At 38.8% G+C, this 57,671-nt stretch carries 52 protein-coding genes and 1 tRNA gene (2 of these 53 cut by a window edge); 35 read left to right on the top strand and 18 right to left on the bottom strand.

Annotated elements, in window-relative coordinates; genetic code table 11:
• Window positions 1–1,250 carry the 3' portion of an OmpA family protein gene (locus JWR23_RS16515; protein ID WP_299517433.1) on the top strand. Its footprint begins 532 nt before the window's first position, so 1,250 of the gene's 1,782 nt are visible here — the last part of the coding sequence; its start codon lies beyond the left edge, outside the window; it ends in the stop codon at window positions 1,248–1,250.
• Between the two features lie 30 nt (window positions 1,251–1,280).
• Here JWR23_RS16515 and JWR23_RS16510 read toward each other — a convergent pair whose 3' ends face one another.
• Together JWR23_RS16510 and JWR23_RS16505 are read right to left on the bottom strand one after the other, a co-directional pair.
• Complete coding sequence (locus JWR23_RS16510; protein ID WP_299517432.1) at window positions 1,281–1,604, bottom strand: fibronectin type III-like domain-contianing protein; 324 nt, start codon at window positions 1,602–1,604, stop codon at window positions 1,281–1,283.
• A 109-nt stretch (window positions 1,605–1,713) separates the two neighbouring features.
• Window positions 1,714–1,995 (bottom strand): hypothetical protein, encoded by a 282-nt coding sequence (locus tag JWR23_RS16505; protein ID WP_299517431.1) that lies wholly within the window; start codon window positions 1,993–1,995, stop codon window positions 1,714–1,716.
• 210 nt (window positions 1,996–2,205) lie between these two features.
• On the opposite strand from JWR23_RS16505, the gene JWR23_RS16500 reads away from it, so the two are divergent.
• Window positions 2,206–3,657, top strand: coding sequence for an arginine deiminase family protein (locus JWR23_RS16500; protein ID WP_299517430.1), 1,452 nt, complete (start codon window positions 2,206–2,208; stop codon window positions 3,655–3,657).
• Between the two features lie 109 nt (window positions 3,658–3,766).
• The gene (gene ctlX / locus JWR23_RS16495) at window positions 3,767–4,702 is read left to right on the top strand and encodes a citrulline utilization hydrolase CtlX (RefSeq protein WP_299517428.1); all 936 of its coding nucleotides are present in this window, start codon (window positions 3,767–3,769) and stop codon (window positions 4,700–4,702) included.
• A 166-nt stretch (window positions 4,703–4,868) separates the two neighbouring features.
• On the opposite strand, the gene JWR23_RS16490 is transcribed toward ctlX, so the two are convergent.
• The gene (locus JWR23_RS16490) at window positions 4,869–5,138 is read right to left on the bottom strand and encodes a GIY-YIG nuclease family protein (RefSeq protein WP_299517427.1); all 270 of its coding nucleotides are present in this window, start codon (window positions 5,136–5,138) and stop codon (window positions 4,869–4,871) included.
• 420 nt (window positions 5,139–5,558) lie between these two features.
• On the opposite strand from JWR23_RS16490, the gene JWR23_RS16485 reads away from it, so the two are divergent.
• Window positions 5,559–6,953 (top strand): arginine decarboxylase, encoded by a 1,395-nt coding sequence (locus JWR23_RS16485; protein ID WP_299517426.1) that lies wholly within the window; start codon window positions 5,559–5,561, stop codon window positions 6,951–6,953.
• Between the two features lie 130 nt (window positions 6,954–7,083).
• On the opposite strand, the gene JWR23_RS16480 is transcribed toward JWR23_RS16485, so the two are convergent.
• Window positions 7,084–7,596, bottom strand: a complete 513-nt coding sequence (locus JWR23_RS16480; RefSeq protein WP_299517425.1) for a ferritin-like domain-containing protein — start codon at window positions 7,594–7,596, stop codon at window positions 7,084–7,086.
• A 497-nt stretch (window positions 7,597–8,093) separates the two neighbouring features.
• Here JWR23_RS16480 and JWR23_RS16475 point away from each other — a divergent pair, with 497 nt between their 5' ends.
• The 8 genes from JWR23_RS16475 (at window position 8,094) to JWR23_RS16440 (ending at window position 19,338) form a co-directional block, all read left to right on the top strand.
• A complete protein-coding gene (locus tag JWR23_RS16475) occupies window positions 8,094–8,318 on the top strand; it encodes a hypothetical protein (RefSeq protein ID WP_299517423.1) in 225 nt (74 codons plus the stop codon).
• A gap of 879 nt (window positions 8,319–9,197) precedes the next feature.
• Window positions 9,198–9,908 carry a 3'-5' exonuclease gene (locus tag JWR23_RS16470; protein ID WP_299517421.1) on the top strand — a complete coding sequence of 237 codons (711 nt, stop codon included), beginning with the start codon at window positions 9,198–9,200 and terminating at the stop codon, window positions 9,906–9,908.
• Between the two features lies 1 nt (window position 9,909).
• The gene (locus JWR23_RS16465; RefSeq protein WP_299517419.1) at window positions 9,910–11,601 is read left to right on the top strand and encodes an ABC transporter ATP-binding protein; all 1,692 of its coding nucleotides are present in this window, start codon (window positions 9,910–9,912) and stop codon (window positions 11,599–11,601) included.
• A 91-nt stretch (window positions 11,602–11,692) separates the two neighbouring features.
• A complete protein-coding gene (gene rnr / locus JWR23_RS16460; protein ID WP_299517418.1) occupies window positions 11,693–13,831 on the top strand; it encodes a ribonuclease R in 2,139 nt (712 codons plus the stop codon).
• A gap of 106 nt (window positions 13,832–13,937) precedes the next feature.
• Window positions 13,938–14,912: a polyprenyl synthetase family protein gene (locus tag JWR23_RS16455; protein ID WP_299517417.1), complete on the top strand. Its 975-nt coding sequence runs from the start codon at window positions 13,938–13,940 to the stop codon at window positions 14,910–14,912.
• A gap of 50 nt (window positions 14,913–14,962) precedes the next feature.
• Window positions 14,963–15,373, top strand: a complete 411-nt coding sequence (locus JWR23_RS16450) for an energy transducer TonB (protein ID WP_299517415.1) — start codon at window positions 14,963–14,965, stop codon at window positions 15,371–15,373.
• 111 nt (window positions 15,374–15,484) lie between these two features.
• Complete coding sequence (locus tag JWR23_RS16445) at window positions 15,485–17,029, top strand: hypothetical protein (RefSeq protein WP_299517414.1); 1,545 nt, start codon at window positions 15,485–15,487, stop codon at window positions 17,027–17,029.
• 2 nt (window positions 17,030–17,031) lie between these two features.
• Window positions 17,032–19,338, top strand: a complete 2,307-nt coding sequence (locus JWR23_RS16440) for a GH92 family glycosyl hydrolase (RefSeq protein WP_299517412.1) — start codon at window positions 17,032–17,034, stop codon at window positions 19,336–19,338.
• 86 nt (window positions 19,339–19,424) lie between these two features.
• Here JWR23_RS16440 and rpmA read toward each other — a convergent pair whose 3' ends face one another.
• The 4 genes from rpmA to JWR23_RS16420 form a co-directional block, all read right to left on the bottom strand.
• Window positions 19,425–19,874, bottom strand: coding sequence for a 50S ribosomal protein L27 (rpmA, locus tag JWR23_RS16435; protein WP_299517411.1), 450 nt, complete (start codon window positions 19,872–19,874; stop codon window positions 19,425–19,427).
• Between the two features lie 46 nt (window positions 19,875–19,920).
• A complete protein-coding gene (gene rplU, locus JWR23_RS16430) occupies window positions 19,921–20,229 on the bottom strand; it encodes a 50S ribosomal protein L21 (protein ID WP_299517410.1) in 309 nt (102 codons plus the stop codon).
• Between the two features lie 72 nt (window positions 20,230–20,301).
• A complete protein-coding gene (locus tag JWR23_RS16425; RefSeq protein WP_299517409.1) occupies window positions 20,302–20,724 on the bottom strand; it encodes a hypothetical protein in 423 nt (140 codons plus the stop codon).
• A gap of 100 nt (window positions 20,725–20,824) precedes the next feature.
• Window positions 20,825–22,231, bottom strand: coding sequence for a dicarboxylate/amino acid:cation symporter (locus JWR23_RS16420; RefSeq protein ID WP_299517407.1), 1,407 nt, complete (start codon window positions 22,229–22,231; stop codon window positions 20,825–20,827).
• Window positions 22,232–22,297: 66 nt separating this feature from the next.
• Between JWR23_RS16420 and JWR23_RS16415 the strand changes: the two genes are divergently transcribed.
• The 3 genes from JWR23_RS16415 to JWR23_RS16405 are packed head-to-tail and all read left to right on the top strand — an operon-like array spanning window position 22,298 to window position 23,944.
• Complete coding sequence (locus JWR23_RS16415; protein WP_299517405.1) at window positions 22,298–22,825, top strand: hypothetical protein; 528 nt, start codon at window positions 22,298–22,300, stop codon at window positions 22,823–22,825.
• Window positions 22,826–22,869: 44 nt separating this feature from the next.
• Entirely contained in the window at window positions 22,870–23,367 is a 498-nt protein-coding gene (locus JWR23_RS16410) for an RNA polymerase sigma factor (RefSeq protein WP_299498172.1), read from the top strand.
• Window positions 23,354–23,944 (top strand): hypothetical protein, encoded by a 591-nt coding sequence (locus JWR23_RS16405; protein WP_299517404.1) that lies wholly within the window; start codon window positions 23,354–23,356, stop codon window positions 23,942–23,944. Before JWR23_RS16410 ends, JWR23_RS16405 begins: the two co-directional genes overlap by 14 nt.
• Here the strand turns inward: JWR23_RS16405 and JWR23_RS16400 are convergent, their stop codons facing one another.
• Window positions 23,945–24,682, bottom strand: coding sequence for a hypothetical protein (locus tag JWR23_RS16400; RefSeq protein ID WP_299517402.1), 738 nt, complete (start codon window positions 24,680–24,682; stop codon window positions 23,945–23,947).
• A gap of 313 nt (window positions 24,683–24,995) precedes the next feature.
• Here JWR23_RS16400 and JWR23_RS16395 point away from each other — a divergent pair, with 313 nt between their 5' ends.
• From JWR23_RS16395 to rseP, 6 genes are all read left to right on the top strand, one after another.
• Window positions 24,996–25,949, top strand: coding sequence for a glycosyltransferase family 2 protein (locus JWR23_RS16395; RefSeq protein WP_299517401.1), 954 nt, complete (start codon window positions 24,996–24,998; stop codon window positions 25,947–25,949).
• A 210-nt stretch (window positions 25,950–26,159) separates the two neighbouring features.
• Window positions 26,160–27,128: a glycosyltransferase gene (locus tag JWR23_RS16390; protein ID WP_299517400.1), complete on the top strand. Its 969-nt coding sequence runs from the start codon at window positions 26,160–26,162 to the stop codon at window positions 27,126–27,128.
• A 7-nt stretch (window positions 27,129–27,135) separates the two neighbouring features.
• On the top strand, window positions 27,136–27,870 hold the full coding sequence (locus JWR23_RS16385; RefSeq protein WP_299517399.1) for a hypothetical protein: 735 nt from the start codon (window positions 27,136–27,138) through the stop codon (window positions 27,868–27,870).
• A 3-nt stretch (window positions 27,871–27,873) separates the two neighbouring features.
• A complete protein-coding gene (locus JWR23_RS16380; RefSeq protein WP_299517397.1) occupies window positions 27,874–29,376 on the top strand; it encodes a GH3 auxin-responsive promoter family protein in 1,503 nt (500 codons plus the stop codon).
• Between the two features lie 84 nt (window positions 29,377–29,460).
• A complete protein-coding gene (locus JWR23_RS16375; RefSeq protein WP_299517477.1) occupies window positions 29,461–30,639 on the top strand; it encodes a 1-deoxy-D-xylulose-5-phosphate reductoisomerase in 1,179 nt (392 codons plus the stop codon).
• A gap of 1 nt (window position 30,640) precedes the next feature.
• Window positions 30,641–31,978 carry an RIP metalloprotease RseP gene (gene rseP, locus JWR23_RS16370; protein WP_299517396.1) on the top strand — a complete coding sequence of 446 codons (1,338 nt, stop codon included), beginning with the start codon at window positions 30,641–30,643 and terminating at the stop codon, window positions 31,976–31,978.
• Between the two features lie 78 nt (window positions 31,979–32,056).
• Here rseP and kdsA read toward each other — a convergent pair whose 3' ends face one another.
• On the bottom strand, window positions 32,057–32,836 hold the full coding sequence (kdsA, locus tag JWR23_RS16365) for a 3-deoxy-8-phosphooctulonate synthase (protein ID WP_299517395.1): 780 nt from the start codon (window positions 32,834–32,836) through the stop codon (window positions 32,057–32,059).
• Between the two features lie 65 nt (window positions 32,837–32,901).
• Here kdsA and hscB point away from each other — a divergent pair, with 65 nt between their 5' ends.
• The 3 genes from hscB (at window position 32,902) to JWR23_RS16350 (ending at window position 34,300) form a co-directional block, all read left to right on the top strand.
• Window positions 32,902–33,429, top strand: coding sequence for a Fe-S protein assembly co-chaperone HscB (gene hscB, locus JWR23_RS16360; RefSeq protein WP_299517394.1), 528 nt, complete (start codon window positions 32,902–32,904; stop codon window positions 33,427–33,429).
• Between the two features lie 34 nt (window positions 33,430–33,463).
• Window positions 33,464–33,543: transfer RNA gene (locus JWR23_RS16355), tRNA-Leu, on the top strand.
• A 265-nt stretch (window positions 33,544–33,808) separates the two neighbouring features.
• On the top strand, window positions 33,809–34,300 hold the full coding sequence (locus JWR23_RS16350; RefSeq protein WP_299517392.1) for a hypothetical protein: 492 nt from the start codon (window positions 33,809–33,811) through the stop codon (window positions 34,298–34,300).
• A gap of 45 nt (window positions 34,301–34,345) precedes the next feature.
• On the opposite strand, the gene JWR23_RS16345 is transcribed toward JWR23_RS16350, so the two are convergent.
• Together JWR23_RS16345 and JWR23_RS16340 are read right to left on the bottom strand one after the other, a co-directional pair.
• Window positions 34,346–35,368, bottom strand: coding sequence for an LLM class flavin-dependent oxidoreductase (locus JWR23_RS16345; protein WP_299517391.1), 1,023 nt, complete (start codon window positions 35,366–35,368; stop codon window positions 34,346–34,348).
• 154 nt (window positions 35,369–35,522) lie between these two features.
• Window positions 35,523–36,788 carry a PQQ-dependent sugar dehydrogenase gene (locus JWR23_RS16340; protein ID WP_299517389.1) on the bottom strand — a complete coding sequence of 422 codons (1,266 nt, stop codon included), beginning with the start codon at window positions 36,786–36,788 and terminating at the stop codon, window positions 35,523–35,525.
• A gap of 235 nt (window positions 36,789–37,023) precedes the next feature.
• Between JWR23_RS16340 and JWR23_RS16335 the strand changes: the two genes are divergently transcribed.
• The gene (locus tag JWR23_RS16335) at window positions 37,024–38,784 is read left to right on the top strand and encodes an SMP-30/gluconolactonase/LRE family protein (RefSeq protein WP_299517388.1); all 1,761 of its coding nucleotides are present in this window, start codon (window positions 37,024–37,026) and stop codon (window positions 38,782–38,784) included.
• A gap of 141 nt (window positions 38,785–38,925) precedes the next feature.
• Here the strand turns inward: JWR23_RS16335 and JWR23_RS16330 are convergent, their stop codons facing one another.
• On the bottom strand, window positions 38,926–39,141 hold the full coding sequence (locus JWR23_RS16330; protein ID WP_299517387.1) for a hypothetical protein: 216 nt from the start codon (window positions 39,139–39,141) through the stop codon (window positions 38,926–38,928).
• Window positions 39,142–39,260: 119 nt separating this feature from the next.
• Between JWR23_RS16330 and JWR23_RS16325 the strand changes: the two genes are divergently transcribed.
• The 4 genes from JWR23_RS16325 to JWR23_RS16310 all read left to right on the top strand — a co-directional run bounded on the left by JWR23_RS16325 (window position 39,261) and on the right by JWR23_RS16310 (window position 44,185).
• Window positions 39,261–40,718: a DUF3943 domain-containing protein gene (locus JWR23_RS16325; protein ID WP_299517386.1), complete on the top strand. Its 1,458-nt coding sequence runs from the start codon at window positions 39,261–39,263 to the stop codon at window positions 40,716–40,718.
• A 103-nt stretch (window positions 40,719–40,821) separates the two neighbouring features.
• Window positions 40,822–41,271, top strand: a complete 450-nt coding sequence (locus tag JWR23_RS16320) for a DoxX family protein (RefSeq protein WP_299517385.1) — start codon at window positions 40,822–40,824, stop codon at window positions 41,269–41,271.
• A gap of 97 nt (window positions 41,272–41,368) precedes the next feature.
• A complete protein-coding gene (locus tag JWR23_RS16315) occupies window positions 41,369–43,357 on the top strand; it encodes a tetratricopeptide repeat-containing sensor histidine kinase (RefSeq protein WP_299517384.1) in 1,989 nt (662 codons plus the stop codon).
• Between the two features lie 42 nt (window positions 43,358–43,399).
• The gene (locus tag JWR23_RS16310) at window positions 43,400–44,185 is read left to right on the top strand and encodes a cupin domain-containing protein (protein ID WP_299517383.1); all 786 of its coding nucleotides are present in this window, start codon (window positions 43,400–43,402) and stop codon (window positions 44,183–44,185) included.
• Here the strand turns inward: JWR23_RS16310 and JWR23_RS16305 are convergent, their stop codons facing one another.
• From JWR23_RS16305 to JWR23_RS16285, 5 genes are all read right to left on the bottom strand, one after another.
• Window positions 44,186–44,794 carry a TMEM175 family protein gene (locus JWR23_RS16305; protein WP_299517381.1) on the bottom strand — a complete coding sequence of 203 codons (609 nt, stop codon included), beginning with the start codon at window positions 44,792–44,794 and terminating at the stop codon, window positions 44,186–44,188. It lies immediately after the preceding gene.
• Between the two features lie 76 nt (window positions 44,795–44,870).
• The gene (locus JWR23_RS16300) at window positions 44,871–46,301 is read right to left on the bottom strand and encodes an NAD(P)/FAD-dependent oxidoreductase (protein ID WP_299517380.1); all 1,431 of its coding nucleotides are present in this window, start codon (window positions 46,299–46,301) and stop codon (window positions 44,871–44,873) included.
• Between the two features lie 3 nt (window positions 46,302–46,304).
• On the bottom strand, window positions 46,305–47,102 hold the full coding sequence (locus JWR23_RS16295; RefSeq protein ID WP_299517379.1) for an NIPSNAP family protein: 798 nt from the start codon (window positions 47,100–47,102) through the stop codon (window positions 46,305–46,307).
• 23 nt (window positions 47,103–47,125) lie between these two features.
• Window positions 47,126–47,992, bottom strand: coding sequence for an ABC transporter permease (locus JWR23_RS16290; RefSeq protein ID WP_299517378.1), 867 nt, complete (start codon window positions 47,990–47,992; stop codon window positions 47,126–47,128).
• Complete coding sequence (locus JWR23_RS16285) at window positions 47,992–48,963, bottom strand: ABC transporter substrate-binding protein (RefSeq protein ID WP_299517377.1); 972 nt, start codon at window positions 48,961–48,963, stop codon at window positions 47,992–47,994. The genes JWR23_RS16290 and JWR23_RS16285 overlap by 1 nt, the downstream gene beginning before the upstream one ends.
• Window positions 48,964–49,061: 98 nt before the next feature.
• Between JWR23_RS16285 and JWR23_RS16280 the strand changes: the two genes are divergently transcribed.
• The 6 genes from JWR23_RS16280 to JWR23_RS16255 form a co-directional block, all read left to right on the top strand.
• A complete protein-coding gene (locus tag JWR23_RS16280) occupies window positions 49,062–50,213 on the top strand; it encodes a methionine aminotransferase (RefSeq protein WP_299517375.1) in 1,152 nt (383 codons plus the stop codon).
• A gap of 42 nt (window positions 50,214–50,255) precedes the next feature.
• A complete protein-coding gene (locus JWR23_RS16275; protein WP_299517374.1) occupies window positions 50,256–51,032 on the top strand; it encodes an amidohydrolase in 777 nt (258 codons plus the stop codon).
• Between the two features lie 83 nt (window positions 51,033–51,115).
• Window positions 51,116–53,668, top strand: coding sequence for a GH92 family glycosyl hydrolase (locus JWR23_RS16270; RefSeq protein ID WP_299517373.1), 2,553 nt, complete (start codon window positions 51,116–51,118; stop codon window positions 53,666–53,668).
• Between the two features lie 29 nt (window positions 53,669–53,697).
• Complete coding sequence (locus JWR23_RS16265) at window positions 53,698–54,036, top strand: TfoX/Sxy family protein (RefSeq protein ID WP_299517372.1); 339 nt, start codon at window positions 53,698–53,700, stop codon at window positions 54,034–54,036.
• Between the two features lie 126 nt (window positions 54,037–54,162).
• Window positions 54,163–56,466, top strand: a complete 2,304-nt coding sequence (locus JWR23_RS16260) for a penicillin-binding protein 1A (protein WP_299517371.1) — start codon at window positions 54,163–54,165, stop codon at window positions 56,464–56,466.
• Between the two features lie 53 nt (window positions 56,467–56,519).
• On the top strand, window positions 56,520–57,671 hold the 5' end (the start) of the coding sequence (locus JWR23_RS16255; protein WP_299517370.1) for a tolB protein precursor. 1,995 nt of this gene lie beyond the right edge of the window; 1,152 of the gene's 3,147 nt are visible here — the first part of the coding sequence; it begins with the start codon at window positions 56,520–56,522; its stop codon lies beyond the right edge, outside the window.

The following is a 57,671-nucleotide window of genomic DNA, read 5'->3' as shown; positions in this document are numbered from 1 at the left end:
ATCGTAAAGTAAGCGATAAACAAAAGGATACTTACAGCCGTAATGGCGACGGTTACTTTAATTTATATTACTCAAGTGGCGACCAGGTGGTTCCTCTCCCATTACAAACAAAGGATAATCCATTATTTACCACCAATTATCATATTGGGCCAATAGCTTTTAATACAGCCGGAGACACCGCGTATATTACCATAACTACAACGGTTCCTAAAGATCAATTAGCTGTTGATAAAAAAATTAAAGGCAGTACCCAGCAATTATATACACGTAGGCTACAGTTAATAATAGCAACCAAAACAAATGACCAATGGAATAAATTTAAAAGTTTCCAGTACAATAATATAAAAGAGTATTCTATAGGTCATGCTACCTTATCAAAAAATGGAAATATTATATACTTCACGTCTGACATGCCGGGAGGAGAAGGTAAAACAGATATATGGTATTGCGAAAAATTAGCAAATGGCACATGGGATAAACCTGTTAATTGTGGCAAACTAATAAATACTGATGAAGACGAAGCTTTCCCTATTATAAGTGGTGATGGCGCTTTATATTATTCATCAACGGGTTTACCGGGTATGGGTGGCTATGATATTTACAAAGTAAAAGGTGAAAGATCAAAATGGAGCAAGCCTGAAAATTTAAAATATCCTGTTAACAGTACCAGTGATGATTTTTCTTATATAACCCGCGATAGCTTAAGTGGATATTTTTCATCAAATCGCGATGGCGGAACAGGTAATGATGATATTTATAGCTTTAGTTATAATAGCAGCTATAAACGCCCGCTTAATATTTCTGCGGCATCGTCGAAAAACACTGTCCCTCCTGTTGAAATTACAAAACCACAGGTGCTAACACCTACAAGCGTATTAAAAAAAGGTGAAAATTTTATTGTTAATAACATTTATTATGATGTTAACAAGGCTGACATTCGCCCGGATGCAGCAGTTGAGCTTGATAAATTGGCGTTAATTTTAAAACAACACCCCTCTTCGCGTATAGAGGTAGGCGCACACACAGATTCGCGCTCACCTTCATCCTATAATATGGCCCTATCTAACCGCAGGGCAGCCTTAGTAGTTGCTTATTTGGTTAAACAAGGTATTGCGCCCAACAGATTGGTAGCTAAAGGTTATGGTGATACCCATTTGCTAAATAAATGTGCCAAAGGTGAGTACTGTACCGAAGCAGAACACCAAATAAACAGGCGAACCGAAATACGCGTATTAAGCAATAATGAATAAATTAATGTGCAGTAAATATACAGGTACAATCTATCCAGTCTGAGTAACTAATTTAAATTTAGATTCAATCACATCGCTTGAGTTCGTTCCGATAAAAATTTTAAAATCGCCAGGCTCCGCAGTATATTTAAGGTCTGCATTATAAAATTTAAGATCGTTCACATTTATATTAAATGTTACAACTTTACTCTCCCCCTTTTTTAGAAATATTTTTTGAAACCCTTTTAATTCTTTTACGGGCCGGGTAATTGAGCCATAGATGTCCTGTATATACATTTGTACCACTTCTTCACCATCATGATCGCCCGTGTTGCTCACTGTAATAGATGCCCGAATATTCCCTGCGTTATTCATTACATTGGTATTCAGTTTAATGGGTGAGTAACTAAACGTAGTATAACTTAAGCCATATCCAAAAGGATATAAAGGTTCATTCGGGCTATCTATATAACGCGATTTGTATTTATTCATAAAATTGCCAACATATAGCCGACCGGTTAGGCATTTCATATTGTTGCCAATACTTTCCATCATAAGTTAACAGGCCCTCGGCATTGCCAAAATACATTATTCCATTTTTATCTTTAGATATAGACCAATTTTGATTACCGGATAGATAAGCGGATTTTGAATAATTTTGGATATGAGGAACACCAATACTCTTTATTTCATCAGCCATAGCGTGGCTGTTAAATAAAAAAACAGAAATAAAAATCAGCAGGCGTTTAATCAACTTTTGTTTCATGAATTATGAGCGTACTTAAAAAAGAAAGTAAATAATTCATTTACAGTTCACTATCAAGTATTAAACTTATTAAACAGGTATTATTGGTTATGGCTCCTAAAGCTATAATATTTTAATTAGGAATTAAATGTCTTTTTTAAAGAAGACTATTTTTTGCAGTTTAAAATATCCAGATAATTCTGAATAGCTTTGTATAGTTAAAAGCTACACATGATACTACATAATAACAATTTTAAAATAAATGTAAGTTCTGAAATTGGCAACCTGCGTTCCCTGTTGATCCATAGCCCCGATAACGGATTGGGCCGTGTAGTACCCTCAAAGGCGCAGGATTGGCTGTTTGAGGATATTGTGCACCTGGATAGCATGCGCAAAAACGAGTACGACTATTACGTTAAACTGCTGCTGTACTTTCTTGATCCGTATAAAATAAAAGGTAAGCTAAAAGACATTGATGCCAAAGAAAACAACCGCGATTTTTATAAGCCCGATAATAAAGGCTTCCATGCATCAGACAAAGTAATTGAGATACAAAGCCTGCTGGCTGATATTTTAGAAGATGAAGATATCCGCAATAAACTGGTAGCCTCTGTTTGCGCTATAGAAAGCTGCAATTATCGCCTGCAGGAAACATTAACAGATACCGCCCCGGTCGAGCTGGCTAAAATATTTATCTCGGGCTCGTTAAACAGTAATGAGATGATATTCGCTCCTATTCCTAATTTAATTTTTTCGCGCGATATAGGTATAGCCATAAATAACTACATGTTGCTTAATAAACCTGCAAAGAAAGCAAGGGCGCGCGAAACTTTATTGGCAAGATATATTTTCTTTAATCACCCACTATTTGCTGCTTACCGCGATAATATTTTAGAAATACCCGAAACCGTACAACAGTTTTTACGCCCCGGCGAAGACCAGGATGAAAAAACCACCTTAGAAGGCGGCGATGTAATGATGATAAGCCCCGAGCATTTAATAATTGGCTGTAGCGAACGCACCTCAAACAGTGGGGCCAATGAGGCCATTAAGTTGTTATTTGCAAATGATGTGGTTAAAAAAATAACGATAGTCAAAATTCCGCATAAACGGGATTATATGCACATAGATACTGTATTTACGCAGGTGAAACGCAATGTTTGGGTGCTGCTGCATTCGCTGGGGATATCACAAAACCCGGTTGAAGATAGTGAGCCCATAGCATGGTTCGCCGACAAAAAACAAAAGGATAAAGACAGAACAGATATTATACAGTTTGAAAAAGGAAAGAAAAAACCACGCGCATTTAATTGTTTAGAAGATTTGCTTACAGATATTAGTGAGAATGACCTGCAAAGCAAAGAGAAAACAACCTTCATATATTCTGGCAATGATACTTTTCCCTATGATGCCCGTGAACAATGGACCGATTCTTGTAACCTGTTAGCTATTAAAGAAGGCGTTGTTTTAGGCTATGACCGTAATGATAAAACCATTGAGGCATTTAAAAAGAACGGTTTCCAGGTGATAAAGGTTAAAGAGCTGCTCAGAAAGTTTGAAAACGACGAGCTTGACCCGCAAAGCATGAAGGATACACTAATTTTAATGCCTTCGGCAGAGCTTTCAAGGGCTCGCGGTGGTTTCCATTGTATGAGTATGCCGCTGCAAAGGGATATTATATAGTCATTGGTCATTGTGTCATTAGTCATTACATAGTTCAATAATTAATGACAGCAAAACGAAATGACCCAATGACGCGAAGCAAATGACCAATGACTAATGAGCGAAGCTAATGACCAACCAACAATCAACATCCAACATCCTGATGATTCGCCCGGTAAGCTTCGGCTTTAACGAGCAAACTGCAGAGAGCAACGCTTTTCAGACCCGTGATGCCGATCAGCAACAGGTACAAGCTAATGCTTTGGCCGAATTTGATGGATTAGTAAGAGTTTTAAGAGACAATGGCGTGAATGTAACCGTTATTGATGATACTGCCGAACCGCATACCCCCGATTCTATATTCCCAAACAACTGGGTATCTTTTCATACAGATGGTGATGTGTTTTTGTACCCGATGCAAGCCGAGAACCGACGTTTAGAGCGTCGGGAGGATATTATCAGGAAACTGGAAGATACTTTTCAAGTAAAGCATATAATTGACCTCAGCCGCTTTGAGCATGAAAACAAATTTTTAGAAGGCACCGGCAGTATGGTGCTCGACCGGGAGAATAAAATTGTCTATGCCTGCTTATCTCCCCGAACCGATGAAAGGGTATTGGCTGTATTTTGTGAGCAAACCGGTTATAAAGCTGTAAGTTTTTATGCTGCTGACGAAAAAGGCCTGGCTATTTACCATACCAATGTTTTGATGTGTGTAGGCAGTAAATTCGTGGTTATTTGTTTAGATAGCATAAATAATGATATTGAAAAACAAATAGTTATATCCCAAATTGAAAGAACCGGCAAAGAGCTTATCCCTATAAGTTTTTACCAAATGAACCATTTCGCGGGCAATATGCTGGAAGTAAAAAATATGGATAGTGACACATTAATTGTAATGTCTCAAAGCGCCTATACTTCACTTACCGATCAGCAAAAAGCAACCCTTTCCAAATACGGCAAGTTGGTTTATGCCGATATACATACCATTGAAAATAATGGCGGCGGCAGTGCCAGGTGCATGATAGCGGAGGTGCATTTGCCGGTGGCCAACCTGCTATTATGAGCGTAGCACGGACAACCGCAGGGAAGCTAAGCAACCATATGCTAATTCGTGTTAGGTGTCCCCTATCTCTAACCTGTCCTTGCGAGCGTAGCGTGGCAATCGCAAGGAGGCTAAGCAGACGTGTTAATTCGTGTTAGGCGTCCCCTCAATCCCGGCAAGTATTTATTTAATCATACCATCCTTCACTCAAATCTGACCATTCAGGATTTTCAAAATTTATTAAATCAACCTTCTTTTGTCTTGAACCAGCTTTTAGCTGCTTTTCCCGGGCAATAGCATCTTGTATCCATTGAAATTCTTCGTAGTAAATTAATTTATTACATCCGTATCGTTTTGTAAAGCCATTGTTTACTCCTTGTTTATGATCCCAAATTCTACGTCGAACATCATTAGTAACGCCAATATAAATTACTGTGTTTCCTTTATTGGTAACCATGTAAACATAATATAGATGCATTTTATACATATACAATAATAAATAATTCTTGCCATTTTGAGCGTAACGCGGACAACCGCAAGGAAGTTAAGCAAGCGATGCAAAGTCAGCAGCGATTGCTTCGTCTTTGCGAGCGTAGCGTGGCGATCGCAAGGAAGCTAAGCAGACGATACATAGTCAGCAATTGCTTCGTCGTTCCTCCCCGTTTTCTTGTCCTTGCGAGCGTAGCGTGGCAATCGCAAGGAAGCTAAGCAGACGATACATAGTCAGCGATTGCTTCGTCGTTCCTCCTCGCAATGACAATCTTTTTTCGGCAAAAACAATTGGAACTAAACAAATTACAATTCAACTATAAAATTTCCACTAACAAATAGCGCTTTATTCCGTTTTAAAATCACATTTTTGCCAAAAATTTAATTAATGCAGAGTTACCAGGAATTTCTTGACTTGAGTGTAGGCTTCCCACAGGAAGGATTCGAGATCATTGATGATGAATTATATTTCCATGATCTTAATTTAATGGAGATGATAGAAACGTATGGCACCCCCTTGCGTTTTACTTACCTGCCTATAATCACCAAAAAAATACAACAGGCTAAGCTGCTGTTTCAACAGGCTATAATAAAAAATAATTATCGCGGAAGCTATAAATATTGCTATTGCACCAAAAGCTCGCACTTTAAGCATATTGTTGAAGAAGCGCTTAAAAACGAAATTCACCTGGAAACATCATCAGCATTTGATATGCCGATGATTGACGCGTTAGAGAAAAAAGGCGCGCTAAGTAAAGATGTTACTGTAATATGTAACGGTTTTAAAACTTTCCAGTACAAGCAATATATTATTGATATGCTGCATGATGGCTTTAAAAACATCATCCCGGTATTGGATAATAAAGAAGAATTTAACCTGTATGATGATGAGGTGGAAATGCCTACCCCATGCAACCTGGGTATCCGTATAGCTGCTGAAGAGCAGCCCGATTCGCAATTTTATACCTCGCGTTTAGGTGTGCGTATGGAGGATATTATTGATTTTTATTATAATAAGATAGAGAAGAACCCCAATTTCCAGGTTAAGCTGCTGCATTTCTTTATCAATTCGGGTATATCTGATACACCGTATTACTGGAACGAGTTAGAGAAGTATGTTACGCTTTATTGCAAATTCAAAAAAATAAACCCGGCTTTAGATACATTGGATATTGGCGGGGGTATGCCATTTAAAGATTCGTTGGTTTTTGATTTTGATTATGAATACATGATCAATGAAATTGTGAGCCGCATAAAGGAGATCTGTGCCGATAACGATACTGAAGAACCTGATATTATTACCGAATTTGGTAAATATACCGTTGCCGAAGCTTCGGGCATATTATACAAGGTATTGGGCCGTAAACAACAAAATGACCGCGAAAAATGGCTAATGCTGGATGGCTCGTTCATAACCAACCTGCCCGATGTTTGGGCACTGAACCAAAAATACATCCTGCTACCTGTTAACAACTGGGACTCTGAATACGAACGTGTTAACCTGGGCGGTATAACCTGCGACGGGCAGGACTATTACAATCAGGAAGCGCACATGAATAGCGTATTTATGCCTAAGACCCGTAAGGTGCAATACCTGGGCTTTTTTAATACCGGCGCCTACCAGGAAGTTTTAAGCGGATACGGCGGCATACACCACTGCCTGTTGCCATCGCCCAAGCATGTTATTATCCGCCGCAACCGCGATGAGACATTTAACTTCGAGGTATTTGGCGAGGAGCAGAATAGTAAGCAGGTGTTGAAGATATTGGGGTATACTACGTAAACCTTTCCCCCGACACCTACGGCGCATTTTTAAAAATGATGGCACATTAAGACTAATGTGAAAAGCCAGTATCCTTACAGGATACTGGCTTACCCGATTTAATCAGGAAATAAAATAAGGTTATTTTACCTTAATTTAATTTGTAATTGATATTTTTTTCAGCGATCCGGGTCAGCAGGGCATCGGCTGCCTTGTCATCCGCCAATGTCTCACCTAAAATATCAGCTGCCTGACGGTAACCCATGTTATTAGCCAGGTTAACCATCGCATCATAAGTAGCTATTTTATAATGCTCGGCTTTTTTACCGGCGAATATGAGTCCCGTATCCCGTTGTACAGAGCCTTTGTTAGTTTCTCCAATCATATCTACGCCCTCTTCCACAATATCGGCGATTGCCGGGCACTTACCGGAGTTAACTTTTTCATTGACCATGCCAAAAACCTGCTCAAGCCGGTCGACATGGGTTTGTGCCTGGTTTCGGTTTTGACCGAAAGCGTCTTTCAATTCCGGCGTAGTCGCTGCTTCCTGTAACTTAGGTAGCGCGCTGAACAACTTCTTTTCTGCCCAATAAATATCTCTTAACTGGTTAACAAAAAACTCCTTGAGCTTTAAATTTGTTGCTTTCATTGTTTGTGTTTCCATTAATTTGAAGATTAATATATGTTAAAAATTTATTGTTAATTCATACGTGGCGCATACCCTAAAATAGCAGGCATGTTTAAAACGCCGGTAACCCGGCTTTGATAAAAAAGAAAATTATGAAATTACAGCAGATAGGCTGATATTATAAAGAGTAGTACATATCTATAACTTTAAGTTAAGTTTATGACATTTTTTTTTGTGGGTATTACGATGTTTGACTTTTAAAATTTGACTTTTAACAACTTTTTTGTATGTATTAATACGTTGTTAATAGCTGGATATTGCATTTTATTTGCATTATTAAATAAAATAAAATTTGAATATTAGGGTAGAATCGTTTTACACTGCGTTAACTGCTTAATCTATAACAAAGTAGAAATATAGAAGTATACTTAAAAAAATTGGATATTTCTCCACTATCAAATTATCGAGCTTTATTTTTCAATTAAAATATCCCTCTCTTGGCGGTTTAATAATAATTATTTAAAATTGATAGTATGAGCGTACAATATCTTTCTGATGAAAAGGGACAGATTACTGCAGTCCAACTACTTATCAAAGAATGGGAAATAATAAAAAGCAAATACCCAGACATAGATCATTTAGAGGCGAAATTACCTCAATGGCATAAAGAACTCATAGACGCGCATCTTGCTGACTTAGAAAAAAATTCCTACTTAATTAGGCCAATTGCTGAATTATTAGATGAATTAGATAAGTAGTCGTTTGAACAGAATTTTGATAAGTATTACCAACAGTACCGTCAATATCTGTCAGTAGATTTAATAATCTCTATTCTTTTTGCTTCAATCATTATACCAATGCTCAAAAAGAGCATATAAATTCACTTGTCCCTGAATTATACAGCAAAATGCGCTAATCATCTTTAAAGCGAATCAATACGAGTCCGATTATTAAAATCATCATTCCCAATATAGTATAAAATATCTTTTTCATAACCAACATTTCAGCATTCAGTATTGCTGTTCCTTAATATATTTACAGACTGTATCAAAAGCCTTCAACAGTAAATAGCAACAAAATAATAATTGGCCTTTATGCTCTTTGTGTCTCCTTTGCGGTCTCTGCGTTAAATTTTTATTTTGATACAGCCCAAATCTGGAAAAGATCAATGTTAAGAAATGTTAAAAGCGACATACCGCTACTTTTTTTATGTTATCGGTTGATTTTCTGCGAAGAAACAGCTTTGTCTATTAAGCCGTTTTTGCTAACGAAGCAAAATTTTATTTTTTTACCTATATACTTTGAAATACAAAGTGTTTCACATCAGGTGTTTCACTCCATATCTGCAAAAATCTATAAAATAGCATAATATTCTAATTATAAGATACTTATACTACTTTACCTAAAGTATTTGTACTGTTTCAAAGTGTTTCACTCATTTTGTCAAATTGCTATATATCAATAGGTTAACATAAAATAGTGTTTCATCTGTTTCATATTTTTGTGAAACACTTTTGTGTCGAATTAAGCAGTTGGATTTAAATATCCATACTGTCAGACTGCTGTCAGTAGATTTATATTAGTTTAATTGTTCGCGCTCAATCATTATATTGGCTGTGCTATAATTATCTATCCGGATGCTTGAACAGTACGATCTGAGTAATTTACTGGTGTTAGACATTGAAACGGTGCCCCAATACAGCACGCACGATGAACTGCCCGACCATTTCAAAAAACTCTGGGACCTAAAAACCCAAAATCAACGCAAAGAAGAAACCGCCGAAACATTTTACGAGCGCGCCGGCATCTGGGCCGAGTTTGGTAAGATCATCTGCATTTCGGCAGGCGTATTTACGGGTGGCAAAAACCATCCCGGCATGCGCATAAAATCATTCGCAGGGCATGATGAGAAGGAATTGCTGGAAAGGTTTTCTAATATGTTATCCGGTCAGCCCGCAAGCCTGGTATTGGTTGCGCACAATGGTAAGGAGTTTGATTTTCCGTACATCTGCCGCCGCATGTTGGTAAACGGCCTTAAACTACCCATGCAATTAGAAATAGCCGGTAAAAAGCCCTGGGAGATTAATCACCTCGACACTATGGAACTATGGAAGTTTGGCGATTATAAAAGTTATACCTCATTAAACCTGCTTACCGCTATATTTAACATACCAACCCCCAAAGATGATATTGACGGCAGCATGGTTGGCTCGGTTTACTGGAAAGAGAACCAACTGGAACGCATTTGTACCTATTGCCAGAAAGATGTAGTAGCAACGGCCCAACTGCTCAGGCGCTATCGCGGCGAAGAATTAATAGCAGATGACAACATCACCATAGTAGGGTAATATGCTTAGCGTAACTAACCTTACTATTCAATTTAAAACCCCAAATGGTTTATTTGATGCGGTAAAGGGCATCAATTTCAATCTTGCAAAAGGCGAAACCATTGGCGTAGTCGGCGAATCGGGTTCGGGTAAATCGGTTACCTCACTTGCGTTAATGCGTTTACTGGATAAGAGTAATTCAGTAGTTAACGGGCAGGTAACTTTAGGCGGCATTAATCTATTTGAACTCCCTGAAGATGAAATGCGAGCCATCCGCGGCAACAAAATGGCCATGATATTCCAGGAACCGATGACATCGCTTAACCCGGTGTTAACTTGTGGTTTCCAGGTTACCGAAGCTATACAACTGCATTTGGGCTCAACTAAAGCCAAAGCAAAGGCTCAAACAATAAAACTGTTTGAAGAGGTGCAACTCCCCCGCCCTGAAGCGATATTTGATAGTTACCCGCACCAACTATCAGGCGGACAAAAGCAACGGGTACTGATAGCTATGGCACTATCCTGTAACCCCGAAATACTAATTGCAGATGAGCCCACTACCGCCCTTGATGTAACTGTACAAAAAACCATCATCGACCTGTTAAAAAAACTAAAGGCCGAACGTGGCATGAGCCTGATATTTATATCGCATGATCTGGGCGTGGTTAGTGAAATAGCCGACCGTGTTTTAGTAATGTACAAAGGCAAAGTTGTTGAGGATGCGCAGGTAAAAACCTTATTTAAAAACCCGCAGCATCCTTATACCAAAGGCTTGTTAGCTTGCCGGCCATCAGTTAAATACCACCTTAAAAAGCTGCCTGTAATTGCCGATTTTATGAGTGGCAGTGCAACTATTGAACAAATACGCGACAAATACACCTATCCCAAAAAAGAAATAACAGAACGTAAAAAGAAACTATACAGCCAGCAACCCCTATTAAAGATAAATGATTTGAGTACCTGGTTCCCCGTTAGTTCGGGGATATTCGGTCAGTCAAAAAACATGGTAAAGGCAGTAAACAAAGTAAGCTTTGATGTTTATCCCGGCGAGACATTGGGTTTAGTTGGCGAATCAGGCTGCGGAAAAACCACCCTGGGCCGAAGTGTTTTGCGATTGATAGAACCAACATCAGGCAACATAAATTTTGAGGATACTGATCTGCGCAGCCTAAACAAAAATGATATGCGCCGGATGCGCCGCGATATTCAAATCATTTTCCAGGACCCTTATTCCTCACTCAACCCGCGCTTAACTGTGGGCGAGTCAATTATGGAGCCTCTGCAAGTACATAATTTTTACGATAACGACACTCAACGCAAGAAAAAAGTATTAGAACTATTACAGCGTGTAAACCTGCTGCCTGAACATTTTAACCGTTATCCGCATGAGTTTTCGGGTGGCCAACGGCAACGGATAGTAATAGCCAGGGCGCTGGCCCTGCAACCTAAATTTATTATCTGCGATGAGTCTGTATCGGCGCTGGATGTTTCTGTACAGGCACAAGTATTAAACCTTATACGTGAATTGCAGCAAGAATTTAATTTGACCTATATTTTCATCTCGCATGATCTATCAGTTATTAAACATATCTCAGACCGCATGATGGTAATGAATAAAGGCCAAATAGTTGAAATTGGCGATCCTGATGAGATTTATTATCATCCAAAAGAAGAGTATACCAAAAGACTGATTAATTCAATCGCAGAGATTTAATGCGAAAGTCGGAATTATAAACTTCCGCAATCGGCATTCCGACTTCCGCATTCATCTTTTCCGTATCTTTACATAATACTTAATACTATCTATGTCTAACAAAAAGAAAAAAAGCTCTACAATAGACCAGGTGCTAACGCAAATGGTTCTTGATATATTTGAACAGAATGCCAATACCCCACTAAACTACAAACAGGTTTCGGCTAAACTAAATGTGCGCGATCCTGATGCAAAAAACACCATATATGATATTTTAAAGGAAGAAACCTTTAAACAGGTTTTAAAAGAAGTTTCTCCCGGAAAATTCCAGTTATTAGAATTAAAAACATTTATTGAAGGTAAGGTTGACCTTACCAATGATGGCTCGGCCTTCATCGTTACCGATGACCCGGATGAGACCGACATTTTTGTAGCCCCGCGTAAACTACGTAACGCCCTAAACGGCGACCGTGTTAAAGTTTATGTATATGCTAAAAGTAAGGGCAAACGCCAGGAAGGCGAGGTAATAGAAATATTGCAGCGCGCTAAAATGGAATTTACAGGTATAGTTAAACTATCAGAACGTTTTGCCTTTTTCATTCCTGATGACCGCAAAATGATGCATGATATCTTTATCCCGATGAGCGAGCTTAACGGGGCAAAGAATGGTATTAAAGCAGTTGCTGAAATTACCGATTGGCCCGCACAGGCTAAAAACCCGGTTGGCCGCATTAAACACATTTTAGGCACACAGGGCGAGAATGATACCGAAATGAACGCTATCCTGGCGGAATATGGTTTTCCTTTATCTTTTCCTGCCGAGGTTGAACATGGTGCCGAAGCGATATCAGCAGATATAACATCGCAGGAAACAGCAAAAAGACGCGATTTCAGGGAGGTTATTACATTTACTATTGACCCTTTTGATGCAAAGGATTTTGATGATGCCCTATCATTTAAAATTTTAGAAAATGGCAACTATGAAGTTGGCGTACATATAGCAGACGTGTCGCACTATATTATACCGGATTCTGCCTTAGATAAAGAAGCCTTTGACCGCGGAACCTCGGTTTATTTGGTCGACAGAGTTATTCCTATGCTCCCTGAGCGCTTATCAAATGGACTATGCTCTTTGCGCCCTAATGAAGATAAACTTTGCTTTGCAGCCGTATTTGAGCTGGATGAGCAGGCGCATATTGTTAACGAATGGTTTGGTAAAACGGTTATCCACTCCAACAGGCGCTTCACCTATGAAGAAGTGCAGGAAGTTATAGAAACCAAGCAAGGAGATTATACCAGCGAAATATTAAAATTAAATGAGCTGGCTTATATACTGCGCGACCGTAAATTTAAAAACGGCGCCATTAGTTTTGAAACTACCGAAGTGAAATTCATGCTGGATGAAAAAGGCAAACCAACCGGCGTATATGTAAAAGAACGTAAGGATGCACATAAGCTAATAGAGGATTTTATGCTATTGGCTAATCGTAAGGTTGCCGAATTTGTAAGCAATAAAGGCAAAGGCAAAAATAAATACACCTTTGTATACCGTGCCCATGATTCGCCTAAACCCGAATCATTAGCCAATTTTGCGCTGTTTGCCGCCAGGTTTGGATATAAGATCAATACTAAATCTGATAAAGAAACGGCTAAATCTCTTAATTTTTTGATGGAGGACGTAGAAGGCAAAAAAGAACAAAATGTATTAACTCACCTGGCTATACGGTCAATGGCGAAAGCTATTTATACCACCAAAACCAGTAGCCATTACGGTTTGGCGTTTGATCATTATACACACTTCACCTCTCCCATTCGCCGTTATCCGGATGTGATGGTGCATAGGTTATTGCAGCATTATTTAGATGGCGGCCAGTCGGTTAATGCAGATCATTATGAAAAAATGTGTCAGTATGCATCGCAAATGGAGAAAAAAGCTGCTGATGCCGAACGCTCATCAGTTAAATACAAACAGGCCGAGTTTTTAAAAGACCAGGTAGGTAATATTTACAGCGGGGTGATATCAGGCGTTACAGAATGGGGCATGTATGTAGAAATAATTGAAAATAAATGCGAGGGCATGATTCGTTTGCGTGATATTTCTGATGATTTTTATACTTTAGACGAGAAAAATTATGCCATTATCGGTCAGCGTAAAAAGAAGGTTTATCAGCTGGGAGATGAGGTGCAAATACGTGTAAAAAACGTCGATCTCACTAAAAAGCAAATTGATTTTTCATTAGTACAGGATTAGTTTGCAGTTAATTAAGTTGGATTAGGTTGATTAAGTTAAATAAGCTTGGTTAATAATAAATCAAGCAACCACTTAACTCAATCAATAATTCACCATTCCACAAAAAATGAAAGAACTAAAAGATTTACAGCTGCTAATTGATAACGCGGTTACCAAACTTACCTATCCTGCCTATCCTGCCGAATTGTATGAGCCTATAAGCTATATCTTAAAAATGGGCGGCAAACGTATGCGCCCGGCGCTGCTTTTAATGGCTTGCGATCTGTTTGGCGGCGATGTTGAGAAGGCCCTTCCCCCTGCCCTTGCTATTGAGGTATTTCACAATTTTACTTTGATGCATGATGATATAATGGACAATGCCCCATTACGTCGTGGCAAAGCGACTGTACATGAACGCTGGAACCAAAACGCGGCCATACTATCAGGCGATGTAATGTTGATTGAAGGTTATAAGCTGATGATGCAAGTTGAAGATCATTTGCTGCGCGTTATACTTGATATTTTTAATAAAACAGCTGTGGGTGTTTGTGAGGGGCAGCAGTTGGATATGGATTTTGAAATGCGTAATGATGTAAAAATTGACGAATACATTTATATGATACGCCTTAAAACCGCTGTGGTATTAGGCGGCGCTTTAAAAATAGGATCGATATTAGGCGGGGCCGATATGAAAGATGCGGAATTAATAGCTGATTTTGGCGAGAATTTAGGTTTAGCCTTTCAATTGCAGGATGATATCCTGGATGTTTACGGCTCGCCCGAAAAATTTGGCAAACAGGTTGGCGGCGATATTATATCAAACAAAAAAACTTACCTGCTTATAAAAACGCTTGAACTGGCTAACGATAAGCAAACTGCCGAACTAAACCACTGGATAAATTTAAAACAGTTTGATCAGCAGGAAAAAGTAGAAGCCGTTACAGCAATATACAGCGCTGTACAGGTAAGACAATATGCAGAGACAGCCATGCATGCTTATGCCGATAAAGCCTTTGGAGCTCTTGAAAAAATAAACCTGCCCGAAGAAAATAAACAATACCTGCGTGATTTTGCAGATGGGTTAATGGTGAGGGAAAATTAGTAACTTTAGGTATTGTAATTCCTGGTTGTTATTGACAATTTATATTAGATATGAAAACGGTTCTATTCATTCTAATTACTACCCTATTTGCACTTAAAACCCAAGCGCAGGTCCAAGCCATAACCTCGCCCGATCAAGACACAATTTTTACCACCAATATTGATGTAGCACCCGAATTTAAAGATGGTATGGATAGGTTCTATGCCCGTTTGCATCGTATCCCCTACACATTTACAGATAGGATAGGCGAACGCCAGGGCCGAGTAATTGTAATGATGGTTATAGAAAAGGACGGCAGCATATCTAACCTAAAGGTATTACACGGCTTTTCTGAGAAACAAGACCATGAAATATTAAGGGTTATAAAAAGGTTAAATAAATGGAAGCCGGGTATGCGGGCTGGAAAACCAGTACGTGTATTATGTTCTATTCCTATTAATTTTAAGCTGATAAAGTCTTAGATAAGCTATAAATTATAAACGTCTGAATAATCGTATCAGCTTTTTTACGGCTTCATAGTATGGTATGCTAATTAGATTTAGCATATTTATATTTCCCAATATAAACCATATATGAAACCACAAAAGCGATCAACGGCTGCTTTGGCTGATGGAAAAAATTCACGTCGTATATTTATTAAAAACAGTGCAACGCTGGCTGCATTGGCTGCTGCCGGGCCGTTTATAAATATGTCGGCAATTTTTGCTGCCAATAAACCGGGCAAAGATATGATTAACGCGTTACAGGTAGGTGTTAACTCATTTGTAGAAGAAGGCGTTGATAACGTATTAGATATTTTGCAAAAACGCGGATCTATCAATACCGTATTTTTAAATACATTTACTTATGGCACCGGTCTTGCCAGCCGGATGATCACCGGTAATCCGTTCCCGGATCACGGTCCGCAGGAGCCTGATAAAAACTTTCATGGCGGTAATTATGCCATACCTCATGCTAAATACTACAAAAATACTGTATTAAAGGATACCCATTCGCCGGAATATGGCGACCGTGACATTGTAGCCGAAGTATTAAAAGCATCAAAAAAGCGCGGTATGAAAGTATTTGCTACCATTGAAGACCAATGGCGCAATGATGTACCCGGAATAGATGAATGCCGCGAGATAGACCTGTTGGGCCGTAAAGCTGTAACGCTATGCCTTTTCAATCCTAATGTACGCGAGTTTTGGACGGCGCTGGCAACTGATACCTGCACATCCTATGATGTTGATGGTATTGTAGTATTTAATGAGCGTAACGGACCGCTGTTAAACGCGCTTGGAGCGAGCCATATTGTTACTAATATCGACCCGTCAAAGTCTACTTGTTTTTGCAATTATCACCAGCAGGAGGCAAAGAAATACAACATTAATTTTGAGCGGGCAAAAGAAGGCTACCACAAGCTGGATGAATTTGCTAAAGCAGCATTAAAAGATCTAAGACCAAGTGACGGTTATTATGTAGAATTTCAGCGTATTATGCTGGAGTACCCGGAGATAGTAGCCTGGGATAAACTGTTTGATATTGGCAAGCACCAAATAGTTGATGATGTTTACAAAGCGGTAAAAGCCATAGGCAAAAAACAATTGGTTGGTTTACATATTGAGCATGTAAATTCATTTAATCCGTTTTTTAGAGCTACCAGGGATTATGAGAATTTGGCTCAGCGTGTAGACTTTTTAAAAGTGGTTATGTACAACAATGTTGGCGGCGAACGTTATGCCAGGTTCATCCATAATATAGCGTCGACCATATTTAAAGATGTACCGCCCGAAGAATTGATGCGTTTCAATAATCACCTGCTTGGTTATAGTGAAAAAGAGGCTGCCTTAGATAAGCTGGCTATTGAGGGATTATCTCCTGATTATGTTTTCCGCGAAACTCAACGTGCAATTGCCGGTGTAAAAGGCAAGTGCCCTATCCTGCCCGGTATTGATATTGGCATCCCGGTAGGTAAAAAAAGTCACCAGCAAACGCCCGACGATGTTTACAATGCTACGCTTGCTGCTTATAAGGCAGGTGCCAATGGCGTGATCCTATCGCGTAAATATTCTGAAATGAAACTGGAGCACATAGATGCCGCCGGACGCGCGATACGTGAGGCTATGAAAGGATAAGTATGAAAGAAGAACCTAAAGACGGCATATCAAGGCGAAAATTTGTACAAGCCGGTGGGATGATAGCTGCTACAGCTATTATACCAAAGGAAATTAACAGATCAGTTGATGCTACTGACGAACAAAATCACGCCAAAAGCGAAGAAGACTATTTACAATATATTGATCCAATAATTGGTAATATAGCCCCGTTGCTCAATACAAACCGCCCGGTAGTGCATTTACCTAACCAAATGGTGCGGACGTTTCCGCGCCGGCAGGATTATACCGATGACCAGATAACAGGCTTCCCACTGCTGGCTTTAAACATTATAACACCACAGGTTATTTTTTCTATAAAGCCATCAAAAGGTGTAATAACTGATACAGACTGGAACGGAAGAATGACCTATGACCATGATCTGGAAATTACGCGCCCCTGGTATTACGCAACAACTCTTATTGATGAGGATATAAGGGTGGAGCATACTGTAGGTAAAAACGGCGGTATTTATAGGTTTACGTTTCCAAAAGGGGTTAAGAAAAATATCCTGTTGAATCATTGTTATGAAAATGGGATATTCACCATTACTAACGGAAATAAAATATCAGGAACCGAATTTGTGATAGATGCTATCCATCAACAAAAAGGTAAAGCCTATATGTATGGCATTTTCTCCGGGAAACCCATAAGCGGAAAATCAGCAGGCGAAAAAGACTGGGGCAAATATAATGCGGGTGGCCCAAAGCCAAAACCTAAAACGATGGCGGGCGAAAAAGCTTGGATGAGCTATAGCGAAAATGAACCATCAGTTATAGAATTTAGGTATGCTACTTCTTTTATCAGTGAAGAACAGGCTGAAAAGAATTATAATGAAGAACTTTTAACCATCACATTTCAGCAGTTAGCGGATAAAAGCAAAGCAGCCTGGAAAAAGGTTATCGGCCAGATAAAAGTTGAAGGAGGTACTGTTGGGCAAAAACGCACATTTTATACAGCCCTGTACCGCTGTTATGCCCGGATGATCAACATAACAGAAGATGGAAAATATTTTAGTGCCTATGATGGTCAGGTTCATGAAGATAAACGGCCATTTTATACAGATGATTATAGCTGGGGAAATTTTATAGCGATGCACCCCTTGCGTACCATCCTTGATCCAAAAGCGGAGGGAGATATGCTACAGTCTTATGTCATTGTGTATCAGCAAAGCGGTTGGGTGCCTGAGTACCCTAAAACCTTTGGCGACCGTGAAGGGATGCTAAGTTTTCATTCGTCTATTATGTTTTTGGATGCATACCGAAAGGGTATTCGCAATTTCGATGCTAATAAAGCGCTTGAAGGCATGTTAAAGAGTGCAGAACAAGCTACTATGCTCCCATCAAGAAATGGCCCTAAGGGCGCATTAGAGGATTTTTATTATGAAAAGGGTTATTACCCTGCCTTACACCCCGGCGAAGCTGAAACCGACCCAATTGCAAGGCATGGCCAGCGTTCGGCAGTTGCAGTTACATTGGCGGGTAGCTATGATGCCTGGGCCTTAAGCGAAATGGCAAAGGAGTTAGGGAATACTCCAGTGTATAACCGCCACGCTCCGCGAGCCAATAATTATAAGAACCTATGGAACAAAGAAGCAATGCTTTTTTTGCCTAAGGACGCTAAAGGCGATTGGATAAATATTAACCCAAAAACAGAAGGGGGCGCTTACTATAACGAGAATAACGGCTTAACTTATAAATGGAATATACAACACGATGTTGAAGGTGTAATAGCCTTAATGGGTGGGAAAGAAAAATTCGAACAAGAGCTTGACCAATTTTTTAGGGACGGATTAGAATCTAACCGTGCATCGTTCCTGGCAAAGTTCCAGGATATGACGGCATTAACAGGGCAATTCTCTATGGGTAATCAATGCGCGTTCTATATTCCATATTTATATAACTATACCAATTCGCCGTGGAAAACACAGAAATGGACACGGTATGTGTTAGATACCTGGTTCAAGGATAATGTATTAGGCGTTCCGGGTGACGAAGATGGCGGATCCATGTCGGCAGTAGTAGTATTTTCAGCAATGGGATTTTTTCCTGTTAAACCAGGTGTGCCTATGTATACCATTACCAGCCCGGTGTTTAGTAAGATAACTATTGATCTGCCGAATGGCAAAATGTTTACGCTGATAGCAAATGGTTGTTCAAAAACTCATAAGTATATTCAATCAGCTAAAATGAACGGGAAGAAACTGGATACATTATGGTTTTCGCATAGCGATCTGGTAAATGGGGGGACGTTAGTTTTGGAGATGGGAGAAATGCCATTGAAGGCTTAAAGGGCCCCCAGGGCAACACCCTACTATTGCAAACAAAAAAGCCCGTATCAATGATACGGGCTTTTTAATATTATAAGCTTTACTAATTACTCAGCTGCAGGTGCTTCTTCAGTACCTGCAGCTTTCTTTTTAGGAGCTGCTTTTTTCTTTGGAGCTGCAGCTTCTTCAGCTACAGGCGCTGCTGCTGCTTCCGCAACAACTTCAGGTGCTTTTTCAACAACCGGTTTAGCTGCTGCTTTTGCTTTAGGCGCCGGTGCAGCATCTTCTGCTACGGGTGCAATTGCAAAAGGAATTACAGATACGTATGAACGGTTATCTGCTTTCTTTTTGAAAACTACTTCGCCTGCTGTTAAAGCAAATAAGGTATGATCTCTGCCGATACCTACGTTAAGGCCCGGATTGTGTTTAGTACCACGCTGACGAACGATGATATTACCGGCAATTGCCGGCTGACCACCAAATATCTTGATACCTAAACGTTTGCTATGTGACTCGCGGCCGTTTCTTGAACTACCGGCCCCTTTTTTGTGTGCCATTTCTTATATTTTTATAAAGCTGTAAAGCCTTGTTTTAAAAATCTGATTATAAAGTTATACCGGTTATCTCGATCTTGGTAAATTGCTGACGGTGACCGTTTTTCTTTTTGTAACCTTTTCTTCTTTTCTTTTTGAAGATAATTACTTTATCACCTTTTAAATGAGACACGATCTTAGCTGATACTTTAGCGCTTTTCAAATCGGTTCCCAATTTGAATTTACCTTCGTTTTCTGCTAACAACACATTGTCAAATTCAATATTAGCGCCCTCATCTCCTTGTAATCTGTGTACAAAGATCTGCTGGTCTTTAGCAACCTTAAATTGCTGTCCTGCTATACTTACTATTGCGTACATGGTTTGTTAATTAATGTTTTAAAATTCGAGGTGCAAATATAGGTATTACATTTTCAATATACAATACACCTTTTATTTTTTCTGATTAGTCTCTTCGCTGGCTAAAACCTGCATTATTTCTTTTATCAGGTGTTGATTAGCATCTACCAACTTTGGATCACCATAATAATTAGCATCAAATATTACTTTTTTGCTTTTTCGTTTATAGTTAAACTCTATTACATAACGCGGCGGCTTAGGGCCGGTTTTTACACTGTCGCCGGTTTCATCAGCAGGGAAATCCCAAAAACCAAGGTCGGCAGCCTTACGGTGCAGGTAAAGCAGTTCTTTTTGATTTAAGTGTAAATGCATTTTCACTAACGAGTCTTTTACATTTAAATATTGATAATCGCCGGTTTTTGAATTGTATTTGTTCAGCATACTATCCCTGTCGCCATATTGAAAAACGATAGAATCAAACTCAACAAACTTATACGGAGCATTTTTTAATACCATACCATAGTAATAGATACAGTAGAATAAAAAAGGCAAGAAGATACTTAAGGCAAGAAATATTTTTTTTGCTTTGGATGACATGTAGGGTAGTTATTATAAGTTAAATCATTTCAATATCGATATCAATCGGGTTACCGTCAGTAAGTTCTCCCTCCCATTTGCTAACAACCGCGGTAGCCATAGCATTACCTAAAACATTTGTAGCAGAACGGCCCATATCTAATAACGGGTCAATACCTATTAAAAGTGCAAGCCCGGCCTCAGGAATATTAAACATGGCAATAGTACCGGCAATTACCACTAACGATGCACGCGGTACCCCCGCAATTCCTTTACTGGTTAACATTAAAGTTAACAACATGGTAAGTTGCTGCGCAATTGATAGGTGTATGCCATACGATTGTGCCAGGAATAACGACGCAAAAGTCATATACATCATAGAACCGTCCAGATTAAACGAATAACCCAGCGGCAACACAAAGCTTACAATTTTATTGCTGCAGCCAAAACGCTCCATCTCTATCAGCACACGTGGATAAGCCGCTTCGCTGGTTGAGGTACCGAAAGCAACCAGCATGGCATCTTTTATATTATTTACCAGCGTAAATGCCCTGCCTTTTAATACAAAAAATCCAGCCAGAATAATTACCAGCCAAAGTATAATAAGCGAGAAGTAAAACTCGCCGATAAATATGGCATAAGTTGATAATATCCCTACACCTTGTTTAGCAACTATAGCTGTAATTGCCCCAAATACCGCTAACGGGGCCAGCTTCATTACGTAACCGGTTATTTTTAAAATAACGTGAGCAATAGCATCGAAAGCTTTAACTACAACTTGGCCCTTTTCGCCAATTGCAGCGGTGGCCACACCAAAAAATAAGGCAAAAACAACTATTTGCAGTATCTCATTGTTAGACATTGACTCAAAAAAGCTCTTTGGGAACACATGACTGATGAAATCTCTTAAGGAAAGCGACGTTTTTTGTATCTCTGTACCTAAATGACTGTCGGGTAGCATCAGGTGCATTTCGCGGCCCGGTTGAAATAAATTAATCAGTATCATCCCCAATAACAGGGAGATCAATGTAGCACTTAAAAACCAAAGCAGGGTCTTGCCGCCAATACGGCCAACTGCTTTAATATCGCCAACTTTAGCCACACCAACTACTAACGTGGTGAACACCAATGGCGCTACGATCATCTTTATTAACCTCAAAAATATATCACTTAAAACAGTGAAATACATTACTTTATCCTCACGTATGACATCATTTACTTTACGTATTTTGGCTTGGGTTATACGTTGTGATTTTAGTTCCTTGAAATTTGCCGATGTGCTGTCTTTTAATAGAACCAGTTTGTTATCAATAATTTTGATGGCGGTTTCCGCAGCACTGACATTGTTATTATAGGTATTAATTACATTTGCGTTGTAGATGTAACCAACTATCACACCTAAAATAAGTGCGATAAAAATATAGAGCGTAAGTTTATTTTTTTGCATCGCTAAATATAAGACGGCGAAACTAAAACTATTTACTATTTTGTTAAAAATATTCAATCTAATATAATGAACACTGCCACCTATGGCTTACAGGATATAAAAAAAGAATTGCAGCACCTATCGGGCCCCAAAATTGCCGACTTATGTTTGCGATTAGCCCGTCATAAAAAAGAGAATAAAGAGCTGCTTGCTTATTTATTATTTGAAGCTGATAACGAAGCGGTTTTTATTGAAAAAATAAAAGCCGAGGCTGGATTTATGTTTAGCCAATTGCCTGTAAGAAGTTATGAGGCCGCTAAATATCTTCGAAAAATATTAAGACTACTTAGTAAGTACACCAAATTCATGGCTTCAAAGGAAGCCGAGATTACCTTACTTTTAAATTTTTGCACCAACTATTTGCAATATGCCGACAAACGTGCAACCTATAAACCCCTGCGACTTATTTTAACCCGACAATTGGAAAAGATAAAAACATTAACAGGCAAATTGCACGAAGACCTGCAATTTGATTTTAGTAATGACTATAATTTATTGCTGGATGATGCCGAAAAAAAACTCACCTGGTTTAATAAGAATGCTTTCTTGTTGTAACATTCCCCCTATCTTAGCATCTAATAAAACAAACTAACCTGCACGTGGCTGATAAAGAACTGGTCTTTAAGCAAATATTTGAAGCTAATTCAAAAAAAATCTACCATTTGTGCTATGGTTATACGGGTGATGATGATGCTGCGAACGACCTATTACAAGAAACATTTTTAAAAGTTTGGCAAAACCTTGATAAATTCCGTAACCAGGCAATGATATCAACCTGGATATATCGTATCGCTGTAAATACTTGCCTTACGTATTTAAGATCAGAGAAACGACAAGCAAAGGAAGAGCTTACACCCCAGATAGCCGAAACCAAAATGGAAGAGGTATCTGATAAGAACGAGCAGGTTACATTGCTATATAAGTGTATATCAAAATTAGAAGAATCAGAAAGAATAATAATAACTATGGTGCTGGATGAAATGCCTTACCCCGAAATAGCAGAAATATCAGGCATATCTGAAGGTAATTTGCGGGTTAAAATTTTCCGCATTAAACAAAAATTGACAGAATTATATAATCAGTATGAAAGACTTTGATCATTTAATGTCGGTTTGGCAGGAACAGCCAAAAAAAGATCAGCTTTCAGTGGACGATGTGCTGAAGCAGGTGAAGAAGGGAATGAACAGTATTAGCAGGAAATTGCTATGGAATATTACCAGCATGGGCATATCTTTTGCAGGGCTGCTTGTGGTGATGTTATTTTTTGTTTTTAACTCGTGGGTAACTTATTTAGGCATAGTTATTATAATGGTTACTATGATATTGTATGTTATGATGATGATAAGGGATTACCGCATTATAAGCAAACAGGATGTAACCATTAATCCTGCAGATTATTTGCAAGACTTAAAAGTATATCAAAAAAACCGGGCAGCCATTTATGGCTGGTTATACTACCTATATGTTATATTAATAAGCACCGGTTTGTTATTATACTTTTTTGAAGTATTACAAAGCGCATCGGCAACGTTTAAGGTGGTGGCGTATGGTTTAACAATTGCCTGGTTAATGTTCTGTACTTTTTATTTAAAGGGGCGGTTTGTTAAAAGCGAACAGGAAAAACTTAACCTGATGATTGACCGCCTTATTCGCCTGCAAAATCAGTTTGATTAGTTATTTTTTTTCTGCGGGTTTACTAAAATCAGCATAACTTTTTTTTATATAGATCATCATATCGTACATCGTCATCTTTCTTATCTCATAAGGCGAGGGGCTGTACTTAATCATAAAATTTTGCAACGAATCTCCTTTTAAAGATGTTAACGCTTGTATCCTTTCTTTCGAGAACATACTAAACACAAAACCATCCTGCTCATCCCTTAACATTGCTTTTTGCAGTGTGTTTTTTTTATTTCTTGAAAACAAGCTAACTAATTTCAAAACATTTAAACTTACCAGTTCGCTCGTATTATTGGGCCTGCCGGTATTAACATACGGCGACCGTTTAACAAAAATGCTTTTTATACCGGGGGCCTTGTAATTAAAGATCCGTGCAAATTCACGGCGGTTATCTACCGAGTCTTTTTTATAATTACGCATTCCCCTGATAGATACTTCATTCAATAAGATATTAGCCGATTGAAGATAAATAGTAGTTGGTATTAATCCGTTCCCTACTCCAAATTTATATGTTTTATAGCCGATATGAGTAATAGTTATAGTGTCGCCCGCAGGAGCATAATTTAATCTAAAACTCCCGGTTGACGAAGTGAAGCCTGCTCCCATTTTAGATACCAAAGTAGCATTTGTTACCGGCAACTTTGTAATTAAATCTAATACAGTTCCATTTAATTGTTGTGCACTAAGCCTGCCGGTAAAAAATAGCAATATCAATATACCGGCAAGCCTCATGCAGTGATAGGTTTAGTTTAATTTCAGTCTAAAATAAAACATATCATATTGACTATTAAAACTTTAACATTACTTAACATTATAGCATCAACTCGGTAGTGATTGCATCTTATTCTTAATAATTATCATTGTTAATTTTGTATTTTTATTCATTGTGGAGTTTACACTGATCATCGAAAATGCAGAGTAAAATTGTATTTAACATAATTTAACCACCACCTAAAAATCTACCATAAAACCAATGCGCATTTTTTATATTTTTGCATGGGTTTGAAAAAATCAGGGGCATCAGCTCCAACCCTATCACTTGTCAATGGATATATCAGTTGTAGTACCACTTTATAACGAAGTTGAATCATTGCCCGAGCTTACCTCATGGATAAGCCGTGTTATGGATGAAAATGGCTTTTTGTATGAGATTATATTAATTGACGATGGCAGTATAGACGGCTCATGGGATATGATTGCTAAACTGCGTTTAAATAATCCTTTTATAAAGGGTATTAAATTCAGGCGCAATTATGGTAAATCCGCCGCTTTAAACGTTGGTTTTGATGCCGCACAGGGTAATGTGATAATAACGATGGATGCAGACTTACAGGACAGCCCTGATGAAATTCCGGAGCTGTATCGCCGCATCGTCGAAGAAAAATACGACCTTATATCCGGCTGGAAAGCTAAAAGGTATGACCCTATAACTAAAACCGTTCCCACAAAACTATTTAATTTAGCCACGCGAAAAATGTCGGGGATAGATAACCTGCACGATTTTAACTGCGGTTTAAAGGCTTATCGTAAAGCGGTAGTAAAAAACATAGAGGTTTATGGCGAAATGCACCGTTATATACCGGTTATTGCCAAGTGGGCCGGGTTCACTAAAATTGGCGAGCAAGTAGTCGAACACCGTGCACGTAAATATGGCACAACAAAGTTTGGCATGAGCCGTTTTGTAAATGGCTTTTTAGACCTGCTTTCGATATTTTTTGTAGGCAAATTTGGCAAACGCCCCATGCATTTTTTTGGAGCAATGGGAAGCTTAAGTTTTTTTGCCGGGTTAGTTTGCGCAATCTGGATAATTAGCGAAAAGCTTTATTATATAGCCCATCACATAAAAATTACGCGTGAAGTAACAGCGCAGCCTTTATTTTATATAGCGCTGGTAGCCATTATAATTGGCTCCCAACTGTTTTTAACCGGCTTTGTTGCCGAACTGGTTGCCCGCAGCGCCCCCGAGCGGAATAAGTACCAGATAGAGGATGTTATTTAATGTATGTTAGAATTATTATATTGTCATTTCGATGAGCAAGCGTAGGCCTCCGGTGTGAAGAGAAATCTTATACACCATGCATCGCAAAATTTGCACAGTGTATAAGATTTCTCACTATCGTTCGAAATGACAATCACTATTTAATCTTCATTAATCCCTATTAAAAAAAATCTGCACATTTGCACATCAGCATATCTGCACATCCAAAATATGTTTTTTTCCATTATCATACCTTTATACAACCGCCCGCAGGAAATTAAAGAACTGTTGCAAACGCTTACGTTGCAGAGTTATAAAAACTTCGAGGTATTGGTTATTGAAGATGGATCTGTTAATGACGCGGAAGAAATAGTAAAAAGCTTTGTCGGCCAACTGGATGTAAGATACTTTGTAAAAGAAAATGCAGGCCAGGGTTTTGCCCGCAACTTCGCGTTCGAACGTGCCAAAGGCGATTATTTTATCATATTCGATTCTGATTGCCTTATTCCTGAGGATTATTTACAGATCGTTAACAACTCGTTAACAAAAAACTGGCTGGATGCCTATGGCGGCCCGGACGATGCACACCCTTCATTCACCCCTACTCAAAAAGCCATTAGTTATTCCATGACCTCGCCTTTTACAACCGGTGGTATACGGGGCAATAAAAAAGGAATTGGCCAGTTTCATCCGCGTAGCTTTAATATGGGTATATCAAGGCAGGTGTGGGAAAAAGCAGGCGGCTTTATCATTACCCGCCTGGCCGAAGATCTGGAATATAGCATCCGTATCCACTCATTGGGTTTTAAAATAGGTTTAATTCCTGATGCCAAAGTGTACCATAAACGCCGCACCAACTTCTTGCAATTTTATAAACAGATACACTTTTTTGGCCGGGCGCGTATTAATGTTTATAAGTTTCATCCTACTCAACTAAAATTAATACATTTTTTTCCGGCTTTTTTTACCTTATCGCTGTTATTTACAGCTATTTCTAATATCTTTAACTGGCGAATAGCTGTATTATGCAACGTTATTTTAGCACTTATTATTTTGTTGATATTTTTTCACGCGTGGATTAAAAATAAGTCGGCAAAAATTGCATTTTTGAGCTTGGTAGCTTCCTTCATTCAACTAACTGCTTATGGACTTGGTTTTATGCAAGATTTTTGGAAGCGGATAATATTAAAAAGATCGTAAATAATATATGTATCATCCCTTTTCTGTTGCAGAGACCACTAAAACTGCATGGACTATTTTTAAGAAAAACTTTGTAACTATAATTGTTTACTCATTTATATCGTTTTTCCTGCTATCTATTTTAGGGATCATAACTGAATATCTAATTTCACCTGAAGCATTTTGGGGTAAAATGGCTGTGTCGTTTATAATGATACTTATACAAGCCTACACCACACTTGGCCTTTATAAACTTATATTTACTGTAATTGACAGTGAATATTACGAATTTGAATTCAGGCAGGTATTACCGGCATTTAAAGGTATAGTAAGTTATCTTGTGGTAGTGTTCTTTATCGCATTTTTGATTACTACGTTTCACTTTTTAATGGTGCGGTTAAATGACTATCCTAACATCCAAACCTTACTTGAAAATATTGCTGCAATAGTTACTCTTTATATAGCCTTGCGTGTTATGTTCTTTATCACGTTTATAGTTGATGATCAGTCGGGCGCTATTGAGTCTATCCGTCAAAGCTTCCAGCTTACTAAAGGCTATTTTTTTAAAGTATTAATAATGTTGGGCATAATCTTATTATTTATTGCGCTTCCGGCTGCATTGTCACAATATAACGGGTTTGGATTTATATCAATAGCCATTATATTTACCTACCCTTTTGTTAATATTATATTAGCGGTAACTTACCGCAAGCTTGTTTATAGCCACCTGGATATAGACGATGATATTGCCGAAACTAATTAAGCCATGGGTTTAAAAGTTCTGTTAAGTAAGGTATTCGCGGCGTGGGTTAATACAGACTTGAACCACATCCGCAAAAACGCGGTAGCACTGCAGCAAAAAACTTTTGAGCAATTACTTGATAAAGCAAAAAACACGGCGTTTGGTAAAGATCATAGGTTCGCTCAAATAAAAACATACGAAGATTTTAAAAAGCACGTACCTATACGCGATTATGAAGAGCTCAGTTCCTACATCAAACGCGTAGCCAACGGCGAGGAAAATGTGCTTTGGCCGGGTAAACCAACTTATCTCACTAAAACATCGGGCACTACATCAGGCGTTAAATACATCCCCATAAGCAAGGAAAGCATGCCCGAACATATTAAGGCTGCCCGAAACGCGCTATTAAGCTATATTCATGAAACCGGTAAAGCCGGTTTTTTAGATGGTAAGATGATATTTTTACAAGGCAGCCCTGTGCTATCTGAAAAAGCAGGAATACCAACCGGCAGGCTATCAGGTATTGTGGCGCATCATGTGCCCGCCTATCTGCAAAAAAACCGTTTGCCAAGCTATGACGTAAATTGTATTGAAGATTGGGAGCAAAAGGTTGATGCTATTGTACAGGAGACGGTTAATGAAGATATGCGCCTGATATCCGGCATACCACCCTGGTGTCAGATGTATTTCGACAGGCTCTCGGCTGTTTCGGGCGATAAAAAAATAAAAGATATCTTCCCTAACTTTAAGCTATTTGTATATGGTGGTGTAAATTTTGAGCCTTACCGTGCACGTATGCAAGAAAGTATTGGCTTTGCTATTGATTCGATAGAAACTTATCCGGCATCCGAAGGCTTTATAGCTTTTCAGGACTCGCAAAAAAGTAAAGGGTTATTGTTATTGGTTGATTCGGGTATATTTTATGAATTCATTCCAACCGATGAATATTTTAATGAAAACCCAACGCGTATTTGCTTACAGGATGTTGAGCTGGATAAAAATTATGCACTGATATTAAATACAAATGCCGGTCTTTGGGGTTATAGTTTAGGCGATACAGTAAAATTCATATCAAAGAACCCTTATAAAATATTAGTGACCGGGCGTATTAAACATTACATTTCTGCGTTTGGAGAACATGTTATTGGTGAGGAAGTGGAGCAGGCCCTAATGAGTGTGGCAAATGAAGAGGGTGTAGAGATTATTGAGTTTACCGTGGCCCCGCAGGTAAATCCTCCGCAGGGCGAATTACCTTACCACGAGTGGTTTATAGAGTTTGGAGCAGCTCCAAAGGATGTAAAAAACTTCGCTTTAAAGGTTGATAAAGCACTGCAAGAAAAAAATATTTACTATTTTGACCTTATCGACGGTAACATTTTGCAACCTTTGATCATCCAAAGCCTGAAAAAGGATGCGTTTATTAATTATATGCGTTCGCAAGGAAAACTTGGCGGACAAAATAAAGTGCCACGGCTGGCTAACGACAGGAAGATAGCAGAAAAGTTATCTTTGTATATTACAAATTAAATTACCCTCCCGTCATTGCGAGGAACGAAGCAATCTCTATACTTGCAAATCAATAACGGGAACTATATAAAAGAATTGAGTACCATAAAAAATATAGCCATTCTTGGCTCAACCGGCAGCATTGGAACACAAGCCTTAGCGGTGATAGGTGAAAACCCATCATTATTTAAAGCCTATGTTTTAACAGCCAAAAACAATGCCGCACTATTAGTAAAACAGGCGCTGCAGTTTAATCCTGCCTATGTAGTTATTTGCGATGAAAGTAAATATCAGGAGGTAAAACAAGCATTGGCTAATACAGCTGTAAAAGTTCTGGCTGGTATACAAGCTATAAATAATGTTGTTACCCAACAGGAAATAGATACCGTAATAACCGCTATGGTTGGCTTTGCCGGTTTAGAACCTACCATCGCGGCTATAAAAGCGGGTAAAGACATCGCGTTAGCAAATAAGGAAACCCTGGTTGTTGCCGGCGAATTGATAACCGGTTTAGCCAAACAGCATAACGTTAAAATTTTACCGGTAGACTCTGAGCATTCGGCAATTTATCAATGCCTTGCGGGCGAAGAGCATAACCCGATAGAAAAGATCATATTAACCGCTTCAGGCGGGCCGTTCAGAGGAAAAACAACATCTTTTTTAGCTGATGTAACCCGCGAAAATGCGCTAAAACATCCTAACTGGGTAATGGGTGCCAAAATAACTATCGATTCGGCTACGTTAATGAATAAAGGCCTGGAGGTAATTGAAGCAAAATGGCTGTTTGATCTGGAAGCTAAACAGATAGAGGTAATTGTACACCCGCAGTCTATCATCCACTCTATGGTTCAGTTTGAAGACGGCTCCATAAAAGCACAAATGGGTCTGCCCGATATGAAACTGCCGATACAATACGCATTGGCACATCCTAATCGTTTAAAAAACAACTTTAAGCGGTTTAATTTTACAGATTATCCTAACCTTACCTTTGAAAAACCAGACCTGGAAACTTTCCGTAATTTGGGTTTAGCTTTCGAGGCATTAAACACGAGTGGTAATATGCCCTGTATAATAAATGCGGCAAACGAAATTGCTGTAGCGGGGTTTTTAGATAATAAGATTAGTTTTTTGGCAATGAGCGATGTTATTGAAGGCTGTATGAAACATATCAGCTTTAAAACTCATCCTACCCTTGACGATTATTTGAATACTGACAAAGAAACACGCATATTTGCGCAAAATTTAATAAAACAAATGCCCGCAAAGGCATACAATTTGATATAGAATGAGTATAGTAATTATGGTTGGCCAGTTAGTACTGGGACTTTCGATTTTAGTGATTTTGCATGAGCTGGGCCATTTTTTAGCTGCAAGGGCGTTTGGTATTAAAGTAGATAAATTTTACCTGTTTTTTGATGCATGGGGCTTTAGCCTGTTCAAGTTTAACTATAAAGGTGTTGAATATGGCATAGGATGGTTGCCGCTTGGTGGCTATGTAAAAATTGCCGGCATGATAGATGAATCAATGGATACCGAACAGCTGGCCGGTCCGCCGCAGCCGTGGGAGTTTCGTTCAAAACCGGCATGGCAGCGTTTAATAGTAATGCTGGGTGGTATTTTTGTAAATGTTGTACTGGGTATATTTATTTTTTGGATGCTTACCGCGCGTTTGGGCGAAAGCTACATACCAAACTCCAGTATAAAGTATGGCATTGTACCGGGCACCATCGGTAAAAAGATGGGGCTTGAAGCCGGCGATAAAATTATTGCAGTAAACGGCAAACCTGTTGACCGCTTTGAGGACCTGATGAGCTCAAAAGTATTACTGGATCATACGGTATTAACCTTGCAAAGAGGTGATAAAACTATGAACCTAACCGTGCCGGCAAATATTATAAATGATCTGTCTGACTATGGTATTGAGCAGTTTATAAGCAGTTTCCCGCGTACCACTTTTGCTGTTGATTCTGTAGTACCCAAAAGTAACGCGCAAATAGCCGGGCTAATAAAAGGCGACAGTGTAACCGCAGTAAATGGAACTAAAATTCAATTTTATGACCAATTCCAGGCGCAAATAAAAGCAAATGGCAATAAACTGGTTGATTTGACTGTTAAGCGCAACGGCGATACATTACAGTTAAAATCGCATGTTACCAGCGAGGGCACAATAGGGATATCAATAAAACCCAATATGCCCGATGAAAAGACAATTAACTATGGTTTTTTTGGTTCATTACCTGTTGGTGCCAATAAAGCCTGGGGCACATTCTCTGTTAATGCCAGGGCCATTGGCAAGGTGTTTAAGGGCGAGGCTAAGTTTAACAAAGTAGTTGGCGGCCCTGTTGCTATTGCAAACATGTTTGGCAGCCATATAGACTGGATACATTTCTGGAGTCTGGTTGGTTTCTTATCTATGGTACTTGCCTTTACTAATCTATTGCCTATCCCCGCGCTTGATGGTGGCCACGCGGTATTTTTAATTATAGAGATGATAAAGGGTAAGCCATTAAGCGATAAGTTCCTGGAACGCGCCCAGATAGTTGGCTTTGTTTTATTAATATCATTAATGGTATTTGTGTTTGGCAATGATATTGTTAAACAGGTTATGAAGAATAAACCATAAGTTCATGACAAAAACGTTGTTTGCTTCACGCGAGTATGAACCAAGTTTCACCCTCGCGTGAAACAAAATTGAAACAGTTTATCCTATCAATGGCTTAATTACCTCTTCCAATTGATGCAGCTTCACCATATTGGGGCCATCACTCAAAGCATTATCCGGGTCAGGGTGTGCTTCCATGAAATAACCATCGGCACCAAAAGCTTTGGCAGCAAGGGCCATCATAGGCACAAAGGTACGGTCGCCACCGGTTTTACCCCCCGCACCGCCGGGACGCTGTACAGAGTGGGTACAATCCATACAAACAGGATAACCAAAACCTTTCATGTCATAAATATTCCTAAAATCTACAGCAAGGTTATTATAGCCGTACATATTACCGCGTTCGGTTAAAATTACCTGTGTATTACCTGCTTCAACAACTTTTTGAGCCGGGTAAAACATATCATGCCCTGATAAAAATTGGGCTTTTTTAACATTCACAACCTTACCGGTTTTTGCAGCTGCAACCAACAGATCAGTTTGGCGGCATAAAAACGCGGGGATTTGTAAAATATCAACAACTTCGGCAGCAATAGCGGCCTGATATGGCTCGTGGATATCGGTAGTAACGGGCAGGTTAAATTTTTCTTTTATTTTTTGCAGCATTTCCATGCCCTTTTCAATACCGGGCCCGCGGTACGAGTGTATTGATGTTCGGTTAGCCTTATCAAATGATGATTTAAATATTACGGTGATTGAGTACTTCTGCCCTATTTCGGCAACTTTATCAGCAACGGTATAAAGCAGTTCCTGATTTTCCATTACGCATGGGCCCAATATAAAAAAAGGCTTCTGTTGTATCTGTTCAAACAATGTCATGCAACAAAGATGAGAAATTTTATGTTTAAGCACTAATTGCATTTTCTTACGCCTAACTTTGCACCATGATTAATTATTTTGATTTTTACGCCATACCCGAATCATTCAACCCTGATCAGGCTTTCCTAAAAAAGAAGTTTTACGAGTTAAGCAAACAATATCATCCTGATTTTTATGCTAATGAGGATGAAACGAAACAGCAGGAAATACTTGAACTATCTACCTTAAATAATAAAGCATATCAAACACTTTCTAATCCTAATAAGCGGTTGGAATACATACTCAGACTGTATGACCTGGTTTTCGAGGGGGCAAAACCACAGCTTCCCGCAGATTTTTTAATGGAGATGATGGATATTAACGAACGCTTAATGGAGGTAGATAATGCCGTAGAATTGGGACATATAACTGCGGAAGTGCTTGCTGTTGAAAGTGATATAGATGAAGGCTTATCGGTCTTAACTAATGATTATGAGCAGTTGGATGATACCGCTAAAGCAAGCCGTTTGAATGATATTGCAAATATTTATTATCGCCAAAAATACCTGTTGCGAATTAAGGAGAGTTTAAATACATTTGCGTCCCGCTTCTGAGGACTTAAATCCACCCTCGGATAAAAGCAAGCAAGCCCAGCTGGCGGAATTGGTAGACGCGCTGGTCTCAAACACCTGTGGGAAACCGTGCCGGTTCGACTCCGGCGCTGGGTACAAGGCCCGATACGAAAGTATCGGGCCTTGCTGTTTTAATGCATTAGCTCAACGCAGGATATTTTTGCAGCCCGCCCTGGCAAAGTGATAAAATTTATAAATTCATAAACAATTATTTTTCTTAAATGTATAATATACAAGAAGCTTCCCCGTAATCTGCTTTCAATTAGTATCCGATACTTTCCCCTCATTTAAACCATTTTGATACGCTAATTTATCTAAATAGATTATATAACTTAATGTTTGGCAATTAAATTTAATTAACATGAAAAAGGGAAAGGTAGTCATCTTAATGATTGGCATGGTAGTATCGGGAATAATAAGCGCAGGTGCGCAAAGCAAAAAAGAAAAAATTGAGATGTTAACTCAAAGAACGGATAGTCTTGAAAAAACACTGTCTCTCAGGAATGATAGCATAGTTCAGTTAAAAATAAAATTAGCCAGGCTGGAGGGTACAAAAGATGCCCATAATGAACAAATCCAACGATTTGAAAATAAGGCTGACAGTTTAAAAGAAGAATTGATTGTTAGTAATATGACCGTTGAAAACCAGCTAGCTAAAATAACACAATTAAATGCGGATCTTAATGGATTACAGGCGCAGCAAAAGGAATGGGCAAGTAAAAATGAAGCATTAACGTTAGAGGTTAATTCCCTAAAACCAAAACCAGCTGATGCCGGTATAGCTCCAAAGGATGCCAAACCGGCAGATCCTCCGAAAGATGGAATTAAGCCGGTATCTGCGACCAAAAACTAACATTTGTTAAAAGGGACGATAGTCCCTTTTATGATACCTCCTATGCTAACGAATGAGCGGAACTAAATGTTCACCAATTAGCTCAATAGATTTCAATAGTTTCTCTTGCGGAAGCGCTGCCTGATCCATTTGAAATGTCACACGGGAAATACCGCCTAAAGCTTCGCTGTGGCGAAGTATTTTTTCGGCCACTTCCTGTGGACTTCCAATCAACAAGGCACCGGTTGGGCCGGTTTGTGCATCATATTGCGCACGGGTTACAGGCGCCCATCCACGTTCTCTTCCTATTTTGGTAAATACCTCGGCATATCCGGGGTAAAAATCATTTCTGGCTTCCTGTGATGTATTTCCTACATAACCGATTGAATGTAAGCCAACTTTTAACTTATCAGGCGAATGCCCGGCTTTTTCCCCGGCTTCGCGGTAAAGATCTATCAATGGCCTGAAGCGATGTGTTTCGCCACCGATAACAGCAACCATTAATGGAAGCCCTAATGCACCGGCACGTATAAAAGACTGTGGAGTACCGCCAACGCCTAACCAGATAGGCAACGAGGGTTGTACGGGCCGTGGGTAAATTGCCTGGCCAGTTAGCGCCGCACGGAACTTGCCTGACCATGTAACTACTTCATTATCCCTTATTTTTAATAACAAATCAAGCTTTTCGGCAAAAAGCGGATCATAATCTTGTAGCTTATAACCAAAAAGCGGGTATGCCTCAATAAATGAGCCGCGCCCTGCTACAATTTCTGCACGGCCATTGGAAATGAGATCTAATGTAGCAAAGTTTTGAAATACCCTTACCGGGTCGGCCGCGCTGATAACAGTTACCGCACTGGTTAACCGGATTCGTTTGGTGCGTGCTGCCGCAGCTGCAAGGATAATGGTTGGTGCCGAATCTAAAAATTCCTTCCGGTGATGTTCGCCAATGCCAAACACATCCAATCCTGCCTGATCTGCATGTTCAATTCTTTCTAATAATTGGGCTATTACATTTACATTTCGGGTGGCCGTATCTTTGGCATCATTAAATGTAGCCGCGGCAAAACTATCTATTCCTATTTCCATACTATTATGTTTTACAATTGATGTTTAAACAAACATCAACAAGTTTAAACAATAATCCCGCCAAAAAAAATAGCGCTTGTTCAAAAGAACAAGCGCTGACAATAGTCTTGATTTACCCGGCTAACATCAAAAAATTGGGTTTGCCGGAATTATGTTATTTTCCTTTAACCGAATAAGTGATTTTAAAAATAGCGCCTTTCAAATCATCGGCCACATATAAAGCGCCGTCGGGTCCCTGAGCTAATCCGATGGGGCGGTATTGAAATGGCCCGGTAGGTTTTGCCAGGTTCTGACCTGTAAAATTATCTGCAAAAATCTCCCAATCTCCTGATGGTTTACCATTTTTAAAAGGAACAAAGGCCACTAAATAACCTATTTTTTGCGAGGACTGGCTATGAAAAGCCAGGAAAGCACCGTTCTTATATCTTTCGGGAAACATATTGCCGGTATAAAACAGCAGATCGTTCGGCGCAAGATGCGCGGGGAAAGCAGCAATAGGGTCAATATATTTATCTTCAACTGTTATCTTACCGTCTCCGCCATATTCCGGCGCAAGCATTTTCTTCTTCTGGATCTGATCATAATAAATAAATGGCCAGCCTGCATCTACCCCCTGGTGCAACTCGTACAGCGTTTCGGCCGGTAAATCGGCGCTTTGTTTGGCGGTATAATATTGGGGGAACTTATCATCAAAGCTACCACGGCCATGCTCTGTTGAAAATAAAGTTTTTGTACTGGTATTCCAGTCTATTCCAACTGCATTTTTAATCCCTTTCGCGTAATGAACCCCGTCGCCATAACTTTGATTAAGCTTGTTGGCTTTAAATTTCCATATCCCTCCTACCGAGTCTAAAAGCGGGCAACCGGGTATTCCTTGCCCTGAACCGGTCTGCCTGCATGCATCAGAATAAGAACCAACGGTTACATATAAATTATCCTTATCATCTAAGGCAATAGATTTTGAATTATCGCGTCTTTTATCTACTAATCCCTGTACAATTAGCTCGGGATTATCAGGATCAATTACTTCCTGCTTATCATTCAATTTATATCGGTATACACCGGTATTAGAGGCTGAGTAAAGATATTGCCCTTTTATTTTTATACCTGTGCCGGGATACTTTGCAAAACTCTTTTTTTTATCAAGTCTGCCATCATGATTGGTATCGCTCAGAAAGTAAATTCCATTTCCTTTTTTAATCGAATTTAATTTTACATAAATATCTCCGTGATCGGTGACAACCAAATGCCTTAATGACCCAAGCGAGTCGGCTATTATTGTTGCAGAAAACCCTGCCGGAAGTTTAAGATTTGCCGGAAAAGGTGCAGTGTTTTTATTAGCATTATTGAAGACTGAAAAACTGGCTAAAGCCGTAATTGCACATAACAGGCAAGTTACCCGAAGAACTATTTTATTCATGAAAGTTGTTTTTTGTTAAAAATTAGCTTTTGGTTTGATTGGCGTGTTTTATAAACAACACACAAAGCTATTAAAAAACGTTAGCTGCCGTTCTAACTTTCAGGTTTGTTACAATACATGTATATGATGCCCTGTCGTGTACATTATCGCGGTTGTAATAATTATGATTTTCTGATCTATTTTATATATTTGAGAACCTATTATTTATATAAACCTTTTTAATTACCAGTTAGTTATGAACAAGATTAAAGCCCTGCTCTTTGCAGTACTTTTTGCACCGCAATTAAGTGCATTTGCCCAGGCCCCTGTTGAAAAATACCCGGTTGATTCTGCTTCGGTAATTCATGCCGGTGTGCCTAAAGGCGAATTGGTCCAATTAAAATTTAACGACTCGAAAATATACCCGGGCACCACACGTAATGTTACTATTTATGTACCTGCCCAATATGATGGTAAAAAACCCGCTTGCCTGTATGTAAATCAGGATGGTGTTCAATTTAAAGCTCCTACTGTTTTTGATAATTTGATAAATAATAAAGAAATTCCGGTAACCATAGCAGTATTTATTGCACCGGGACAGGTTGCCGCCTCCGACAGGCAGACCTCGATAAACCGCAACAACCGCAGCTATGAATATGATAGCATTGGCGACACCTATATAAAGTTTTTATTAAATGAGCTTTTACCGGAAGTTGAAAAACAAAAAACAGCAGATGGCAGGCCCATCCTGTTATCAAAAAATGCAAACGACCGTGCTATTGGCGGCTCAAGCAGTGGCGCCATAGCTGCATTTAATGCAGCGTGGGAAAGGCCCGACCAATTTACCAGGATATTTAGTTCTATTGGCACTTACGTGGGTTTCCGCGGTGCAGAAAGGTTCCCTACTTTAATAAGGAAATATGAACCTAAGCCACTACGCATATTTATGCAGGATGGAACAAATGACCTTAATAACTATGTTGGCGATTGGTGGATAACCGCACAAATGATGGAAAGAGCTTTTCAGTTTGCAGGTTATGAAGTAGATCATGCCTGGGGCGAAGGCGGCCATAACGGCGTTCAGGCTACCGCGATCTTCCCGCAGGCAATGCGTTTTTTATGGAAGGATTATCCTAAACCGGTAGCCGTAGGCGTATCTAAAAATGCATTTACAAATACCGTTATATTGCCCGGCCAGGGTTGGGAACTGGTTGGCGAAGGCTATGGCTTTGCAGAAGGTACTGCTGTAAATGCAGCCGGCGAGGTTTTTTATCAGGATATACCCAATTCAAAAACTTATAAAGTTGATGTTAACGGTAAACTAACCACACTTAAACTGGATGCAAAAAAAGCAAGCGGTACAGCTTTTGGCCCAGATGGAAAGCGTTATACTGTAGCAGGCGGCACCAAACAAATATTAAGTTACGATGCAGATAATAAAGAGACTGTAATTGCAAGTGATATAGCAGGCAATGACCTTACCGTTGCAAATAATGGAAACGTGTATGTAACCGTACCTGATGGCACAGATAAACCCAGCAAAATATACCTGATAAAGCCAAACGGCGAAAAAACTATAGTTGATGAGGGTATAAAATATGCCAATGGATTAACGCTTAGCCCGGATCAAACCGAATTGTACGTTACAGAGTCTTCAACTCATTGGGTATATGCGTTCCAGGTTAAGGCTGATGGTACATTATCTGCCAAACAACGTTTTGGCTGGTTGCATGTGCCGGATACAGCAGAGAACGCGTGGTCTGACGGTGCAAAATGCGATATAAATAACCGTATTTATGTAGCCACCCGTTTAGGTATACAAATATTGGACGAAATTGGCAGGGTAATCAGCATTATGCCTACGCCTAACGGCAGCCCATCAAATCTATGCTTTGGCGGGCCTAATTTTGATATACTATATGTATCAGTAAAAGACAAAGTATATCGCCGCAAGGTTGGTGTAAAAGGTGCCAACTCATTTGATAAACCTTTTAAGCCAAATACACCTAAAATATAAATAGGGCATTATAAATGCTGTGATAGGTGTTATTGTGGGTTGGAATTTATCAGCATTGGTACCCTATTGCATTAGCAATAACTTCACTGCCATGCACATGGTTAGGCGGTAAGTTAAAAGTGAGATAGTAACAGAGAAAAACTATTTGGTTTTTTCGCCGGCGTATGGAAGGCTTGATATGTAAAGCACTATGCCAATACCAAAAACAATAAAGCCGCCATATGCTAATCCCGCAGATGCGCTTAATCCACTTCCTGAATCGGCAGGGTTTAGTGCGTGTACCGGTGTAAGGGTAAAAGCACCGGTAATTATTAATATTCCAATTGCTGTTATAACAAGTCCTAAAGTCTTTTTCATATTCGGATATTCAAAGGCACAAATATATAAACTTTGTGTTTTAATTATATATCTCTAAAACAATTCTTTTGCTTGTACACTTTTGTTTACAGGCAGTAGTTATTTCTGATGTCTGTATTATGATATCAACCTTTACTTACTTTACTTATTTCTGCAAAAAAGTATCAAACGATAAAAGTTTAATAGCAATTTTTGTTTTGCTATGCACATCAATGTCCGCTGCTGCACAAACCTTGCCCGGTTATGAGCAACATAGGATAAAAGACAGTTTACCTAAATCATATTTACATAGTGGCTTATCGCCACAAAAGAAGCATTTTGGCCGCGCTGCCGGCGAATTGGCGTTTGTAGAAATATTGCCATGGACATTTGATAAATTTCTTAAAAAAGCAGACTACACTAACATATCATTTAAAACCGTTGGCAATAACTTAAAGCCCGCCAGCTGGACCTGGGATGATGATAATTTTCAAACCAATCAGTTTGGTCACCCTTTTCATGGCAGTCAATTTTATAATTCATTCAGATCTAACGGTTATAGCCTTTGGCAATCGGCCCCGGCAGTTTTTGTTGGCAGCTATGTTTGGGAGAGTACGGCCGAAAATCAACCACCTGCTATAAATGATTTTATTAATACCAGCTTTGGTGGCATAGTACTTGGCGAAATGACCCATCGCCTGTCAAATAAATTGATCAACAGCAATAGAAGCGGTTTAAGAAGACAAGCGTCAGAAGTACTGGGATTTTTAATTAACCCGGTAAATGGTTTGAACCGTATATTGGATGGAAAATGGGGAAAAGTAACTCATCAGCAAAATAAAGATTCTTCTAAAATAAGTGTCGATTTTGATATAGGTTTTAGACGGTTTAATGCTAACAATACTAATTTTATTAAAAACGGAGACTTTGGCTGGTTTGGACATATTAAAATATTATATGGCACACCTTATAAGGATTATGATACACCCTTTAGTAATATTGCTATAAATGTTGAGGTTGGCAAGGATGATAGCTCAAAAGTTAATATTGTTAGCGTATATGGTTCATTAGCCGGTTGGGAAATTGAATCGACAGAGAAACTACAGCATCTGGCAATCCTTTCGGCAAATTATGACTTTATACATAATGCAGCTTTTTTTTACGGCGGCCAGAGTGTTAAAATAAATTTGCTCTCAGAATACGATATAACAGAAAAAATAAAGGTCAATACCATATTTGGTGCCGGCCCTATTCTTTTAGCTGCCATACCCGATCCTTACCTTTATCTCTCCCATGGCAGAAATTATGATTACGGCCCGGGGTTCTCTGTTAATGGCAGCGGGCAAATAACTATTGCCAATAGGTTTTTTTACAGTATCAATTACCGGGGTGGTTGGATGGTAACAATTAACGGGCATCCGTCTCATTATTTTTTACATACACTTTCGAGCGAAATCAATATTAAAGCTTCAAAAGAATTTTCGTTAAGTGCAGAATCAGGTTATTTTAATTTGCATGGTAGCTATCAAAAATATGCCGATGTAGGCAGAAACTATCCTTATTTTAAGATATCAACCCGATACTCTTTAAATTTTTAAATATCTTTAAAATGTAAGCATTACCTAAAGTGTTGCATTGATCTTTTGAAATTATCTAAATTCGTACAACTCTGCCAATCGAGTCAACAATTAATTTGATACTATGAACTTTGTGAGCAAAATTGAAAACTGGGGTAATAAACACCACCCTAAAATATTAGACTTTATACGTATAATATTAGGCATTTTTTTAGTGATGAAAGGTGTAGAATTTATGCACAACACCCCTTTTCTTCTTGATCTGCTTTTACAAAACCAATCCGTGCATTTATCTGGACTGGAAATTACTATCATTTTACATTATGTAACCTATATGCACATGGTTGGGGGTATACTTATATTTTTAGGTTTATTTACCCGAATAGCATCACTTATGCAGCTTCCAATTATATTAGGAGCTGTATTTTATGTTAACATTTTAAATCCTTTGGTTAGTTCTGAGCTTTGGTTATCCATAATTGTCCTGGCGTTATTACTATTATTTGTAATAATTGGGTCCGGACCCTTATCGCTGGATAACTTGCTTAATGAAAAAAAGGGAAAATCTGAATAGAAAATTTCAGCTTTACAATCAGACTATTCTCTGTACTTATTATTTGCTAATAAATTAATTTATTAGCAAATAATTTTCTATATTCCGTGGATTTTCCATGCCAAAGAAAAACAACCTTATCATATATGCCTTATGCATAATTGGGTTACTTATAACCTATTCGGTAACCTATGCCCAACTGCCATCAACTACTTTATTATTAGCACGTTTAAAACATTCGCGAGTTGATACAAGCCGCATCCATATTTATAAAGCTCTGGTAACAAATTACCGTAATGAAAAACCAGATTCGGCCATATTTTATGCACAACAAGGGCTGGCATTAGCAAACCAATTAAATTATCCTTTAGGTATTGGATTAATGCACGGGCAAATTGGCGCTGTTGACATTGCTATTGGTAAAATGGATTCGGCTAAAAATCATTTAACAATTGCCTTGTCTGTTTTTGAAAAATTAAAAAACAATCCCGGTTTAGTTGCTGCAAATAATTCTTTAGGGATTTGCCTGGCTAAAATGGGTTCATATAAAGAAGCTACACAACACTTTATAGCTTCTTTAAAAATAAACCAGGCCAGTAATGACATACATGGGTTGGTTCAATCATATCTTAAACTTGGGGTATTGAATGAGCAGATCAATAATTTAGATAAGGCTTTAGAATATTATCAAACTGCGCTTAAATTAAATAAACAACTCCCTCCATCAAATGCTGAAGCAACCCTTTTAAACGATGTAGGCATCATATATGGTAAAAAAAACCAGATGAAGCTGGCGTTGCAATATTTTTTAGATGCACTAAAAAAGGCTGATAATCACGAACCAGAGCTAACTGCTATGATATTGGGGAATACCGGTGATGTATATCAGCAATTAGGAAACATCAAAAAAGCTTTTGATTATCAATTAGAATCATTAACCATAGCAAGAAAATTAAATTTACCCGAAGCCGAAGCCACCACGCTTATTAACCTGGCATCCTTAAAAACAAAAACTAAGCCAGATACCAGTTTAATCTTATTAAAACAATCATTAGCAATTACCCGGATGCTGCACCAAAATCATCTGCGGCTGGATGTTTACCAGGGCATGATAGATGTATACAAACAGCAGGGTAATTTTAAAGAAGCAGCAAAAACCTTAGAATTTAAGGATGCTTTAAAAGACAGTCTTTTTACACTTAAAAACTCTAAAGATATAGCAGGTTTAATAGCCAACAATGATTTGGCTAATTCAAAAATTAAAGTGCAAAAATTGCAGCTCATTAATCAGCAAAATAAGTATCAAACATGGATTACATTAGCTGTGGCTGTTTGTTCATTAATTGTTTTATTAATAGTTGTTTTGTTTTATAAAAAAACAAAAAACCTTAATAAGCAATTACTTATACAACAGGATGAATTAAAGAACCTTAATAATTTTAAAGATAAATTGTTTTCTATAATTAGCCATGACCTGCGATCGCCGGTGGCTACTATAGTTAATTTATTGGAAGTATTAGAGGATGAGAGTGATATAACAGAGATGCGTTCATTTATACCCCGATTGAAGGAACACAGTATATCTACATTAGATGTGATGGATAAATTGTTGATATGGGGCCAAGCCCAGTTAAAGGGCATAACTTATAACAAAAGTTATTTTAATGCCAAATATGTAATTACACAATCGCTGCTTTTTCATAAAGAGACCGCCGAACAAAAGCACATACAACTAATTGATAAGACACCTGATGATATCTTTATTTTTGCAGACCAAACGCATTTTGATTTTGTTATCAGAAATTTACTGGCTAATGCAGCAAAATATACACATGCTAACGGTATTGTAGAAATTGAGGCTACTATAGACCATCCGAAAGGCTTTACTACAATTGCAATTAAAGATAATGGAATAGGCATAGCAAAATCTTTACAGGATAGAATATTTGAACCCGGTAATGAAAGCATGCAAGGTACCGATAGCGAAAAAGGAAATAGCATTGGCCTGATGCTCTGTAAGGAATTTGTAGAACGGAATGGCGGAAAAATATGGGTAGAAAGCGAGCTGGAAAAAGGCACCAGTTTTTTCGTTTCTTTTAAACAATAATTTAGGATATTTATATAAACTATAAACCAAACATTACCATTCATGAAAATAATTTTTGCCATTTTTTTCATGGTTATTTCACTATGTGCCAATGCGCAAAGCGATACCTTAAAAGCCGGAGTTTATAGCTTGGATAATAACAAAACGATTCATATAGGCGGTGTTGAAAAAAGACCGATTATAACCGGAAAGACCTTAGACCTGCTAAAATTTGAAATAGCTACCTTTACCCTTCCTGCAGATAAAGTTTACACCCAACCCATTACTGATAGCCAATTTGAACAGTTAATAGTAGTAAAAAGCGGCAATGTTACACTAACACTAAACGATACTGCTAAAACAGTAGGTGCCTATAGCATTGCATTAATATTGGCTGGTGATAAGATCAGTTTTAAAAACAATGCAAGCGAACCTGCAACCTTTTATGTGATTAAATATAAATCAACAAATCCGGCAGATATTAAGCGCGGGCATGATGCAGGGCCATCGGTTATTAAGGACTGGAGTTTGTTAAAAGTAAACAAATCAGCAAAAGGTGAAACAAGAGCTATATTTGACCGGGCAACATCTATGTTTGGAAGATTTGATGTGCACGCTACAGCTTTAAACCCCGGTTATGCCAGCCATGATCCGCATACACACCGGGTAGAAGAATTAATATTGATGCTAAACGGCAGTGTGCAGGAAACAATTGCACAGGATAAATTTGATGCTCATGCCGGCGATTGTATCTATCTCTCTTCGGGTATATTGCATGGGCCAAAAAACATCAGCAATGAGCAGTGTTATTATTTAGCCATACAGTGGCATAATTTAAAAACAGATTAACTAAACCTGATCGTCTGCTATCTTCTTTTCTATGCGTCTGTCTGGAATGAACCAAATACATGCAACAGCAACATATAATCCAAAACTTATATACGTATTTACCCAGGCAAACGCAATTGCCACTATATAACATATTAGTGATAGTTTTCCTTTCCAGTCTTTGCCTAATGCAATTGCCAATGCAGAGTTTTCTCCTTCATGCTTAATTAATACAGCTACTAATATGCTGTAAGCAACAGCATTCATTAAAAGCACAAATCCATATAAAGCCATTGGCCATACAACACTAAATGGATTTTCGCCCATCCAGCTACTTACAAACGGCACCATAGATAGCCAGAAAAGTAAATGCAGGTTGGCCCATAGTACTGCACCATTTATTGATCGCACTATATGGAACATATGATGATGATTGTTCCAGTAAATGCCAACATAAATAAAGCTCATAACATAGTTTATAAAAACCGGCCATACCTTAGATAACGCTTCAAGATCAGGTTTAGCAGGCACCTTCAGTTCTAAAACCATAATGGTGATGATTATAGCTATAACACCATCACTAAAGGCCTCTAATCTCCCTTTACCCATATTTACATTTACTGATCTCATAAACAACTTACAAAGCAATAAATATAGTAATAGGTAATAATAAACCTAAGGCGTTAAAAATTTAAACGCGATAAATCTATTGCATTCTGAAAGTGTGCTTCAATGCTTTTTTCGCAGCATGGTAGCCGGCCATACCGTGCACACCGCCGCCTGGCGGCGTAGATGAAGAGCAGATGTAAATGCCCTTTGCTGATGTTTTATAGGGCGAAACTCTTAATGCAGGCCGTATAAACAATTGATTTATACCAAATGCGCCGCCGTTAATATCGCCACCAATATAATTAGGATTATATTCTTCAAGCTGTGCGGTATTTATAGTGTGTTTTGCTAATATAACTGCTCTAAAACCCGGCGCAAAACGTTCAACCTGTTTTTCAATAGCCCGGGTCATATCAACAACAGAACCATTAGGCACATGGCAATATGCCCAGGCGGTATGTTTACCTTGCGGTGCACGGGAAGCATCAAATACACTTTGCTGCGCCAATAGCACAAATGGTTTTTCGGGGTGCTTGCCTAAAGCTATTTGCCTTTCACTATCAGTAATCTCTTCTATTGTGTTGCCTATATGAACTGTGCCGGCATGGCGGCATGCATCAGCTGTAAATGGTATTGGTGCATCTAATGCCCAATCAATCTTAAATACACCCATTCCGTAACGATAACGCTCCAGTTGCCATTTATAAATTGATGAAAATTTATGCCCGGCTATTTGCAGAAGCTGCCGCGGGGTAACATCAAACAAAACAGCGTGTGCTGATGGTAACTGCGCTAATGACTTTATATACAACCCGGTTTCTATCTTTCCGCCTATTGAAGTAAAATAAGATGCCAGCGCATTGGCTATGTTCTTAGAGCCACCTTTAGGTATTGGCCACCCCTGTTGATGACCCGAAGCCATCAAAACCAATGCAATAGCCGAGGTTGTTAAATTTGATAATTGCTGCATGGAATGAGCAGCCATCCCGGCAAATAATCCTTTTGCTTCAACTGTATTAAATCGTTTTGCTAAATGTGTTGCAGATGTTAGCGCTTTTAACCCAAACTTTGCTAATGCCAGCGGATGTTCAGGAAAATGTAATGGCGCTAAAATATCGGGTAAAACAGTTGGCCAATTGTTTACTAATGGTTGTAACAGATCAAGATAGGCTTCTTTATCCTCACCTAATAATTGTGCGGTTTCGTTAAGCGACCTTTTGATAATGGCAGCAGTGCCATTATCAAAAGGATGGGCCGCGTCAATATCCGGATAGATATACTCAAGTCCGTGTGCCGCTAAAGGCAGCGTTTTAAAATATGGTGAAACTACAGCAAGCGGGTGTATGGCCGAACAAACATCATGTGTAAAGCCCGGTAATGTAAGTTCAGCCGAACGTAACCCTCCGCCTATCTCGTCTTTTCCTTCTATTAATAAAACCGACAACCCATTTTGTTGCAATAAAATAGCGGCGGCCAAACCATTTGGCCCTGAGCCTACTACTATTGCATCAAAATCGCGTTTTTCCAAAATTTAATAGTCAGAATAATCAGTCGGATAAAGAAAGAAGCTTTCGCCTTTTGATACATTATGCTGGTACTCGGGCATTTTACCTAAGGCAACAAATTGCGGATCTTTACCAAACTGTTTCCATTTGTCGATATTATCCTGTTTGGTGTTATAGGTGGTCATGTACATCAAATTAGGCATATGGCTACCGGCAATCACTTCAGAATAGAATACGCCATTCATGCCATACTTCTTAAATATGGCCATTTCATCGCCTATATTAAACATTTTAACTTTACTGGCATGTAATTTTTCGGTAGCACCTTCGTAGCTGCGTAACTCATATACCCTGTCTGCTTTTTTTCCGGTTAGGTCTGGCATGTTTGGCACTGGAGCATTGACAAACGCGCGAGTTATAATTGTTTCTATACGGGTATAAGGTGAGTTATTATAAGCAGCCTCCAAATAATCCTTACCCGCGTCCAGGTATGTTTGATCTTTTAATATTTTTTGATCAGTATTTTCCAGGGCATCCCAGGTACGGTAAGGTACAAAAACATAAATTTTTCTATCCAAACTATCTTGTTTAATCAGCTTAAAAACACCAACGTTTTTTACACCGGCTTTATGTAACGCGGGTATATAGGCATTTTGCAGGTAAGCATCTAAGCGACTTTCTTGCGTCGCGTTTTTAAAATGATAAATTTTTATCTGGTAATAATATTGTGAAGCTGCTTTCGCATATAATCCGGAGAATAGACAGGTTGTAAATACAAATAAGGCAATGAATACAACCGGGCAATTTTTATAGAACTTTTTCATAATTGTTATTTTATAATACTAAGTTATTTACTTTTTAATTTAAATCGGGGCAGGCTTACTATCAATAATACAAATATTGCCGTTACCAGCTTCAATAAATTTGCATCTACACCAATATTTAAGGTTAAGGCCAAAACCAGCTGAAATAATACAGCACCAGTTAAAACTAAAACCAAGCTCATCCAAACTGATGTTATGTTTAGCCAGTTTATTATAGTTTCGGCTATAATAACAGACCCCAACCCTACTATTACAATGCCAATACCCATATTTATATCGGCAAACCCCTGAAACTGGCTTATTAAATAACCGCTTACAGCAGTTAAAGCGTTAGCTAATGCCAGGCCAATAATTTTCATTCTATCTGTATTTACTCCTAACGCTCTTATCATCGATTCGCTATTGCCCGTTGCACGCATAGCTAAACCAAAATCGGTTTTTAACAGGTAGCCAATCAGCAAAGTAATTACAAGCACAAATAACGATAATATTATAAAGGTATTTTGGTTAGGATCACTCAAAATTTGTAACAATGTGAATATGGATGAAGTACCAATTAACGGCAGGTTAGACCGCCCCATTAATGTTAAATTAACAGAATACAATGCTGTCATTACTAATATGCCGGCAAGTAACGGGTTAATTTTAAGCTTGGTATGTATAATACCGGTTATAGCACCGGCAATGCCGCCGGAAAGTAAAACAATAGGTAAAATTAAGTAATCTGGTAAATGCCGGGTAAGTAAAATGGCCGTAACAACCCCACCTAATGTGTAGCTTCCATCAGTTGTAATGTCGGGGATATTGAAAATTTTCATGGATATGTATATCCCCAACGCTATTCCCGAAAAGCAAAGTCCTTGTAATAATGCGGTAAGGTAAAAATCCATTACTTTACAGCTTCAAAATTTGACGGGATAGTAATATTATACTTTTTTGCTACCGCTGCATTATAAACGCGCTTTCTTATCTTAACCATTTCTGGTTTAAGGCCGTTTGTTTTATGTGTTTTTAAATATTGGGCAGCCTGCTCACCAGCCTGGTAACCCCATTGATAAATATCAGCTCCAAATGCCGCTACTGCACCGCGTTGTACCAAACCGGCTTCGCTGGTAAATATGGGCACATTAGCCTGATTGCAATTTTTTAATATTGTTTCAAACGAGGCAAACACAGTATTATCTGGGTTAGCAAAAAAGGCGTCAATGTTTTTACCTAACAAAGATTGGGTAACCAGTTGTGCGTCTGCTGATGAATTTAGCGGCAATGCAACCAAAGTAATATTTAATTTATCAGCCAATCCTTTTATCCGTTCCATCGCATCGGCAGATTGCGGTTCAACCTGGTTGTAAATCATCCCAATAACAAGTTTTGCCCCTTTTGGCTTTAACAGCTTAGGGATAATAGAAAACGAAGTATCTATATATTGGAGGTCCTCCATCACGCCAAATAAATTAGCCGGGGATTTTCCATCGGCACCTACTACCTTCATTCGCTCTGGTGTTGGTGATACTATTTCAAAAATGGGAATTGTTTTAGTATTTTGTACTGCTGTAATGGTTGATAGCGTGGTACAGGTGGCCAAAAGATCAACATTTTCTGACACAAAATAATTTACTATCTGCGTTAGCGTTGGAATATTACCCTGTGCATTGCGATATTCTATTTGAACTGTTTTTTTCTCTTCGCTAAAGCCTTTTTTGTTTAAGGCATCGGTAAAACCGGTTCTTGCCTGTGCTATGGTAGCGTCTTCAAAAGCATCAACAAAACCAACAACAGGTACGGTCTTATTTTTAGTGGATTGACACGATGCCAGGAGGACAGCAATAAATATAATCGGTAGATATCTCTTTAACTTCATTTTACTAAGTTAGGTAATAGGCATGAAAGGCAAAAGCAGAAAGGTAAAGTGAAATCAAATTACAATATGTATACGGTTTTTACCTATTTTGGCCAAACATGACATCTATTGTATCTAAACTCCCCCAAGTAGGAACAACTATTTTCACCACCATGTCGGCTTTGGCGGCTGAGGTTGACGCTATAAATCTTTCACAAGGCTTTCCTGATTATGACTGTTCTCCCGAATTAATAGAGCTGGTAAACAAGGCCATGAAGGATGGGCATAACCAATACGCGCCAATGGCTGGTGTAAAAGCATTACGTGAACAAATAGCTTATAAAACAGAAAAGCTGCATGGCGCAGTATATAACCCGGATACAGAAATAACCGTTACTGCTGGCGGCACACAGGCTATATTTACCGCTATAAGCGCCGTGATCCATCCAAACGACGAGGTAATTATATTTGAACCCGCGTTTGATTGTTACGCCCCCGCTATTAAGTTAATGGGCGGCATTGTAAAATCATTGGAGCTGGAACCGCCGGATTACCGCATTGCCTGGGATATGGTTAAAAAGCTGGTCAATAGTCGCACAAAATTGATTATCCTTAATTCACCGCATAACCCTACGGCTACTATTTTGCGTAAAGAAGATATAGAAGAATTAAGCGCTATTGTGAAAAATCAGAATATATTGATATTAAGCGATGAAGTATATGAGCATTTGATATATGATGGCGAAACTCATCACAGCATGGCCCGTTATCCCGAATTACAGCAACGCAGTTTTATTGTTGCATCATTTGGTAAACTGCTTCATGCTACCGGCTGGAAGATTGGTTATTGCCTTGCTCCTGCTTATTTAATGCAGGAATTTAGAAAAGTGCATCAGTTTTTGGTTTTTAGTGTTAACTCGGCCATGCAGTACGGTATTGCTGAATATTTAAAAAATGAAGACATCTATTTAAGCCTTCCCGGTTTTTTTCAGCAAAAAAGAGATCATTTTAGAAAAGGATTAGCACAAACCGGATTAGAATTATTGCCTTCTTATGGATCTTATTTTCAATCAGTTAAATATGGCCATTTAACGTTAGAAAGCGATACGGATTTTGCATTGAGGTTAATAAAAGAGGCCGGTGTAGCTTGTATACCTACCTCTGTTTTTTATACGCAAGGGACAGATTATCGTGTTTTGAGGTTTTGTTTTGCAAAAAAGCAAGAAACATTGGATGATGCCGTTAATAGATTAATAGAGTTTAAACTTTGATAAGAAATATCACGTATTAGTTACCTGCCGAAGCTAAATATTATGGATAATTTAAAAATCACTTTGTTTCAAGGATACCTGTTTTGGGAAAAAATAGATAAAAATCTGCAAAACATCGCTTTGCGGTTATCCGGTATACGGGAAAAAACCGACCTTATTATACTGCCCGAAATGTTCAATACCGGCTTTACCATGAATGCTGAGGAACTTGCCGAACCCATGGGTGGTAAAACTATGCAATGGATGCATAAAATTGCACAGCAATATGCCTGCGTAATAACAGGCAGCCTTATTATAGCTGAAAATGGGAAATATTATAATAGGCTTATATGGATGTCGCCCGACGGAACGCACAGCCATTATGATAAAAGGCACCTGTTTGGTTTAGCCAAAGAAGACCATATCTATACAGCAGGCACTAAAAAGTTGATTGTAGAACTAAAGGGCTGGAAAATTTGCCCAATGATTTGTTATGACCTGCGTTTCCCGGTATGGATGCGGAACGTAAATGAAACTTACGATCTGTCGATTATAGTTGCCAACTGGCCGGAGCGCCGAGCTTTACACTGGCGCACTTTAATACCCGCGCGTGCTGTCGAAAATCAAGCTTACGTAATAGGTGTTAACCGTGTTGGGCATGATGGCAATGAGGTATATCACTCCGGCGATTCAACCTGTATAGATCCAAATGGCAATGTGGTTTACTATAAACGTGATGAAGAGGACCTTTACACCTTTACTATAATTGCAGATGAAGTTATAAAAACACGGCGCATCCTCCCATTTTTAAAGGATGCCGACGATTTTAATATTGTTTAATTGTATTTAACACATTACAGAACTATCCCGCTTACAAACCTGATAAACTTTGTTAATTTGCGCTTTGAAAATAAATCTGTAAAGTGATAAAGCTATTCCGTGTTTTACTTTTAGTTACTTTTGGTTTCGTTGTATCCGCATCGGCACAAAAGAAAAAAGATTATACCCAGTTTGTTGACCCATTTATTGGTACCGGCGGGCACGGACATACTTACCCTGGTGCTGTATTGCCCTTTGGTATGGTACAATTAAGCCCCGATACGCGTTTAGATGGTTGGGATGGCTGCTCCGGATATCATTATACAGATTCTGTTGTTTATGGTTTTTCGCATACACATTTAAGTGGTACAGGCATCCCCGACTATTGCGATATCCTGTTTATGCCAACAACAGGCATCCCTCAATTTAAAAACACCGATTATAGCTCGCCGTTTACTAAAAAGAACGAAACAGCATCTCCCGGTTATTATAAAACCAGGCTCAATAAATATGGCATTGATGTGGAGCTAACTGCCACCACCCGGGCGGGTATGCATCGATATTCTTATCCATCAACCCAACAGGCAAATATTATTATTGATCTGCAACACCGTGATACCGTAATTAATTCATGGATCGAGATAGTAAATGACCATGAGATACGGGGTATGCGCGAATCAAAAAGCTGGGCAAAAGATCAGTATGTATATTTTTATGCCAAGTTTTCAAAGCCATTTAAAACTTATGGCATAGCAGTTAATGATGTTTTGCAAAATGGATTAAAAAAGGCAGAAGGCAAAAACATTAAACTCTATATCCAATTTGCCAATCCCGGCGAAGTAATATCAAAGGTGGGCATATCAGCAGTAAGTGCAGAAGGGGCGTTAAAGAACCTTGATGCCGAAATACCTGATTTCGATTTTAAAAGGGTACAGAGAGCCGCCAAAACAGCCTGGATAAATGAACTGGCAAAAATTGAAGTTGAAGGCGGCAGCCCACAGGCAGAGCAAGAACAACAGCCATCAGCTAATAATATGGGTTATGGCGCCAGCCGTCGTGTTCCGGCTAAAAAAGTACTATCTGTTGATTATGGAAAAGTTAAAAGAACCATATTTTATACTGCTCTGTATCATAGCATGCTATCGCCAAACATTTACAGTGATGTTGATGGGCAGTATCGTGGTATGGATGAAAAGATACATGTTGCCGAAGGCTTTAATTACTATACCGTATTTTCTTTATGGGATACTTTTAGGGCCGAGCATCCCCTATTGGAATTAATAGACCGCAAACGCACGCTTGATTTTATTAAAAGCTTCCTGGCGATGTACGACCAAAAAGGTTTATTGCCAATTTGGCCGCTTGCGTCAAACGAAACCTATTGTATGATAGGCAACCATTCTATCCCGGTTATTGTTGATGCTTATGCAAAAGGTATAAGAGATTTTGATGCGGAAAAAGCTTTTACTGCTATGAAATCTGCAGTAAACCGCAATCAGTATGGGTTAGATTCCTACCGTAAAAATGGCTTGGTATTGGCTGATGATGAACCTAAATCGGTATCAAAAACGCTGGAATATGCTTATGACGATTGGTGCATCGCCCAAATGGCTAAAATGCTGAATAAGCCGCAGGAATATGCCGAATACATACAACGCGCGCAGTACTGGAAAAACGTTCAGAATAAAGACAATGGCTTTATGCAGGCCCGCATTAATGGCGATTGGTATAAACCATTTGACCCTACAGAGGTAAATAAAAACTATGTAGAAGGCAATGCCTGGCATTATACCTTCCTGGTACCACAGGATGTAAATGGCTTAATAAACCGTATGGGCGGTAAAATAAACTTTGAAAATAAACTGGATGAATTATTTACCACGTCATCAAAAATGACAGGCATACAGCGGGTTGACATTACTGGTTTAATAGGCCAGTATGCACATGGTAATGAGCCAAGCCATCATATGGCTTACCTGTTTAATTTTACCGATGAGCCGGACAAAACGCAGTTTTACATTAACCGCATATTAAGCGAAGAATATAGTAATAAACCGGATGGCTTAGCGGGTAATGATGATTGCGGGCAGATGTCGGCCTGGTATGTAATGAGTTCGTTGGGGATATACAATATTGCTCCCGGTCAGCAGCAGTTCCAGGTAGGTTTGCCACAGTTTGAAAAGGCGGTTATTAACCTGGAGAATGGCAAGAAATTCACCATCTTAAATTCAGGTTCATTAGTAAGCAGGAATAACATTTATTTACAGGGCATGAGCCTTAATAAAAAGTCATACAACAAACTCTACCTGGATTATACAGATATAGCCAACGGTGGTGAATTTGAAGTTTATACCGGCCGCCTGGCTAATAAAATGTTTATGCAGGATTTAGAGAAACCAGAATCTAATATCGCAGACAACTTAATAGTTCCCAACCCAACCATAGTTTTATTAAAAACGTTTGCCCCGCCCACACAGGTAGAGATAAGAAGTAATGATACAGAGGCTAATACTATTTATTATACAATAGATGGCTCTGCTCCTACAACGGCTTCGGCTGTTTATAGTAAACCGATATCCATTTCAGCAAGAACTATAGTTAAGGCTATAGCTGTTAAAAATGGCAAATCAAGTTTTGTTACCAAAGCACATTTTTAGTAAAACATTATCCATTTATTTTATAAACAATGGCCTACAACGAAAAACTTGCTGATAAAATAAGAGAAGCATTAGCAAACCATGATCTGCCGGATATTGAAGAAAAGAAAATGTTCCGGGGCATTTGCTTTATGGTGAATGGCAAAATGTGCGTTTGCGCCAGCGGTGATGAAATGCTTTGCCGCATAGGTCCCGAATATAAGGATGCCCTTGAAAAACACGGCGTTCGCGGCATGATACGTAATGGCAAAGCGCTAAAAGATTTTATTTTTGTAAGTGAAGATGCTATGAAAACAAAAAAGGAATTTGATAGTTGGATAAACAAGGCCCTGGCATTTAATAAATTTGCGAAAGCAACCAAAAAGTAAACCAAATACAACGTATTTTGCATTGCTTATAAACTTACTTCTCCTAAAATTTAACAGTTAAAATTACGTTGTTACATAATTATTAACGGGCTATGATTTTGAGCCATAATTTTACATCTTTACCGCATGTTCAGACGTATAAAAAACCAATACCTGAGATACTTCCTCATCTTTATATATTCATTAATTATCTTTTTTTGCTGCATTGAATTAAATTTCCTGTGGTTGTTTGGCTATTCGCCTGATATGCAAGATATTAGGAGCCCAAGTTTATCTGTTGGTTCACAAGTATATACAGCCGATGGTAAATTAATAGGAGAATATTATCGTGAAAACCGTTCGCCGGTTGATTATAAAGCCATATCTCCCAGCCTGATAAACGCATTGGTAGCAACAGAAGATGTACGGTTTTACAAACATGGCGGCGTTGATTTTTATTCTTTCTTTACCAGTATACTTTCAACCGCTAAAGGAGATAAACGCGGGGGCAGCACCATTACACAACAATTGGCAAAAAACCTATATTCTACCCGTAAAAGAAAATCGCAGGGACTATTAAGGCATATCCCCGTTATCCGCACACTGGTTTCAAAATGTAAGGAATGGCTAACCGCCTATAAAATTGAGCATGTTTATAATAAGCAGGAAATACTTACCCTGTATTTAAATACGGTACCGTTTGGCAGCAATTCGTTTGGTATAAAAACTGCGTCACTTAAGTTCTTTAATAAAACCCCTGACGCCGTTACCCCTGCCGAGGCTGCCACGCTGATAGGCATGCTTAAGGCTACATCAACCTATAATCCGATAAACAATCCGGATAAAGCTGTTGAACGCAGAAATACCGTATTAGGGCAAATGGAGAAGTATGACTTTTTAAGCAAAGCTGATTATACTACCTATACCAAAATGCCAATAGGGCTTAATTTAAGCTATGTAGAGGATGATTCGCACGGCGATTCCTATATACGGGAGGCGGTTGAGCGCTGGTTAAAAAAATGGTGTAAAGACAATGATTATAACCTTTATGAAGATGGCTTAAAAATATATACCACCATCGACTCGCGATTACAACAACATGCAGAAGATGCGGTGGCTGAAAAAATGAAGATGCTGCAAAGACGTTTTGACAACTTTTGGGGAACAAAAAACCCATGGCGCGATTCGAAGGGCAATGAAATAACCGACTTTTTATTAAAGGCCGAACAGCATTTGCCTATATACAAATTATTGGTAGCCAAGTATAATGGTGATATTAACCAGATAAACCAATATTTTGAAAAACCAAAACGAATGAAAGTGTTTACCTGGAATGGTGAAAAGGACACTACGTTTTCAAGTACGGATTCTATAAAATATTATACCCGCATTTTAAATACCGGGATGATGACCATTGAGCCATCATCCGGTAAAATAAAAGTTTGGGTAGGCGGAATTAATCACAAGTACTTTAATTACGATCACGTAAATCAATCAAAAAGACAAGCCGGTTCAACATTTAAACCTTTCGCTTATTTAACAGCTTTAGATAATGGTTTTTCGCCATGCGATAAGTTTACAGATCAACCCGTATCTATTAAATATACCGACGAAGGTAAAGACCAGGTTTGGGCACCTAACAATGCTGATTTTAAATTTACCTACCAGGAAATGTCCTTACGATGGGCAATGGGGAAATCAGTAAATTCAATTACTGCACAGGTAACCGAAAAGGTGGGTTGGGATAAAATTGTTGCATATGCTCATAAATGCGGTATCGAAAGCCCCTTAAAGGCGGTTCCTTCGGTTTCATTGGGATCGAACGATGTATCGGTATATGAAATGGTACGGGCCTACAGTACCTTCTTAAACAAAGGTGAAAAAATAGACCCGTTACTGGTAACTAAAATAACCGACCAGGATGGCAATATATTACAAGAGTTTGTATTAAAAACCGAAAGAGCGATTAGCGAAGAAGTTGCCTGGTTGATGCTGTATATGTTTAGAGGTGGTATGGAAGAACCGGGAGGCACATCGCAGGCATTATGGGAATACCAGGGATTATGGAAAAAAAACAATCAGATAGGCGGTAAAACAGGCACATCATCTGATTATGTTGACGGATGGTATATGGGTATTACCAAAGACCTGGTTACCGGTATATGGGTAGGTGCTGATGACCGCAGCGTACACTTTACAAACTCTGAGACAGGCGAAGGCTCACATACCGCTCTTCCTATTTTCGGCAGCTTTATGCAACGGGTTTATGCTGATCCGCAATCGGGCTATACCTATGGTGCATTTCCTAAACCATGGACAAAGATCACCAAAAGTTATGATTGCCCTTCGCCAAGATTAGCAGTTGATACAACAGCTACAGATAGCCTTGATATGCCGGTAGATACAACGCGTGGAGCAGTATTACCCGAGCTAAAACAACCCGGCAATTAATCTTAACGTAATGTTATAAGCATTTGGTAAATTAGCACCGATATTTAAAATTTATGAATAAAAACTTCTCCCCTGTAAACAAACCAAAGAAATATTCATTCATTTTAATTTGTTTTATTAGTCTGCTGCTTTTGGGCCCGGGTGCAAATGCGCAATACTTCGGGCAAAATAAGGTTCGCTACAAAAAATTAAATTTTAAGGTTTATAAAACCCCGCACTTCGAGATCTATTACTATCTGAAAAATGATAGTATGGTTAAAGGCTTTGCGCAGGAAAGCGAGCTTTGGTACACCCTGCATCAACAGGTTTTTAGAGATACATTTAAAAATGCCAACCCTATTATCTTATATGCCAATCACCCTGATTTTCAGCAAACCACAGCTATTGATGGCGAGATAGATGTAGGTACAGGCGGTGTTACCGAAGGTTTAAAGAACCGCGTTGTAATGCCTGTTATGGAAAACAACCAAATGACCAGGCACGTTATCGGGCATGAGTTGGTGCATGCTTTCCAATATCACTTGCTGTTGGGTAAGGATGATGCGAATTATGATAATATAAATAATTTGCCCTTGTGGATGATAGAAGGTATGGCCGAATACCTTTCGTTAGGTAAACGCGACTCATATACAGCCATGTGGATGCGTGATGCTTACTTAAACCATGATATTCCAACGGTAAAAGATTTAACCGAAAGCAGTAAATATTTCCCTTATCGTTACGGCCAGGCATTTTGGGGTTTTATAGGATCAACCTATGGGGATACCATTATTACCCCTTTCTTTAAAAATACTGCCCGTTTCGGTTTAGCTTATGGCATAAGGCGCACCTTTGGCTATGATGATAAAACGCTGTCTCGTCTTTGGAAAAATTCAATAGAAAACACGTATAAACCTTATTTAAAAGATACGGTTCAAAAGCCTGTAGGTCAGTTAATTATAAGTGATAAAAATTCAGGTAAAATGAATGTGGCGCCGGCCATAAGCCCTGATGGCAAGTATGTTGCGTTTTTATCAGAAAAGAATTTATTTACCATAGATCTCTTCCTGGCTGATGCCAAGACGGGGGTGGTAATAAAGAAACTCACCAGTAAGGTATCTAATACCCACATAGACGAATTTAACTTTATTGAATCTGCCGGAACCTGGTCGCCGGATGGCAAAAAGTTTGCCTTTAGCGTTTTTAATAAGGGGCGTAACCGTATG

It is taken from the genome of Mucilaginibacter sp., assembly GCF_028288205.1.
GTDB lineage: Bacteria > Bacteroidota > Bacteroidia > Sphingobacteriales > Sphingobacteriaceae > Mucilaginibacter.
This window is presented reverse-complemented; position numbering and strand designations above follow the sequence as displayed.

Excerpts from the sequence above, each read along its gene's own strand:
- JWR23_RS16510 (WP_299517432.1), bottom strand. The coding sequence starts at position 1,604 with ATGAATAACGCAGGGAATATTCGGGCATCTATTACAGTGAGCAACACG.
- JWR23_RS16505 (WP_299517431.1), bottom strand. The coding sequence starts at position 1,995 with ATGAAACAAAAGTTGATTAAACGCCTGCTGATTTTTATTTCTGTTTTT.
- JWR23_RS16500 (WP_299517430.1), top strand. The coding sequence starts at position 2,206 with ATGATACTACATAATAACAATTTTAAAATAAATGTAAGTTCTGAAATT.
- ctlX (WP_299517428.1), top strand. The coding sequence starts at position 3,767 with ATGACCAACCAACAATCAACATCCAACATCCTGATGATTCGCCCGGTA.
- JWR23_RS16490 (WP_299517427.1), bottom strand. The coding sequence starts at position 5,138 with ATGGTTACCAATAAAGGAAACACAGTAATTTATATTGGCGTTACTAAT.
- JWR23_RS16485 (WP_299517426.1), top strand. The coding sequence starts at position 5,559 with ATGCAGAGTTACCAGGAATTTCTTGACTTGAGTGTAGGCTTCCCACAG.
- JWR23_RS16480 (WP_299517425.1), bottom strand. The coding sequence starts at position 7,596 with ATGGAAACACAAACAATGAAAGCAACAAATTTAAAGCTCAAGGAGTTT.
- JWR23_RS16475 (WP_299517423.1), top strand. The coding sequence starts at position 8,094 with ATGAGCGTACAATATCTTTCTGATGAAAAGGGACAGATTACTGCAGTC.
- JWR23_RS16470 (WP_299517421.1), top strand. The coding sequence starts at position 9,198 with ATGCTTGAACAGTACGATCTGAGTAATTTACTGGTGTTAGACATTGAA.
- JWR23_RS16465 (WP_299517419.1), top strand. The coding sequence starts at position 9,910 with ATGCTTAGCGTAACTAACCTTACTATTCAATTTAAAACCCCAAATGGT.
- rnr (WP_299517418.1), top strand. The coding sequence starts at position 11,693 with ATGTCTAACAAAAAGAAAAAAAGCTCTACAATAGACCAGGTGCTAACG.
- JWR23_RS16455 (WP_299517417.1), top strand. The coding sequence starts at position 13,938 with ATGAAAGAACTAAAAGATTTACAGCTGCTAATTGATAACGCGGTTACC.
- JWR23_RS16450 (WP_299517415.1), top strand. The coding sequence starts at position 14,963 with ATGAAAACGGTTCTATTCATTCTAATTACTACCCTATTTGCACTTAAA.
- JWR23_RS16445 (WP_299517414.1), top strand. The coding sequence starts at position 15,485 with ATGAAACCACAAAAGCGATCAACGGCTGCTTTGGCTGATGGAAAAAAT.
- JWR23_RS16440 (WP_299517412.1), top strand. The coding sequence starts at position 17,032 with ATGAAAGAAGAACCTAAAGACGGCATATCAAGGCGAAAATTTGTACAA.
- rpmA (WP_299517411.1), bottom strand. The coding sequence starts at position 19,874 with ATGGCACACAAAAAAGGGGCCGGTAGTTCAAGAAACGGCCGCGAGTCA.
- rplU (WP_299517410.1), bottom strand. The coding sequence starts at position 20,229 with ATGTACGCAATAGTAAGTATAGCAGGACAGCAATTTAAGGTTGCTAAA.
- JWR23_RS16425 (WP_299517409.1), bottom strand. The coding sequence starts at position 20,724 with ATGGTATTAAAAAATGCTCCGTATAAGTTTGTTGAGTTTGATTCTATC.
- JWR23_RS16420 (WP_299517407.1), bottom strand. The coding sequence starts at position 22,231 with ATGCAAAAAAATAAACTTACGCTCTATATTTTTATCGCACTTATTTTA.
- JWR23_RS16415 (WP_299517405.1), top strand. The coding sequence starts at position 22,298 with ATGAACACTGCCACCTATGGCTTACAGGATATAAAAAAAGAATTGCAG.
- JWR23_RS16405 (WP_299517404.1), top strand. The coding sequence starts at position 23,354 with ATGAAAGACTTTGATCATTTAATGTCGGTTTGGCAGGAACAGCCAAAA.
- JWR23_RS16400 (WP_299517402.1), bottom strand. The coding sequence starts at position 24,682 with ATGAGGCTTGCCGGTATATTGATATTGCTATTTTTTACCGGCAGGCTT.
- JWR23_RS16395 (WP_299517401.1), top strand. The coding sequence starts at position 24,996 with ATGGATATATCAGTTGTAGTACCACTTTATAACGAAGTTGAATCATTG.
- JWR23_RS16390 (WP_299517400.1), top strand. The coding sequence starts at position 26,160 with ATGTTTTTTTCCATTATCATACCTTTATACAACCGCCCGCAGGAAATT.
- JWR23_RS16385 (WP_299517399.1), top strand. The coding sequence starts at position 27,136 with ATGTATCATCCCTTTTCTGTTGCAGAGACCACTAAAACTGCATGGACT.
- JWR23_RS16380 (WP_299517397.1), top strand. The coding sequence starts at position 27,874 with ATGGGTTTAAAAGTTCTGTTAAGTAAGGTATTCGCGGCGTGGGTTAAT.
- rseP (WP_299517396.1), top strand. The coding sequence starts at position 30,641 with ATGAGTATAGTAATTATGGTTGGCCAGTTAGTACTGGGACTTTCGATT.
- kdsA (WP_299517395.1), bottom strand. The coding sequence starts at position 32,836 with ATGACATTGTTTGAACAGATACAACAGAAGCCTTTTTTTATATTGGGC.
- hscB (WP_299517394.1), top strand. The coding sequence starts at position 32,902 with ATGATTAATTATTTTGATTTTTACGCCATACCCGAATCATTCAACCCT.
- JWR23_RS16350 (WP_299517392.1), top strand. The coding sequence starts at position 33,809 with ATGAAAAAGGGAAAGGTAGTCATCTTAATGATTGGCATGGTAGTATCG.
- JWR23_RS16345 (WP_299517391.1), bottom strand. The coding sequence starts at position 35,368 with ATGGAAATAGGAATAGATAGTTTTGCCGCGGCTACATTTAATGATGCC.
- JWR23_RS16340 (WP_299517389.1), bottom strand. The coding sequence starts at position 36,788 with ATGAATAAAATAGTTCTTCGGGTAACTTGCCTGTTATGTGCAATTACG.
- JWR23_RS16335 (WP_299517388.1), top strand. The coding sequence starts at position 37,024 with ATGAACAAGATTAAAGCCCTGCTCTTTGCAGTACTTTTTGCACCGCAA.
- JWR23_RS16330 (WP_299517387.1), bottom strand. The coding sequence starts at position 39,141 with ATGAAAAAGACTTTAGGACTTGTTATAACAGCAATTGGAATATTAATA.
- JWR23_RS16325 (WP_299517386.1), top strand. The coding sequence starts at position 39,261 with ATGATATCAACCTTTACTTACTTTACTTATTTCTGCAAAAAAGTATCA.
- JWR23_RS16320 (WP_299517385.1), top strand. The coding sequence starts at position 40,822 with ATGAACTTTGTGAGCAAAATTGAAAACTGGGGTAATAAACACCACCCT.
- JWR23_RS16315 (WP_299517384.1), top strand. The coding sequence starts at position 41,369 with ATGCCAAAGAAAAACAACCTTATCATATATGCCTTATGCATAATTGGG.
- JWR23_RS16310 (WP_299517383.1), top strand. The coding sequence starts at position 43,400 with ATGAAAATAATTTTTGCCATTTTTTTCATGGTTATTTCACTATGTGCC.
- JWR23_RS16305 (WP_299517381.1), bottom strand. The coding sequence starts at position 44,794 with ATGAGATCAGTAAATGTAAATATGGGTAAAGGGAGATTAGAGGCCTTT.
- JWR23_RS16295 (WP_299517379.1), bottom strand. The coding sequence starts at position 47,102 with ATGAAAAAGTTCTATAAAAATTGCCCGGTTGTATTCATTGCCTTATTT.
- JWR23_RS16290 (WP_299517378.1), bottom strand. The coding sequence starts at position 47,992 with ATGGATTTTTACCTTACCGCATTATTACAAGGACTTTGCTTTTCGGGA.
- JWR23_RS16285 (WP_299517377.1), bottom strand. The coding sequence starts at position 48,963 with ATGAAGTTAAAGAGATATCTACCGATTATATTTATTGCTGTCCTCCTG.
- JWR23_RS16280 (WP_299517375.1), top strand. The coding sequence starts at position 49,062 with ATGACATCTATTGTATCTAAACTCCCCCAAGTAGGAACAACTATTTTC.
- JWR23_RS16275 (WP_299517374.1), top strand. The coding sequence starts at position 50,256 with ATGGATAATTTAAAAATCACTTTGTTTCAAGGATACCTGTTTTGGGAA.
- JWR23_RS16265 (WP_299517372.1), top strand. The coding sequence starts at position 53,698 with ATGGCCTACAACGAAAAACTTGCTGATAAAATAAGAGAAGCATTAGCA.
- JWR23_RS16260 (WP_299517371.1), top strand. The coding sequence starts at position 54,163 with ATGTTCAGACGTATAAAAAACCAATACCTGAGATACTTCCTCATCTTT.